The organism is Pseudomonas sp. 22515 (assembly GCF_052044625.1).
In the GTDB taxonomy this organism is placed as follows: Bacteria; Pseudomonadota; Gammaproteobacteria; order Pseudomonadales; family Pseudomonadaceae; genus Aquipseudomonas; species Aquipseudomonas alloputida.
The window spans coordinates 1-45156 of record NZ_JBQENN010000013.1 but is presented as its reverse complement, the minus strand read 5'-3'; the positions used below and the strand labels follow the sequence as shown (position 1 = coordinate 45156).

Genomic DNA, 45156 nt, shown 5'->3' with positions numbered 1-45156 from the left:
GCGGCCCCGAATGCATCAGGCGCCTTTCAGGGCCTTGATCTTGGCCTGCAACCCTTCCAGGGTCTGCTCGCCCATCAACTGCTCACGCACCTTGCCCTTGTCGTCGATGATGTAGGTCACCGGCAAGGCCTCGCTACGCGGCAGGTCATAGCGCTCGGCCGGGTCCTGGGCGAGCACGGTGAAACCGATACCCAGGGTTTCGGCAGCCTGCTTCAGGTCCTGCCCCTGCAAACCGTCGAAGTTCACCCCCACCACCTTGATGCCCTCAGCCGCCCATTGCTTGGCCGCCGCATTCAGTTCCGGGATTTCGGTACGGCACGGTCCGCACCATTCAGCCCAGTAGTTGAGCACCAGCCAGTGCCCTTCGATCTGTTCGGCCTTAACCGTATTACCGTGTTGGTCCACGCCGTAATCGGCACCGCAACCACCGAGCAACAGGCTCGCGGTGATGGCCAGTACTGCTGCCAGACGCCTTGCCATGGGTCAATCCTTCTCGAGTTTTAAAGCAAATTGGTCAGTCGCTGCGGTTAGAATAGCCGCCACACCCAGCTGGATGCGACCCGACATGACTGATCTCACGCTCTATCATAACCCGCGCTGCTCGAAATCCCGCGGCGCCCTGGAACTGCTCGAAGCCCGCGGCTTGGCCCCGACCATCGTGCGCTACCTGGAAACCCCGCCCGACGCGGTCACCCTCAAGGCCCTGCTCGGCAAGCTGGGCATCGCCCCGCGTCAATTGCTGCGCAGCGGCGAGGACGAATACAAAACGCTGAACCTGGCCGACCCGGCACTGACCGACGCGCAACTGATCGAGGCCATGGCCCAGCACCCCAAACTGATCGAGCGGCCGATCCTGGTTGCCGGTGACAAGGCCGTGGTCGGTCGCCCGCCGGAAAAGGTGCTGGAGATCCTGCCGTGAGCGCGCCCTACATCCTGGTGCTGTATTACAGCCGCCATGGCGCGACCAGCGAAATGGCCCGGCACATCGCCCGCGGTATCGAGCTGGCCGGCATGGAGGCACGCCTGCGTACGGTGCCAGCGATTTCCACCGAATGCGAAGCGGTGGCCCCGGATATTCCGGCCAGTGGCGCGCTGTACGCCACCCTTGACGACCTGCGCCACTGCGCTGGCCTGGTACTGGGCAGCCCGACCCGGTTCGGCAACATGGCAGCGCCACTCAAGTACTTCCTCGATGGCACCAGCAGCCTTTGGCTAGGCGGTGAGCTGGTCGGCAAACCGGCTGGCGTGTTCACCTCCACCGCCAGCCTGCACGGCGGTCAGGAAACCACCCTGCTGTCGATGATGCTGCCGCTGATGCACCACGGCATGCTGGTGATGGGCCTGCCCTACAGCGAGTCGGCACTGCTCGAGACCCGTGGCGGCGGCACGCCTTATGGCGCCAGCCACCACGCAGGCGCCGATGGCAAGCGCGAACTCGACCCGCACGAAATCGCCCTGTGCCGTGCCCTGGGCCAACGCCTGGCGACCACGGCCAAGGCCCTGGAGGCGGCGCGTGGCTAGAAAGCCCAAGGCATTGCCGCCGGTCCAATGGCTGGTACCCCGCCTGCGCCTGACGCGGGCATTGAGCCTGGCATGCTTCTTCGGCCTGATCGCCCTGCTGGTGGTGAACAACCTGTGGTTCGCCAACCTGCATGGGGCCCGGGTCGAGGTGATCCTGGCGATCGAACTGGTGCCGTTGCTGTTGCTGTTGCCCGGCATGCTGAAAGGCAGCGCCCGGGCGCATGCCTGGACCTGCTTCGTGGTGAATATCTATTTCATCAAGGGCGTGCTGGCAGCGTTCGACCCGTCGCGGGCGGTATTCGGCTGGCTTGAAGTGCTGGTGAGCCTGGGGCTGTTCATTGCCGGGCTACTGTACGTGCGCTGGAAGTTCCAGCATGAGCGGCGCATGGCAGGCGAAGGCAGTTAGATTTTTCGCGGGCACGCCCGCTNCGTGCCCGCGAATGGGAGCAACACAAGGCTCAATGGTTGACGGTATGCGCCAGCATCACCGACAACTGGCACAGCGGCCGCCCGCTCTCTGCATGCCACTGGTTGAACGCCTGCTGCACCAGAGCCAGGTCGCGCTGGCTGGTGGGCTGCTTGTCGATCACCTTCTGCGCAATCAACGCCGCTGCCATGTCATCGGTCGGGATGAACGTGTCCTTGCCGACCATGCGCAAGAACCGTGGCGCCGACAACCCGCCCAACTGGTTGCCGTGCTTGGCCAGGTACTTCCACAAGCCGACAATGTCGGTCACTGGCCAGTCGGCGATGAACGCACCAAAACTGCCATGCGCCTTGGCGATATCCAGCACCATTTGCGCATTGCGCGGCACGCTCTTGAGCTTGCCCAGGTGGCGGATAATGCGCTCATCCTGCATCAACCGTTCCAGGTGCTCGGCGCCCATCAGCACCACTTTCTCCGGGTCGAAGCCGAAGAATACCTGCTCGAACGCCGGCCACTTGGCATCCACCAGGCTGTGCTTGAGCCCGGCGCGAAACACCCGCAGGGCCAGTGTCGACAGGTAGCGGTCGTCACTGATGTCGCGCAGTTGCGCCGGCGTGCGCGGCTGCGGCAGGAAAGCCTCCAGCGCCTGGGCCGAGCCAAAGCGGTTCAGGCAGTACTCATGCAACCACTGGTAATCGCGCATGGGCTCAGATGTTCAGCACGTCGAGGAAACGCGGGGTAGCGTTTTCGTCGATCTTCAGGCTGGTGAAGTCAAACAGGTTCCGGTCGGCCAGCTGCGACGGTGCCACGTTCTGCAGGGCACGGAAGATGCTCTCGGTACGGCCCGGGTGCTTGCGTTCCCACTCCACCAGCATGTCCTTGACCACCTGGCGCTGCAGGTTTTCCTGCGAGCCGCACAGGTTGCACGGGATGATCGGGAATGCCTTCATGTCCGAGTAGGCCTGGATGTCCTTCTCGCTGCAGTAGGCCAGCGGGCGGATCACCACGTTGCGGCCATCGTCGGCGCGCAGCTTCGGCGGCATGCCCTTGAGCGCGCCGTTGAAGAACATGTTGAGGAAGAAGGTTTCGACGATGTCGTCGCGGTGATGCCCCAGCGCCATCTTGGTGGCGCCGATTTCGTCGGCGAAGGTGTACAGGGTACCGCGGCGCAGGCGCGAACACAGCGAGCAAGTGGTCTTGCCTTCGGGTACCAGCTCCTTTACCACCGAGTAGGTATCCTTCTCGACGATGTGGTACTCGACCCCCAGTTCCTTGAGGTAGGCCGGCAGTACGTGCTCAGGGAAGCCCGGCTGTTTCTGGTCCATGTTCACCGCAACGATCTCGAACGTGATCGGTGCCACCTTCTGCAGGTGCAACAGAACGTCGAGCATGGTGTAGCTGTCCTTGCCGCCGGACAGGCAGACCATGACCTTGTCGCCATCCTCGATCATGTTGTAGTCGGTGATGGCTTCGCCAGCGAGACGACGCAGGCGTTTTTGCAGTTTGTTCTGGTTGACCGAGAGGGTGCCCATAGCGCTTGGATCCGCGAGGTGTGACAAAAGCCGGCTATTTTACGCACAAACGCGACGCCGCTGTAGGCATTCCGATAAAGACTTCAATGTAATCAACAGCACGGCTTACAGCGCAATTTGCTCTAAAAAGCGCGGTTTATGTGGGTAACGGCTTCCTATACTGCGACATAAGGCCACATTACCGCTTGCATCGGTGTTAGGGCCTCGGGCCGCTTGCGCTCCATATTGGGGGGCGTTTGGCAACATTGAGAGGAGTGATCGGCATGATTCATCACGTTGTGGGGCTGTTTACCCATCCCGATCAGGAATGGCGGGAGATTCGTGGCGAAGAAGAAACCATCAGCCACATGTACCTGACGCACACCCTGATCCTCGCGGCGATTCCTGCCGTTTCGGCGTTTATCGGCACTACCCAGGTGGGCTGGGTGATCGGTGACCGGCCAGCAGTGATGCTGACCATGGAAAGCGCAATCTGGATGAGCATCATGTCCTACCTGGCCATGCTCGCCGGGGTGGCGGTAATGGGCGCATTCATCCACTGGATGGCCCGCACCTACGATGCCAACCCGTCCATGGCGCAATGCATCGCTTTTGCCACCTACACCGCTACCCCCTTGTTCATCGGTGGCCTGGCGGCGCTTTACCCGCACCTGTGGCTGGGCATGCTGATCGGCACTGCCGCCATCTGCTACACGGTGTACCTGCTGTATGTCGGCTTGCCGACGTTCATGAACATACCGTCGGATGAAGGCTTCCTGTTCTCCAGCTCGGTGCTGGCAGTGGGCTTGGTGGTACTGGTGGCAATCATGGCCGCTACCGTGATTATCTGGGGACTGGGCGTGGGGCCCGTCTACACCAACTAGAACAGACCTAACCAACACTGGGGCATCAACCAGGGGCCGCCGCAAGGCGGCCTCTGGCTGTGCGCTGACCGGTGACTCGGCAAGCCACCTGCGCTTGCGGCATAATGCCTGGTCAGGAGAACCGCCCCGCCATGCCCGAGCAGCTCAAACAACGCGTCGAAACCTGTTACCAGCAAGCCGAAGCCTTTTTCAAACGCCGCTTCCCGCGCCCCGAAGTCAGCTTCAAACTGCGCGGGCAAAAAGCCGGCGTCGCCCACCTGCACGAGAATCTGCTGCGCTTCAACCTGCAGCTCTACCGCGAAAACCAGGAAGACTTCCTGCGCCAGACCGTGGCCCATGAAGTGGCACACCTGGTTGCCCACCAGCTGTTTGGCGACCGCATCCAGGCCCATGGTGAAGAGTGGCAGTTGATCATGCGCGGGGTGTATGAACTGCCGCCCAATCGTTGCCATAACTATGACGTGCAACGGCGCGCAGTGACCCGCTACATCTACCGCTGCCCGTGCCCGCAAAGCGACTTCCCGTTTACCGCGCAGCGGCACAAGCTGGTGCACCAAGGGCGGCGATACCTGTGCAAGCGGTGCCGGGAAATCCTGGTGTACAGCGGCGAGACGCGGGTCGAATAGATCGGGGGTCGCTTGCACCGGCCCTTTNGGAGCGGGTTTACCCGCGAAAGGGCCGGAACAGGCCATGCACAAATCCCAGGCATGAGAAAGGCGACCCGAGAGTCGCCTTCCTGTACCCGCCTGGGCCTTACTTCTCGACGAAGGCACGCTCGATCAGGTAGTCACCCGGCTCGCGCATGCGCGGGGAGATCTTCAGGCCGAAGCTGTCCAGCACTTCGCTGGTCTCGTCGAGCATGCTCGGGCTGCCACAGATCATCGCGCGGTCGTCTTGCGGGTTGATCGGCGGCAGGCCGATGTCACTGAACAGCTTGCCGCTGCGCATCAGGTCGGTCAGACGGCCCTGGTTTTCGAACGGCTCGCGGGTCACGGTCGGGTAGTAGATCAGCTTGTCGCGAACCGACTCACCGAAGAACTCGTTCTGCGGCAGGTGCTCGGTGATGAACTCGCGGTAGGCCACTTCGTTCACGTAGCGCACGCCGTGCACCAGGATCACTTTTTCAAAGCGCTCGTAGGTTTCCGGGTCCTGGATGACGCTCATGAACGGCGCCAGGCCAGTGCCGGTGCTCAGCAGGTACAGGTGCTTGCCAGGATTCAGGTCGTCGAGCACCAGGGTGCCGGTAGGCTTCTTGCTGATGATGATCTCATCGCCTTCCTTCAGGTGCTGCAGCTGCGAGGTCAGCGGGCCATCCGGCACCTTGATGCTGAAGAATTCAAGGTGCTCTTCCCAGTTTGGCGAAGCGATGGAGTAGGCACGCATGAGCGGACGGCCGTTGTCCTGCTGCAGGCCGATCATCACGAACTGACCGTTCTCGAAGCGCAGGCCCGGGTCGCGGGTGCACTTGAAGCTGAACAGGGTGTCGTTCCAGTGGTGCACACTGAGGACACGTTCGTGGTTCATGTTGCTCATCGATGGGGCTCCTGAAGAAAAACGCGCGCGCAAAGCGCACAGTTGCGCAATAGTTTAGGGGCAGCGACAATATCTGTTAACTGGATTATCAAGATATGTGTTATCGGTTATATCGATATGCGATTCACACTCCGTCAAATGCAAGTCTTCGTCGCCGTCGCCCAGCACCAAAGCGTCTCTCGGGCCGCCAGCCTGTTGGCGCTGTCGCAGTCGGCCGCCAGTACCTCTATCACCGAACTGGAGCGGCAATCGAGCTGCCAGCTGTTCGACCGTGCCGGCAAACGCCTGGCCCTCAATGCCCTGGGCCATCAATTGCTGCCACAAGCAGTCGCCCTGCTTGACCAGGCCAAGGAAATCGAAGACCTGCTCAACGGCAAATCCGGTTTCGGCTCACTGGCGGTCGGCGCCACCCTCACCATCGGCAACTACCTGGCCACCCTGCTGATCGGCAACTACATGCAGACACACCCGGAAAGCCAGGTAAAACTGCATGTTCAAAATACTGCGCATATCGTGCAACAGGTCGCGCACTACGAAATTGATCTGGGTCTAATCGAAGGTGACTGCAATCACCCCGACCTGGAAGTTCAGCCGTGGGTCGAGGACGAACTGGTGGTGTTCTGTGCGCCACAGCACCCACTGGCGAAACTGGGCCGCGCCGATATCGAAAGCCTTTCGCAAGAGGCGTGGATCCTGCGCGAACAAGGCTCAGGCACACGCCTGACCTTCGACCAGGCCATGCGCCATCACCGCGCCAACCTTAATATTCGCCTGGAGCTGGAGCACACCGAAGCGATCAAGCGCGCGGTGGAGTCAGGCCTGGGCATCGGTTGCATTTCACGCCTGGCCCTGCGTGACGCCTTCCGCCGCGGCAGCCTGGTACCTGTGGAAACACCGGAGCTGGACCTGCTGCGCCAGTTCTACTTCATCTGGCACAAACAGAAGTACCAGACCTCGGCCATGCGTGAGTTTCTCGAGCTATGCCGCAGCTTCACTGCGGGCTTTACCCGCAGTGACGAGATCGTGCTGCCGCCGATCGCTTAAAGCAGGATCACTCCCCACACCAGCGCCACCATGGTCAGTGCCACCAACTGTGCGGCGCTGCCCATGTCCTTGGCATTTTTCGACAGCGGGTGGCGCTCCAGCGAAATGCGATCGATGGCCGCCTCCACCGCCGAGTTGAACAGCTCGACGATCAGCCCCAACAGGCAAACGGCGATCATGATGGCCCGCTCGGCGCGGCTGACCGGCAGCCAGAAGGCGATCGGGATCAGCACCACGTTGAGCAGCACCAGCTGGCGGAATGCGGCCTCGCCCTTGAAGGCGGCACGCAGGCCGTCCAGCGAGTAGCCAGCGGCGTTGAAGATGCGTTTGAGGCCGGTCTGGCCCTTGAATGGCGATGTCATGTGAGTCACTTCACAGCAGAAAGGCCAGCAGACTAGACCGGCTCGGGTCAAAAAAGCGTGAAGCCATGCACAGTCAGTTGCTGGCAACCGATTCAAGTTGTTGCAGCAGCAGTGCAGCCTGGGTCCGGGTACGCACGCCCAGCTTGCGGAAGATCGCGGTCACGTGGGCCTTGATGGTCGCTTCCGACACGCTCAGCTCATAGGCGATCTGCTTGTTCAGCAAGCCTTCGCAGACCATGGTCAGTACGCGGAACTGCTGCGGCGTGAGGCTGGCCAAGCCTTCGCTGGCGGCCTTGGCCTCGGCCGAAACATCGACCTTTTCGAACGCCTGCGGCGGCCACCAGACCTCGCCATCAAGCACCTTGCGCACCGCATCCTGGATCACTTCCAGGGTGCTGGACTTGGGAATGAAACCACTGGCGCCGAACTCGCGGGACTTGACCACCACGGCGGCCTCTTCCTGTGCCGAAACCATCACCACGGGGATCTGCGGGTACTGCCCGCGGAGCAGCACCAGACCGGAAAAACCGTAGGCACCCGGCATGTTCAAGTCCAGCAGCACCAGGTCCCAGTCGGCTTTTTCGCTCAGGCGGGTTTCCAGTTCGGCAATGCTTGCGACTTCGACCAGACGCACATCGGAGCCAAGCCCGAGGGTAACGGCCTGGCGCAGGGCGCCACGGAACAGTGGGTGGTCATCGGCAATCAGGATTTCGTATGTGGCCATCGATCTAAGGATCCTGTTCTGTGCCAGGCACTCGAGTGGAAGGGAAGCGCCCGGCGGGGAATCGGCGCCAAGGAGGCCGAGCACGGTCAAGGGAGATAAGCCAATCGCCCTGCCGTCTCGCCCACCCTGGCTGCCAGCTCCGTCATTATGAACCAAAGCAGGGGTTGTGCCCCTTGGACTATAGGAAGGTATGCAAACGCTGGTGGGTGTCGTCCTGCTCGTCAAGCGGTAGCCGCCGTTTGCCGCTCAGGTAATGCAGGCTGAACACATCAAGGTAAGCATCCAGCGCCTGCGAAGCCTGGCTATCGCCAGCAAGGTCCAGGCACATGGCCGCAACTTCTGCCGTACAGAAATGATCATCGCGCTTGGAGCGCCGCAGGCGGTAGCGCGACATCTGCTCGGCTTGCAGGCTCAACACCGGGAAGCGGTCCAGGTACGGGCTTTTGCGGAACATCTTGCGCGCTTCGGTCCAGGTGGCATCCAGCAGGATGAACAGTGGACGCTTGCCCGGCTCGCGCACCACCTCGCTGACCACCCGCTCCTGGGCAACGAATTCGCCCGGAAAAACGATATAGGGCTGCCAGCGCGGGTCATCGAGCAAAGCCAGCAGGCGCTCGTCAACCGCGGTGCGCAACCAGCCGAAGGCCCAGGTGTCTTCAATCAGGTCGGCAATCAACCAGCCGGTGTTGGTGGGTTTCAGCGGCTCGGTGTCGTGCATCAGCAGGCACACACCCGCGTCAGCCTGCACCCTAGGCTTCCAGGCACACAGGCAATGGGTGGCGATGACCCGGCAATCCGGGCAACGCTCGGCACGCGAGCCACGGGCGATGAAAGGCTTGTTGCTGCGGGCCAGGCGTTCGGCGCGCAGACGCGCTACCGCATGGCTCATGCCGGCAGGTCTCTGGACAGATTGAAAATGGGCACAAGGATGACTCGGAAAAAACAAGGCGGCCAGTCTACCAGAACAGGTGGCAATTGCTGTGCAGCCGGCAAAGCGCTCCTTATAATCGGACTTCTACCGTGCCGGTCCTCGCCACGCGCAATTTTACGGAACGCCGTTGACCCGCGCATGTCAAAGCGCCAGTCATCGAACCAGGAGAGATTCATGCTGCGCCTTATCGCCCCCGCCCTGAGCCTGCTGCTCGCCCTGCCTCTGGCAGCCCAGGCGGCATCCAAGCAGGATTACGACCTGAACACCCTGCTGCAGAAGGTCGCCAAAGAGAGCAGCGTCGGCACCCCACGCGCAATCAACGAGGACATCCTCGATCAGGGTTACACCGTTGAAGGCAAGGCGCTGGTCAACCACCTGAGCGTACGCCAGAGCCACGCAGCGCGCATGCAGGCCAACCCTGAGCAGGTGCGTAGCCAGCTCGGCGACAGCGTGTGCCGCAACAACGGCTTCCGCAACCTGATGTCCAAGGGCGCCGTCATGGTCTACCGCTTCACGGTCTACAAGACCAACCAGCCAGTCATGGACCAGGCCTTCGACAACGCCAGCTGCCTGGCCGGCAACAAGAAGAAGTAAGCACAGCGTCAACGCTACGCTTTCTCGTCCTCATGAGCGCGCCAGCGCCCTTCAACGGCATCGGCGCGCATCTCCGCCAACAGCGCCTGCAAGTATCGCGACCGACACTCCAGCCCCGACAGCCTGCGGCGGCACTCGGCTTCAAGGCTCAGGTGATGCACCTGGGCCGCGTTCTCCAGCTGCTGGTAGAGCTGCCAGTCCACTTCGATGACCAAGCGATGCATACCGCCACCTCCTGCATCGACACATTTCACTCTACCAGTTAACCAAACCCGTGCTGCCGATGGCCGCAGGCCGACAGGCGGCTGCGCCGAACACCTCGGCACGATCGGGCGCAAGGGTCTAGATTGAGGTCAGAGGTATTGGTGCAGAAGGAGACGTCGCATGCCTTACCATTCGAATGAACTGCTGTTCAGCCACTTCCGCGACAACAATATCGACCTGAGCAATATCGAAGCACAACTGCAACTGGTTGCCCCCAACAGCCCTAACCTGCCGCTTTACCGCGACATGATGCTGACCATCCTGCGCATGGCCCATGACGACAGCGACCGCTGGAGCGCCAAGATCACCCTGCAGGCCCTGCGCGAACTGGACCAGTCCTTCCGCACCCTGCAGCGCTACAAGGGCCGACGCAAAGTGACCGTGTTCGGCTCGGCACGCACCCCGCTCGAGCATCCGATGTACGCCCTGGCCCGCGAGCTAGGTGCCACTCTGGCGCGCTCCGACCTGATGGTCATCACCGGCGCCGGCGGCGGCATCATGGCGGCTGCCCACGAAGGCGCCGGCAGCGAGCACAGCCTGGGTTTCAACATCACCTTACCCTTCGAACAACATGCCAACCCGACGGTGAACGGTACCGACAAACTCCTGCCGTTCCACTTTTTCTTCATCCGCAAGCTGTTCTTCGTCAAGGAGGCCGACGGCCTGGTGCTGTGCCCTGGCGGCTTCGGCACACTGGATGAAGCCCTGGAGGTACTGACCCTGATCCAGACTGGCAAGAGCCCACTGGTACCGGTGGTGCTGCTGGACTCACCGGGCGGCAGCTTCTGGCGTGACTGCCTGGACTTCATCAGCCGCCAGTTGGAAGAAAACCGCTACATCCTGCCCAGCGACCTGAAGCTGGTGCGCCTGGTACACAGCGCTGACGAGGCGGTTGAGGAAATCAACCAGTTCTACAGCAACTACCACTCCAGCCGCTGGCTGAAGAGCCAGTTCGTGATCCGCATGCACCATGCGCTCAGCGAAGCGGCGTTGTATGACATTCAGGAAGGGTTTGCCGATTTGCGCCTGAGTGGCAAATATCACCAGCAAGCGGATAGCAGTGCCGAGCACGAAGTTGGCAATTACAGCCATCTGACCCGCCTTTCATTCGCCTTCAACGGCCGGGATCAGGGCCGCTTGCGTGAGCTGGTGGATTTCATCAACCTGCCGGAGAACTGGGCCAAACCGCAACCCATGCATACCACGCAGAGGGCCAGACAGGCGCTGAAAGTGAGTTGAGGCTTCGCTGTAACAGCTCGCGTAATACCTGCAGGGGCAACCTCAGGCTGCTCCTGCACCGGATCGGTTGTTGGACGCAGACCGTCGTAGGAGCGGGTTTACCCGCGAAAGGGCCTGACCTGCTGGCCAATCTCCCCGGTCATTCACCGCCGCAGCCGCCACCGTATTCGCGGGTGAACCCGCGCCTACAATGGAATGGAGACAGCCTGGGGCATTTGGCAAAACAGATTATCCGCGACGTGCACGTGCACTGTGGTTTCGAGCGTCAATAATCGTCGAGATCACGCCCACTGAGCAGACGGCCGATCATGTCCATGGGAAACCCACGGTAAGCCAGGAACCGGGTCTGCTGGGCGCGGCTGCGCGGATCTTGCGGGCGCTGCCCGGCAAACTTGCGCTGCCACACGTCTCGCATACGCTCGCCCCAATTCACCTCGCTTTCACGCAGGGCCTGGTCGATATCTGCACGCGCCAAACCACGCTGACACAGCTCTTCGCGAATACGCGCAGGGCCATAGCCAGAGCCGGAACGATAACGAATGAAACTCTCGAGGTAGCGGGCTTCACTAAGCAGCCCTTCTTCGGCGAGCCGATCGAGTTCAGGCTCGATCAACTCGTCCGAAGCGCCGCGCTGACGCAACTTGCGCGTCAGCTCGACTCGACCGTGCTCACGTCGTGCAAGCAGGTCCATGGCTGTCCGCCGGATGGCGACGGGGGTGTCGAGTACGGCAGACATATTCGGTTATCTACTGCGCAATCAATAACCGGCGTCAGCGTCGGCCATGTCATCGGCATCAGCTTCGGCAGCAGCAGCTTTGCCGGCTTCAGCAGCAGCACCTGCTTTCAGCAACTTCTCACGAATCTGCTTCTCGATCTCGGCACCAATAGCCGGGTTCTCAGCCAGGTACTTGGCAGCGTTGGCTTTGCCTTGACCAATCTTGTTGCCCTGGTAGGCATACCAGGCACCGGACTTCTCGACCAAGCCCTGAGATACCCCCAGATCAATGATCTCGCCGTTACGGTAGATACCTTTCCCGTAAAGAATCTGGAACTCAGCCTGACGGAACGGAGGCGAGACCTTGTTCTTGACGATCTTGACGCGGGTTTCGCTGCCGACCACCTCGTCGCCTTCCTTGACAGCGCCGGTACGGCGGATATCCAGACGGACCGACGCGTAGAACTTCAGGGCGTTACCACCGGTAGTGGTTTCCGGGCTGCCGAACATCACACCGATCTTCATACGGATCTGGTTGATGAAGATGACCAGGCAGTTCGCGTTCTTGATGTTACCGGTGATCTTACGCAGTGCCTGGGACATCAGGCGGGCCTGCAGGCCCACATGCATGTCACCCATCTCGCCTTCGATCTCGGCCTTCGGTACCAGCGCGGCAACGGAGTCGACAATGATCACGTCGACCGCGTTGGAACGCACCAACATGTCGGTGATTTCAAGCGCCTGCTCACCGGTGTCCGGCTGCGAAACCAGCAGGTCATCGACGTTGACGCCCAGCTTGCCAGCGTACTCAGGGTCAAGGGCATGTTCGGCGTCGACGAAGGCGCAGGTAGCACCGTTCTTTTGCGCTTCAGCGATGACAGACAGGGTCAGCGTGGTCTTACCCGACGATTCCGGGCCGTAGATCTCGACGATACGGCCTTTTGGCAGACCGCCGATGCCCAGGGCGATATCCAGGCCCAGCGAGCCGGTGGAGATGGCCGGAATGCCTTGACGCTCATGGTCACCCATGCGCATGACCGCGCCTTTACCGAATTGGCGTTCGATCTGACCCAGGGCCGCAGCCAAGGCGCGCTTCTTGTTGTCGTCCATTGAAATCCTCACGTGTTCGACTTGGCCCTGACGGCCGGAATACCTGTATAAGTAGCCAGTATTATTCCACAGGCAGACGCCCGCGCAAACCCCTGTCGTCGATTTACTCGGCACCAAGCTGTAACAAGCCGTCTAACGCGGCGATCACCGTCTGTCGACGCACCGCCTCGCGGTCACCGTCGAAGTGCCGACGTTCGCTGAACACCCGGTTACCGTCACCCCAGGCCAGCCACACAGTGCCCACCGGTTTGGCTGGCGAGCCGCCGTCCGGCCCGGCCACACCACTCACCGCCACAGCAAACCGTGCGCCACTGGCAGCCTGAGCCCCACGGACCATGGCTTCGACCACTTCCTGGCTGACTGCCCCCACCTGACCGAAAAACGCTTCAGGCACTCCCAACTGGCGGGTTTTCTGGGCATTGGAATAGGTGACGTAACCGGCTTCGAACCAGGCCGAGCTGCCAGGTATGCGGGTGATGGCTTCGGCAATGCCACCACCGGTGCAGGACTCGGCGGTAGTCACCTGCGCATTGAATCGGCGCAGGTGCTCACCCAGGCGGGTGGCGAGCGTGGTGATCGGGTCCATGTAGGGTGCTCCTCGAGGGCGGTTCTCTACCCTATCACCCTGCTTCGGGCTCTGGCTCAGGAAACTTTCAGGCTGGCCCGGGCGATTTCGCTGAACGCCAGTTCGTCACGCTGCCCCAGCCGCGGCAGCCCGTCAGGCCACTCCCGGCTCCAGTCGAAGCCGCCCAGCGTGCGCATGTCCTCGATTGCCGAACGCCACCAGACCACCTTGCACGCGCGCTGGTAGTCATCAGCATTCATCACACTGCCGTAGAGCAACTTGCGGCCGATGCCACGCAGCTCCCGGGGTACATGCTTGAGGCTCCATTTCACCGAGAGCCGAGCCAGCCACGAGGGCACCGGGCGATGCGCCGGCACCTTCAGGGCCAGACCTGGCATCTTCGAATGAAAATGCTCGCCATGCCGGGCAAAGAAGATTTCTAGAATGGCATGCACGTACTGCTTCATCGCAAAGTAATGGCTGATCACGCCGCGCGCCTCGTTGATCGGCGCGCCGTGCAATTCGAAGGAAAAGGCGATCTGCTCGATCGTATGCAGGTCACGGGCATACGGCGTCCAGTTGTCGATCCGGTCGATGGCGCGCTTGGCGATGCCAACGTTGTCGCGGGTAAAGCCCATGACACCGCTGTTACACAGCCGCAAGTCATCGGCTGGTGCTTCGCCCGACTCAGCAAGCCCCTCGATGAAGCTGCGGTAATAGCTGTTGCGCGAAGCCTCGGCCCAGCTCATTTCCACCTCGTCGACCAAGAATTGCCCGGCATCGACCTGGCTGAACAGCTTTTGCGGCGACTGCAGAAATACCGTATCGGTATCGATGAACACGGTCTTGTCCGCCCACTGCCCGGCCTGGGCAATGGCGCAGGCCTTGCGCCGATGGGTGTAGCCGCCGTCGCCGGCCCAATCCTGCAAGGTCTGCTCGTCCAGTGCGATCACTTCCACCGGCCAGCCGGCAAAAGCCTGTGGCTGGTCGGTAAGCACGCGGATCACCGGCAGCTCAGCCGGCTTGCAACGAGCCAGGGCGGTGAGGATGCTGAGTTTTGCCTCCAGCTGATAGATCCGGCGCTCGCCATAAAGGAGGTAGATCAGCTGTTGCGTTACATAAGGGACAGGGCTGGACACATTCATCGTGCAGGTCACGGCTAGGGGCATTCATCGAGGGGCGCGCATTCTAGAGGGTTACGCGGCGCAGCTCCACCATTGCCCGCCAGACTGCAGGCGCACGCCCCACAGCACGCGCCTGCAACGTAACGAAAAAGCCTGTACCATTACGGGTTTACCATCGCCAACCAGATCCCCCCTGTAAGGCCCTGAATGTCAGATCTTTCCGCACACACCCCGATGATGCAGCAGTACTGGAAGCTGAAAAACCAGCACCCGGACCAGCTGATGTTCTACCGCATGGGCGACTTCTACGAGATCTTCTACGAAGATGCGAAAAAGGCCGCGAAACTGCTGGATATCACCCTGACCGCCCGCGGTCAGTCGGCCGGCCAGTCCATTCCCATGTGCGGGATTCCGTTCCATTCGCTGGAAGGCTACCTGGCCAAGCTGGTCAAGCTTGGCGAGTCGGTGGTGATCTGTGAGCAGATCGGCGACCCCGCCACCAGCAAGGGCCCGGTGGAGCGCCAGGTAGTACGCATCATCACCCCCGGCACGGTCAGTGACGAGGCACTGCTCGACGAGCGCCGCGACAACCTGATCGCCGCACTGCTCGGTGACGAGCGCCTGTTCGGCCTGGCGGTACTGGACATCACCAGCGGCAATTTCAGCGTGCAGGAGATCAAGGGCTGGGAAAACCTGCTGGCCGAACTCGAGCGCCTGAACCCGGTCGAGCTGTTGATCCCCGACGACTGGCCACGGGACCTGCCTGCGGAGAAACGCCCAGGCGCCCGCCGCCGCGCACCCTGGGACTTCGACCGCGACTCGGCACGCAAGGCCCTGTGCCAGCAGTTCGCGACCAAGGACCTCAAGGGCTTCGGCTGCGACAAGCTGACCCTGGCCATCGGCGCCGCCGGCTGCCTGCTGACCTATGCCAAGGAAACCCAGCGCACCGCCCTGCCGCACCTGCGCAGCCTGCGCCACGAGCGTCTGGACGATACAGTCATCCTCGATGGGGCCAGCCGCCGCAACCTGGAGCTGGACATCAACCTGGCCGGTGGGCGCGACAACACCCTGCAATCGGTGATCGACCGCTGCCAGACCGCCATGGCCAGCCGCCTGCTGAGCCGCTGGCTGAACCGCCCGCTGCGCGACCTCAAGGTGCTGCAAGCACGCCAGGACTCGATCCGCTGCCTGCTCGACAGCTACCGCTTCGAAAAGCTGCAGCCGCAGTTGAAGGAAATTGGCGATATCGAGCGGATCCTCGCCCGTATTGGCCTGCGCAATGCCCGCCCGCGCGACCTGGCACGCCTGCGCGATGCGCTGGGCGCGCTGGCAGAACTGCAGAACGCCATGACCGAGCTCGAAGCGCCGCACCTGGCGCGTCTGGCGGCCATTACCGGTACCTATCCGGAGCTGGCCAGCCTGCTGGAGCGGGCGATCATCGATAACCCGCCGGCGGTGATCCGCGACGGCGGTGTACTGAAAGCCGGCTATGACAACGAACTGGACGAGCTGCTGGCAATCAGCGAGAACGCCGGTCAGTTCCTGATCGACCTGGAAGCCCGGGAAAAGGCCCGCACCGGCCTTGCCAACCTCAAGGTCGGCTACAACCGCGTGCACGGCTACTTCATCGAACTGCCGACCAAGCAGGCCGAGCAGGCCCCGGGCGACTACATCCGCCGCCAGACCCTCAAAGGCGCCGAGCGCTTCATCACCCCGGAGCTGAAGGCGTTCGAGGACAAGGCATTGTCGGCCAAGAGCCGCGCCCTGGCCCGCGAGAAGATGCTCTACGACGCGCTGCTGGAAACCCTGATCAGCCACCTGGCACCGCTGCAGGACAGCGCCGCCGCCCTGGCCGAACTGGATGTGCTCAGCAACTTGGCCGAGCGCGCACTGAACCTCGACCTGAGCTGCCCACGCTTTGTCGACGAGCCTTGCCTGCGCATCGAGCAGGGCCGCCACCCGGTGGTGGAACAGGTACTGACCACGCCGTTCGTGGCCAACGACCTGGGCCTGGACAACAGTACGCGCATGCTGATCATCACCGGCCCCAACATGGGCGGTAAGTCGACCTACATGCGCCAGACTGCGCTTATCGTGCTCCTGGCCCACATCGGTAGCTTCGTGCCGGCAGCCAGCTGCGAGCTGTCGCTGGTCGACCGCATCTTCACCCGCATCGGCTCCAGTGACGACCTGGCCGGCGGGCGCTCGACCTTCATGGTGGAGATGAGCGAAACCGCCAACATCCTGCACAACGCCACCGACCGCAGCCTGGTGCTGATGGACGAAGTGGGCCGCGGTACCAGCACCTTCGATGGCCTGTCGCTGGCCTGGGCTGCCGCCGAGCGCCTGGCCCAGCTGCGTGCCTACACACTGTTCGCCACCCACTACTTCGAACTGACCGTGCTGCCGGAGAGCGAGCCGCTGGTGGCCAACGTGCACCTGAACGCCACCGAGCACAATGAACGCATCGTGTTCCTGCACCACGTGCTACCCGGCCCTGCCAGCCAAAGCTACGGCCTGGCCGTTGCGCAGCTGGCCGGCGTACCGACGGCAGTGATCCAGCGTGCCCGCGAGCACCTTGGCCGGCTGGAAACCACCAGCCTGCCCCATGAGCAGCCTGCGGCCCACAAGGCCAAGGACGCGCCGCAAGTGCCGCACCAGAGCGACTTGTTTGCCAGCCTGCCTCATCCAGCCATCGAGAAGCTGGGCAAGCTGCAACTGGACGACATGACCCCGCGTCAAGCTATCGAAATGCTATATCAACTAAAGAACCTGTTATAACGGCGCCCATTACAAGCTGGTAGAATCCGCCGCGGTTTGCTGGTGCTGCAGGTTATTAGCCTGGCCTGCAGCCACATACCCGTAAACCGCGCGGCCCTGAGAGGAAGGGCCGCCGCCGTCGCCTGAGGAGAGAATTAGAAATGACCTTCGTCGTCACCGACAACTGCATCAAATGCAAATACACCGACTGCGTGGAAGTCTGTCCGGTGGACTGCTTCTACGAAGGCCCGAACTTCCTGGTCATCCACCCGGACGAGTGCATCGACTGTGCCTTGTGCGAGCCGGAGTGCCCAGCGCAAGCCATCTTCTCGGAAGACGAAGTGCCTTCGGGCATGGAAAACTTCATCGAGCTGAACGCCGAGCTGGCGGAAATCTGGCCTAATATCACCGAGCGTAAGGACGCCCTGCCGGACGCTGAAGAATGGGATGGCAAGCCTGGCAAGATTGCCGACCTGGAGCGCTGATAGCGCCCAGACGCGAAAAAGGCCCTTCGGGGCCTTTTTTGTTTTCCTACGGGCAAAAAAAAGGGGCGGTTTGACCCGCCCACATTTTTTTCCGTAGTCCCTGCTTGTCCCAAACATCATCCTGATGAAATCGCTTCTTGCGATGTCCCTGGCCTTCATCCTGAAAGCCTGTGCATGTCCCTGTGCACAGTTCGAATACTAGCGGGTTCAGCCAGGCGAGCAAGCAATGGAGCTTGCAAGGTATTTCCGCGGACACATTTACTCACCGGTGAATAAACCATGCTTTTCAATGGGTTGTAAAAATTCAGCCTTTGGAAACGACTTTGATTTACTAAAGGTTGCATGGAAAGCTTACACAACGAGTAAGTAAAGGCTTACACGCGATGTTACTGGGGTAGCGCGGTACACATTTGATAGGTGTCTTGCCAGGTGCGTCTGGGCGCCATGCCCCCCGACAATCTGAAAGGGAACCTCGCTTTTCGCCACAAACAAAAACGCCCCGAGATCATCGGGGCGTCTTTTGTTACAGCGCTAGCTACTGGAACAATGACTCGCTGGACAGACCATTCTTTTCAAGGATCTCGCGCAAGCGCTTGAGCCCTTCCACCTGGATTTGCCGCACGCGTTCACGGGTAAGGCCGATCTCCAGCCCAACATCCTCCAGGGTACTGCTTTCATGGCCGCGAAGGCCAAAGCGGCGTACAACCACTTCACGCTGCTTGTCGGTCAACTCGCCCAGCCACTGATCGATGCTCTGCGACAGGTCGTCATCCTGCAGCAGTTCGCACGGGTCCGTCGGGCGGTCGTCGGTCAGGGTATCGAGCAGCGTCTTGTCCGAATCCGGGCCAAGCGACACGTCTACCGAAGACACCCGTTCGTTCAGGCCGAGCATACGCTTGACCTCGGCGACCGGCTTTTCCAGCAAGATGGCGATTTCTTCCGGCGAGGGCTCGTGGTCGAGTTTCTGCGTCAGCTCGCGCGCGGCGCGCAGGTAGACGTTCAGTTCCTTGACCACGTGGATCGGCAGGCGAATGGTGCGAGTCTGGTTCATGATCGCCCGTTCGATGGTCTGGCGAATCCACCAGGTCGCGTAGGTCGAAAAACGGAAACCACGCTCCGGATCGAACTTTTCGACCGCACGGATCAGCCCCAGGTTGCCCTCCTCGATCAGGTCGAGCAGCGACAGGCCACGGTTCACGTAACGACGGGCAATTTTGACAACCAGGCGCAGGTTGCTTTCGATCATGCGCTTGCGGCCGGCAGGGTCACCCTTTTGCGACAAGCGCGCAAAATGCACTTCTTCTTCCGGCGAAAGCAGCGGCGAGAAACCGATCTCGTTGAGATACAGCTGGGTGGCATCGAGCGCCCTGCTGTAATCGATGTACTTGTGTTGCTTGAGCGAAGAGCCCGATTTGGCCCTCGTCCGAACCGAAGATACAGCAGGTTCGTCTGACACCACATCCGTTTCCAAAACGATACCCGTCTCCATCAGGAGGACGTCATCGTCGATGTCAAACTCCGGCACTTCTTTACTGAGAGCCATTGTTATAATCCTTTGCTGAGTTCGAACTCAGACTCGAGCGGCACCTTTCTCCCTGGCAGCGCTTGAGCCTGTCCCCTCTACATCACAGGAACAGGCTGGGTACAACGGTCAACGACGTGGCAGGAACTGGAGTGGATCGACGGGTTTGCCCTGGCGGCGAATCTCGAAATGCAGCTTCACCCGATCTGTGCCCGTAGACCCCATTTCAGCAATCGACTGCCCTGCCTTGACCTGCTGCCCCTCCCGAACCAACAGCCTGCGGTTATGACCGTAGGCACTGACGTAGGTGTCGCTGTGCTTGATGATGATCAGCTCGCCGTAGCCCCTCAAACCACTCCCGGCATAAACCACCGCACCATCAGACGCAGCAAAAACAGGCTGTCCCAAATCACCGGCGATATCAATGCCTTTATTCAAACTACCGTTTGAAGCAAATTTTCCAATCAGCACGCCATTGGCAGGCCAGGTCCAACCACCTACCGCGCGCTCTGCGGCTGGTACGGTAGCGACCACAGGGGCAGGGGTGGAAGGCGCCGACGTGGCCGGTTTGCTGGTGCTGGCAGGCGCCGTGGCAGTGCTGCCCACAGGCCGCCGCGTGACCGTGGTGCGGCTTGACGAGGACGGGCTGGACACCACCGTGGTGCGGCTGCTGGAACCGCTGCTGAAACGAATCGCTTGGCCCGGGCGGATGGTATAAGGCGCCTGAATACCGTTGCGTGCAGCCAGCTCCTTGTAGTCCCAGCCATAACGGAAGGCGATGGAGAACAGGGTGTCGCCTGGCTTGACGATGTATTGCCCAGAAGTCACCGCCGGGCGCTTGGGCACGGTGTTGTTGCGGTCGACCACCCGCGCGCTGTTGCTGCTGGTGCTTGAGCAACCCACCAGAAGCGTGCCCATGGCCAATGCAATCACCAGAAGCTTGAAACCCGACCCGTCCTTGCGCTGCCGAATGACTGTGTGACCCACCCGCGCTCCCCTCATGGTGCCGAAAATCGATATGAAGACAAGAAATGCAATATTGTTGCAATTATAACCAAGCCAGCCGGTAATGGCAGACGGGTTCAAAAGACGGGCACAAAACCCCGGTGCACGCTGTGCGTTAGCGCTTCGCACCGCCTGATAGACAGGGCGAAGCGACAAGAATTCGCCACCGGCACAAAAATACACCGCGCCTCATGCCTGCACAGCTCAGATCAACAGGCTTCAGGCCAGAGGCCCATTGAGCAGCGGCACGAAGCGCACAGCCCCCAGTACGCGACGGGAGAATCCATGCTCCTCGCGCACGATCAGCATCAGTTGCTGCGCTTCGCCGGCCGGCCCTACCGGGATGACCATGCGTCCACCGGGTGCCAGTTGGTCGAGCAGTGCCTGTGGCACTTCCGGCGCCACGGCGGTGACGATGATGCCGTTGTACGGCGCAAGCGCCGGCCACCCCTCACAACCGTCACCCCAGCGGAATACCACGTTGCGCAGGTTAAGCTCCACCAGGCGCTCTTTGGCCCGGTCCTGCAGCACCTTGATGCGCTCTACCGAAAACACCCGCTCGACCAGCTGAGCCAGGATCGCCGTCTGGTAGCCCGAACCGGTGCCAATCTCCAGCACCTTGTCCAGCGGCCCGGCCTCGAGCAACAGCTCGCTCATGTGAGCAACCATGAACGGCTGGGAGATGGTCTGGTTGTGGCCGATCGGCAGCGCGGTGTCTTCGTATGCTCGATGCGCCAGCGCCTCGTCGACGAACAGGTGGCGCGGCGTACGACGGATCACGTCGAGCACCTTGGTGTTCGAAACCCCCTCTTCGCACAAGCGCTGTATCAGCCGCTCCCGGGTACGCTGAGAGGTCATGCCGATGCCACGCCGCAGCATATCGTCCTCGCGCATCAGAGCAGGCCCTCCAGCCATCCATCGAGCTGCTCGAAGGCATCATTGAAGGTGCGGTCGAGCTGCAATGGGGTAATCGATACGTAGCCTTGCATCACCGCGTGGAAGTCGGTGCCCGGGCCGCCGTCCTCGGCATCACCGGCCACGGCAATCCAGTAGCCTTCCTTGCCACGCGGGTTGACCACCTTGGTGGGCGCCGCCGCCCGCGCGCGGTGACCGAGACGGGTGAGCTGGATGCCACGGATGTGCTCCAGTGGCAAGTTGGGAATATTGACGTTGAGTACGGTGCGTGGCGGCAACACCAGGCGCGACTGTGCCTCGACCAGACGACGGGCGATATAGGCCGCAGTCGGCAGGTTGTCCGGCTGGCGCGACAACAGCGAGAACGCCAGCGAGGTACCGCCGAGGAAGCGGCCTTCCAGCGCCGCAGCGACCGTTCCCGAATACAGCACGTCATCGCCCAGGTTGGCACCAAGGTTGATCCCCGACACGACCATGTCCGGCGTCTGTGGCAACAGCCCATTGAGCCCCAGGTGCACGCAGTCGGTCGGCGTGCCGTTGAGGCTGATGAAGCCATTGGTCAGGGTCTGCGGATGCAGTGGCCGGTCCAGCGTCAGCGAACTGCTGGCGCCGCTCTTGTCTTGATCCGGGGCGATCACCGCGCACTCGGCATAATCCACCAGCGCAGCGTGCAGCGCGGCGATGCCAGGTGCGGTAACACCGTCGTCATTCGAAATCAGAATACGCATGGGCTGTCCGTCTGCCCTGCCGACACCAGATCCACGACTTCACGCACCACCACGGTGGCGAAGCATCCGGCCGGCAGGACGAATTCCAGTTGCAGGATATCAGGCTCGGGATAATGCCACGTCAGGCCGCCAATAGGGAGCCGCAGAATTCGCCGTTCGTGATCCATGCCCGCCTGGGCCAGCCACTGGCAAAGTGCCGGCTGACGTGCGCCGATAGCGTTTTCCAGCTGGGCAGGCGCAGCGCCAGCAGGTGAAGCGCCCTCCCCCCACATCGGGCCGGTTGGATGCAAGTCGAGAATCGCCAGCCGCGGGTCGGCACATTCCGCCTCACCCGCCGGGAAGAAACTGCGGCTGTCGGTGAACGCCAGCAGGTCCCCGACCTGGGCTCTGGCCCAGCTACCGTCAGCGACACGCGCAGCCAGCAACTGATTGAACAGGTAGCTGCGCCCGGCCGAAAGCAGCCGCGAACGCACGTTGCGCTGTTCAGGCAAAGCCTTGCGCGCGGCCCAATCGAGGGCGTCGTGGACGTTGCCACCACCGTGCCCAAAGCGCTGGGTGCCGAAGTAGTTGGGCACACCTTGCTGCCTGAGCTGCTCCAGGCGCGCATCCACCGCCTGGTGATCGGCAGCCAGGGCGGTCAGGCGCAAGGTGAACCCGTTGGCCGAATGCGCGCCGCGCTGCAGTTTGCGCTGGTGACGCACCTGTTTGAGCACACGCAGGCTGGCATCCTCGGCACGCGACAGATCCGGATCGGCCTTGCCCGGCAGGTGCAGGCTGAACCACTGGCGGGTGAGCGCCTGGCGGTCCTTCAGGCCGGCATAGCTGATGCTGCGCACGGGCACGCCAGCGGCGCGGGCAAGGCGCCGGGCGGCTTCTTCAGTGTTCAGGTCACGCTTCTCGACCCACAGCCACAGGTGCTCGCCTTGGCCCGATAGCGGTATATCCAGGACTTCGTCAACCTGAAAGTCTTCGGCAACCGCTTTGAGGACGGCGGTGCCCAGGGGGTCGCCCGATGCGCGCGGGCCCAGCAATTCCAGTTCGGTCATGCTGGCAGCAGCAGGGCGACCGAATGCACGGCAATGCCCTCCTCGCGGCCGGTAAAGCCAAGCTTCTCTGTGGTGGTGGCCTTGACATTGACCTGGTCGAGCTCGACCTGCAGGTCTTCGGCGATCAGCTGGCGCATGGTTTCGATGTGCGGGGCCATTTTCGGTGCCTGGGCGACGATGGTGGCGTCAACGTTGCCGACCTTCCAGCCCTTGGCCTTGACGATGCCGACCACATGACGCAGCAGCGCGCGGCTGTCAGCACCCTTGAACTGCGGGTCAGTGTCAGGGAAGTGCTTGCCGATGTCGCCCAGCGCCGCAGCGCCAAGCAAGGCATCGCTCAGGGCGTGCAGCAGCACGTCACCGTCAGAATGGGCCAACAGGCCGTATTTGTGGGGGATACGCACCCCGCCCAGGGTAATGAAATCACCGTCGCAGAAACGGTGCACATCGTAGCCGTGGCCAATACGCATAAAAAAACGCCCTGAATGAGTCAGGGCGTGATTCTACCTGCTTTGCAGGGGATTTGTGGGATTGGGGCTGCTGTGCAGCCCTTCGCGGGCACGCCCGCTCCCACAGGAAGCGTTAAACCCGCCCCAGTGCCACCGCATGATGGCGCAGGTGCTCCTCGATGAAGCTGGCAATGAAGTAGTAGCTATGGTCATAGCCCGGCTGCATACGCAGGGTCATTGCATGGCCACCTTTGCGTGCCGCCTGTTCCAGCGCTTCAGGCTTGAGTTGCTTCTCGAGGAAGTCGTCACGGTCGCCCTGGTCCACCAGCAACGGCGGGCATTGGCCAGCAGGGGTTTCGGCCAGCAGCACACTGGCATCCCACTCACGCCAGCGTCCACGGTCTTCACCCAGGTAGCGGCTGAAGGCCTTCTCGCCCCACGGACAATCCATCGGATTGCTGATTGGCGAGAATGCCGACACCGAGCGGTAGCGCCCCGGATTGCGCAAGGCGCACACCAGCGCGCCATGCCCACCCATGGAGTGGCCGCTGATGCTGCGCTCGCCCGACGCCGGGAAGTGCGCCTCGATCAGGGCTGGCAACTCCTCCACCACGTAGTCGTGCATGCGGTAGTGCTGGGCCCAGGGTTGCTGGGTGGCGTTGAGGTAGAAGCCCGCGCCCAGGCCGAAGTCCCAGGCGCCGTCCGGATCACCCGGCACCTGCTCGCCACGCGGGCTGGTATCAGGGGCAACGATGATCAACCCCAACTCGGCGGCCAGACGCTGGGCGCCGGCCTTCTGCATGAAGTTCTCGTCGGTGCAGGTGAGGCCGCTGAGCCAGTACAGCACCGGCAGCTTTTCGCCCTGCTCGGCCTGCGGCGGCAGGTACACGGCGAACACCATATCGCAACCCAGCACCTTGGAATGATGCCGGTAACGCTTGTGCCAGCCGCCGAAGCTCTTCTGGCAGGAGATGTTATCCAGGCTCATGGCAGACCTCAGAAGTGGATCACGCTACGGATGCTCTTGCCTTCATGCATCAGGTCGAAGGCCTTGTTGATGTCTTCCAGCCCCATCGTGTGGGTGATGAAGGTGTCCAGCGGGATCTCGCCTTTCTCGGACATTTCCACGTAGCTCGGCAGTTCGCTGCGGCCACGCACCCCGCCGAACGCCGAACCACGCCAAACCCGACCAGTAACCAGCTGGAACGGACGCGTGGAAATTTCCTGGCCGGCACCGGCCACACCGATGATGACCGACTCACCCCAGCCCTTGTGGCAGCATTCCAGGGCGGCGCGCATCAGTTGAACGTTGCCGATGCACTCGAAGGAGAAGTCCACGCCACCATCGGTGAGGTCGACGATCACTTCCTGGATCGGGCGATCGTAGTCCTTCGGGTTGACGCAATCGGTGGCACCCAGCTGGCGGGCGATTTCGAACTTGGCCGGGTTGATGTCGATGGCGATGATACGCGAGGCCTTGGCCTTGACCGCACCGATCACGGCCGACAGGCCGATGCCACCGAGGCCGAAGATGGCCACGGTATCACCCGGCTTGACCTTGGCAGTGTTGAGTACCGCGCCGATACCGGTGGTGACGCCGCAGCCCAGCAGGCAGACCTTTTCCAGTGGTGCTTCTTTCTGGATCTTGGCCACGGAAATTTCCGGCAGCACGGTGTATTCGGAGAACGTCGAGGTGCCCATGTAGTGGAACAGTTGCTGGCCCTTGTACGAGAAGCGCGTGGTGCCGTCCGGCATCAGGCCCTTGCCCTGGGTGGCGCGGATGGCCTGGCACAGGTTGGTCTTTCCCGAAAGGCAGAACTTGCACTTGCCGCATTCTGGGGTGTACAGCGGGATGACGTGGTCACCCACGGCGACCGAGGTCACCCCCTCGCCCACCGCTTCGACGATGGCACCGCCTTCGTGGCCGAGGATCGATGGGAAGATCCCTTCCGGGTCAGCACCGGACAGGGTATAGGCATCGGTGTGGCAGACACCGCTGGCGACCACGCGCAGCAGCACTTCACCGGCCTTTGGCATGGCCACGTCGACTTCGACGATTTCCAGGGGTTTCTTGGCTTCGAAGGCTACGGCAGCACGGGACTTGATCATCAAAGGTCTCCAGACAGTGGATCGATTCAGTCTTGCAGTGTAATTCAGCGCCATTTGATGAATAATCAGGCCAAAGACAAAACATTATTGCCATACAGGGATAATCGATGAGCAGCCGATGGGAAGGCATCGACGAATTTGTCGCCGTGGCCGAATCGGGCCAGTTCACTGCCGCCGCCGAACGCCTGGGGGTTTCCTCATCGCACATCAGCCGGCAGATCGCCCGGCTGGAAGACCGCCTGCAAACGCGCCTGCTGTATCGCAGTACCCGCCGGGTAACCCTGAGCGAAGCCGGGCAGACCTTCCTGCAGCATTGCCAACGCTTGCAGGATGGCCGCGAGGAAGCGCTGCGCGCCATGGGCGACCTGGCCAGCGAACCCAAGGGCTTGTTGCGCATGACGTGCGCAGTGGCCTACGGCGAGCGCTTCATCGTGCCGTTGGTGACGCGATTCATGGCGCTGTACCCGCAGCTGCGCGTGGATGTGGAGCTGAGCAACCACACCCTCGACCTGCTGCATGAAGGCATGGACCTGGCCATCCGCCTGGGCCGCCTGGCCGACTCTCGCCTGGTGGCTACCCGCCTGGCGCCAAGGCGCATGTACCTGTGCGCCTCGCCGGCCTATCTTGAGCACTATGGCCGGCCACACAGCCTTTCGGAGCTGGCGCGGCACAATTGCCTGGTGGGGAGTTCGGACTTGTGGGCGCTACAGCAGGATGGCCGTGAGATCAGCCAGCGGGTACAGGGTAACTGGCGCTGCAACAGTGGCCAGGCAGTGCTGGATGCGGCGCTGCAAGGGATCGGGTTGTGCCAGTTGCCGGATTACTACGTGCTGGAACACCTGAACAGTGGTGCGCTGGTGTCGCTGCTGGAGGCGCACCAACCGCCGAATACGGCGGTGTGGGCGCTGTATCCGCAGCAGAGGCACCTGTCGCCGAAGGTACGGCGGCTGGTGGATTACCTGAAGGAGGGGTTGGCGGGGTTGCCGGAGTATCGTTTCGGCTGACGGGATGTGCTGCATGTGCTGGCCTCTTCGCGGGTGAACCCGCTCCTACGACGGCCTGTGCCCAACCACCGATGCGTATGTAGGAGCGGGTTCACCCGCGAATACGGTGGCGGCAGCAACGGTGAACGCTCAGCGTTTACCCGCCCAGCGCTGGCGCAACCATTCGAGATCTTCAGGCCGGGTTACCTTTATGTTGTCACTGCGCCCTTCCACCAGCCGCGGCGCCTGACCGGACCATTCGATGGCCGAGGCTTCATCGGTCACCACCACATCCGACACCAGGCACTCAGCCAGCGCCCGGTGCAACGCTCCAAGGCGGAACATCTGCGGTGTGTACGCCTGCCAGATCGTGCTGCGGTCCACCGTAGCACTCACCCGGCCATGGCTGTCGGCACGCTTGAGGGTATCGCGCGCCGGCACCGCCAGCAGGCCACCCACCGGGTCGTCCGCCAGCTCCGACAACAGCTTGTCCAGGTCGCTGCGTGCCAGGTTCGGCCGCGCAGCATCGTGCACCAGCACCCAGTCGCTGTCCCCCGCCCCCTGGGCATGCAGCACCAGCAAGGCGTTAAGCACCGAGTCAGCGCGTTCACGCCCGCCCGCCGCGCACTGGATGCGTGGGTCGCTGGCGTAGCGCAGGCCAGGCCAGTACGGGTCGTCTTCGGCAATGCTGACCACCACGCCCTTAAGTGCCGGGTGGCCAAGAAAACAGTCGAGGCTGTGCTCGAGAAGGGTCTGCCCAGCCAGCTCCAGGTATTGCTTGGGGCGGTCGGCAGCCATGCGGGCACCCACACCCGCCGCAGGAATCACGGCCCAGAAGGCCGGCAAGGTATCGATCATTTCTGTGGCAACTGGAAGAGGGTTTCGCCCTCTTTGACCATCCCCAATTCGTGGCGGGCCCGTTCTTCAACGGTCTCCATGCCTTTTTTCAGCTCTAGCACTTCAGCATCGAGCACACGATTACGCTCGAGCAAGCGCTCGTTTTCGGCATGCTGATCGGCAATCTGCTGCTTCAGTTCGGTCACTTGCGCCAGGCTGCCGTTACCCACCCACAGGCGGTACTGCAGGCCACCCAACAGCAAGAGCAGAACGAGGAACAACCAATAGGGACTGCGCATCACGTTATCCAGGTTAAAAAGGCTGCCGCGTTTTTACTTCGGGGCCTCGAATAGCACGAAGCCTGGCCGAGGCCAGGCTTCGTCGACAGAAACCCGTTAGTACGTAGGAAAGTTCAGTACGAACGTTCCTACAACTTCGGCTGCTGCCTTTTTACCATCTCTTGCTTAGCCGCGAAACTCGGCACGACCGCGGTAAACCGCTTTGGCGCCCAGTTGCTCTTCGATGCGCAGCAGCTGGTTGTACTTGGAAACGCGGTCGGAACGGCACAGCGAGCCGGTCTTGATCTGGCCAGCAGCAGTACCCACAGCCAGGTCGGCAATGGTCGAGTCTTCGGTTTCACCGGAACGGTGCGAGATCACTGCAGTGTAACCAGCAGCCTTGGCCATCTGGATGGCTTCCAGGGTTTCGGTCAGCGAGCCGATCTGGTTGAACTTGATCAGGATCGAGTTACCGATGCCTTTCTCGATGCCTTCCTTGAGGATCTTGGTGTTGGTCACGAACAGGTCGTCACCGACCAGCTGGACTTTTTCACCGATCTTGTCAGTGAGGATTTTCCAGCCAGCCCAGTCGGACTCGTCCAGGCCATCTTCGATCGAAATGATCGGGAAACGCTCGGTCAGGCCTTTCAGGTAGTCGGCGAAGCCTTCGGCGTCGAACGACTTGCCTTCGCCGGACAGGTTGTACTTGCCGTCTTCGTAGAATTCGGAAGCCGCGCAGTCCAGGGCCAGGGTCACGTCGGTGCCCAGCTTGTAGCCGGCTTTTTCGACAGCTTCAGCGATGGCGCCCAGGGCGTCTTCGTTGGATGCCAGGTTCGGGGCGAAACCACCTTCATCACCTACGGCGGTGTTCAGGCCACGGGCCTTCAGGACGGCCTTGAGGTGGTGGAAGATTTCGGTACCCATACGCAGGCCGTCAGAGAAGGTCTTGGCGCCAACCGGCTGAACCATGAACTCCTGGATGTCGACGTTGTTGTCGGCGTGCTCGCCACCGTTGATGATGTTCATCATCGGAACCGGCATCGAGTACTGGCCCGGGGTGCCGTTCAGGTTGGCGATGTGCGCGTACAGCGGCAGGTCCTGGTCCTGGGCAGCAGCTTTGGCGGCAGCCAGGGAAACAGCCAGGATGGCGTTGGCGCCCAGCTTGGCCTTGTTCTCGGTACCGTCCAGTTCGATCATGGCGCGGTCCAGCGCCTTCTGGTCGGAAGGATCCTTGCCCAGCAGCAGGTCACGGATCGGGCCGTTGATGTTGGCGACGGCCTTCAGCACGCCCTTGCCCAGGTAACGGCTCTTGTCGCCATCACGCAGCTCCAGCGCTTCGCGCGAGCCGGTAGAAGCACCGGACGGCGCGCAAGCGCTGCCGATGATGCCGTTGTCGAGCAGTACGTCGGCTTCCACAGTGGGGTTGCCACGCGAATCGAGAACTTCACGACCTTTGATGTCGACGATTTTTGCCATTGTTGTAAGCACTCCAGAATTTGACGAAAACAACTTAGCTTAGGAAATTCTTGCCGTTCACCAGGCGAACTTGCTTTGGGCAGGCCTGATGAAGGGAGCCCCTGACCGACTGGTCAGGGGTGGATCGGGCGGTACTTTACCCGAGAAATGAGCTTTACGCGGTTTCTACCGTCGGAAAACTTTTCACCAGGTCGTCCAATTGCTTGAGCTGGACCAGGAACGGCTCCAGTTTATCCAGGCGCAGGGCGCATGGACCATCGCACTTGGCGTTGTCCGGGTCGGGGTGGGCTTCGAGGAAAAGCCCGGCCAGGCCCTGACTCATGCCGGCCTTGGCCAGGTCAGTGACCTGGGCCCGACGGCCGCCGGCGGAATCGGCGCGGCCACCCGGCATCTGCAGGGCGTGGGTCACGTCGAAGAACACCGGGTACTCGAACTGCTTCATGATGCCGAAGCCCAGCATGTCGACCACCAGGTTGTTGTAGCCGAAGCTCGAACCACGCTCGCAGAGTATCAACTGGTCGTTACCGGCTTCTTCGCACTTGGCCAGGATGTGTTTCATTTCCTGAGGTGCGAGGAACTGAGCCTTCTTGATGTTGATCACCACGCCGGTCTTGGCCATGGCCACCACCAGGTCAGTCTGGCGCGACAGGAAAGCCGGCAGCTGGATGATGTCGCATACCTTGGCGACGGGCTCGGCCTGGTAAGGCTCGTGCACGTCGGTGATCACCGGCACGTTGAAGGTGCGCTTGATCTCTTCGAAGATCTTCAGCCCCTCTTCCATGCCAGGGCCACGGTAGGACGTTACCGACGAACGGTTGGCCTTGTCGAAACTGGCCTTGAACACGTACGGGATACCGAGCTTCTCGGTAACCCGCACGTACTCTTCGCAGACCTTCATCGCCAGGTCACGGGATTCCAGAACGTTCATGCCGCCGAACAGGACGAACGGCTTGTCGTTGGCGATCTCGATGTTACCGACGCGAATGATCTTCTGGGTCATCGATCAGGCCTTGTTCTTCTGAGCCAGGGCTGCCTTGACGAAGCCGCTGAACAGCGGGTGGCCGTCACGCGGGGTGGAGGTGAACTCCGGGTGGAACTGGCAGGCGACGAACCATGGGTGGTCCTTGGACTCGACCACTTCCACCAGCGCGCCGTCTTCGGAACGGCCGGAAACCACCAGACCAGCTTCCACCAGTTGTGGCAGCAGGTTGTTGTTCACTTCGTAGCGGTGACGGTGACGCTCGGTGATCACGTCCTTGCCGTAGCAGTCGTGCACCTTGGAACCGGCAGCCAGCTGGCAGTCCTGTGCGCCCAGGCGCATGGTGCCGCCCAGGTCGGAAGCCTCGTCGCGGGTCTCGACGGCACCGGTGGCATCGGCCCACTCGGTGATCAGGCCGACCACTGGGTGGCCGCTGTTACGGTCGAACTCGGTGGAGTTGGCGTCTTTCCAGCCCATCACGTTACGGGCGAATTCGATGACGGCCACCTGCATGCCCAGGCAGATACCCAGGTACGGCACCTTGTTCTCACGGGCGTATTGCACCGCGGTGATCTTGCCTTCCACACCGCGCAGGCCGAAACCGCCCGGTACCAGGATGGCATCGGCGCCTTCGAGCAGGCTGGTGCCCTGGTTCTCGATGTCTTCCGAATCGATGTAGCGCAGGTTGACCTTGGTCCGGTTGGTGATGCCGGCGTGGCTCATCGCTTCGATCAGCGACTTGTACGCATCCAGCAGCTCCATGTACTTGCCGACCATGGCGATGGTCACTTCGTGCTCCGGGTTGAGCTTGGCATCGACCACCTTGTCCCACTCGGACAGGTCGGCGCCATTGCACTGCAGGCCGAAGCGCTCGACGACGAAGTCGTCCAGGCCCTGAGCATGCAGTACGCCCGGGATCTTGTAGATGGTGTCGACGTCTTCCAGCGAAATCACCGCACGCTCTTCAACGTTGGTGAACAGCGCGATCTTGCGACGCGACGAAGCATCCACCGGGTGGTCGGAGCGGCAGATCAGCACGTCAGGCTGCAGGCCGATGGAGCGCAGCTCCTTGACCGAGTGCTGGGTCGGCTTGGTCTTGGTTTCGCCAGCGGTGGCGATGTACGGGACCAGGGTCAGGTGCATCAGCATGGCACGCTTGGAGCCCACTTCGACACGCAGCTGGCGAATCGCCTCGAGGAACGGCTGCGACTCGATATCACCCACGGTACCGCCGATCTCCACCAGGGCCACGTCGGCATCGCCGGCACCCTTGATGATGCGACGCTTGATTTCGTCGGTGATGTGCGGGATGACCTGGATGGTCGCGCCCAGGTAATCACCACGACGCTCTTTACGCAGCACGTGCTCGTAGATACGGCCAGTGGTGAAGTTGTTGTTCTGGGTCATGGTGGTGCGGATGAACCGCTCGTAGTGACCCAGGTCGAGGTCGGTCTCGGCGCCATCGTGGGTGACAAACACTTCACCGTGCTGGAACGGGCTCATGGTGCCCGGGTCGACGTTGATGTACGGATCCAGCTTGAGCATGGTGACCTTCAGGCCCCGCGCTTCCAGGATGGCCGCCAGGGAAGCCGAGGCAATGCCTTTCCCCAATGAAGAAACAACACCGCCCGTGACGAATATGTAGCGCGTCATGAAAAACCCTAGAAGTCTGCGTTAAGGCGGCCAGCGCCGCCGGAGAAAGCGAAGGAAGGCCGAAGCCCCCGATCACCTGCGTCAATCACAGTGCATCTCGAAAAACTGCCGCGTCTGTACAGCCAGGGTATACCCGGCATGGCGTTCGCTCGTCATTTCCAGAATCAGCTCGGCAAAAAACTGCTTGGTAATCGGCAACTCCTGTGTTTTCGCGGAACCCACAGAAGTTGTATCAAGAAGGGAGGGTAGTCTACCGGAATGTACCCTTCAGCTCAAACCTTGCGCGTTCGTCGGTAACTGCCAGTGCAGTTGGCAATCCGCCTGCACCAGCCCGGGCAGGTTGGCCACCGCCAGCAGGCATTCGCCGTGATACAGCAACGGCAGGCGCGAGCGCAGGAAATGCGGCACCTGCTGTTCGTTGAGCAGGCGCTTGAGGTCCCGCCGGCCACGGCCGGGAACCGCCAGCATTTCACCCCCCTGACGGTAGGCAATACGCAACCCGCTCGGCACGGCTGCGCCAACAAGACGCACGCAACCATTGCCCGGCAACCGCAACGGCCCATCAGGGTCGGGCCAGGCCAGCGACCCAGCCGGTTGCTGTAGCCAATCACCGCTCAACCACCAGATGCGCCCGTGGCTACGCACCAACCGTCCATCGGCAAGCCGCCAGACTGGCCGGGCATCGGCAGCGGCATCGCGCAGGTCTGCCCAGCCGGCCCAGTGCCGGGTATCGGGCAAACGGGTGCGCTGGCTCAGCCAGTACTGCAAGGCATTGCGCTGACGGGCTGGCGATAACGCCAGCAGGGCGGCCAGGTCGAGGGAATCCAGCCCCGGCCAGGCGAGAGGCGCCCCTTTGCGCGCAAGCGCCAGATCCTCCTGGGCCAGTTCGTCCAGCAAACCCAGCGCCTGGCCCAGATGCTCTGCTGCACGGGCGAAGTTCTGGCTGGCCTGTGGCCAACGTTGCTGCAACTGCGGCATCACTTCGCCGCGCAGGTAGTTGCGGGCGAATTGTGTGTCGACGTTTGACGGGTCTTCGATCCAGGTCAGCCCTTGGGCTTGGGCATAATCCTGCAAATGTTGCCGGGAACAGGCCAGTAACGGCCTGACCAGGCTGCCCTGCCCCAGCGCCCGCTGCCCCGGCATTGCCGCCAGGCCACGCAGGCCGGCGCCGCGCAACAGGCGGAACAGCAGGGTCTCGGCCTGGTCGTCGCGGTGCTGACCGGTGAACAGGATATCGCCCGGGCCGAGCACTTGCCTGAAGGCGGCATAGCGGGCCTCTCGGGCCGCCTGTTCCAGGCTGGCGCCTGGGGAGACCTGGACGTGGATGACCTGGAGTTCAACGTCGAAATTGTCGCAGATGGCTTGGCAGTGGGCGGGCCAGGCGTCGGCAGCGGCTTGCAGGCCGTGGTGGATATGGATGGCGCGCAGCGGGGGGGATGCGTGGTTGCGGGCGTACTCGGCCAGCAGGTGCAGGAGGACGGTGGAGTCGAGGCCGCCGGAGAAGGCGACGTGCCAGGTGGGGGCGTTGAGCCAAGGAGTGAGGTTGATCATCTAGCCCTCGCTCGATTCAAGAAAGCATTCGCGGGCATGCCCGCGCCCACATGTACGGCGCAAGCCTCAAGGGCAGCGCAACCTGTAGGAGCGGGTTTACCCGCGAACACCGGCGAAGCCGGTGCCATCAATCACAAGGGCCGCAAAACGGCCCCAGGGCTAATCAGAATCAGAGGCCGTAGCTCATCAGGCGCTCGTAACGACGGGCCAACAGCGCATCGTTGTCGAACTTGCCGAGCATGTCCAGCTGCTGCACCAGATCGGCACGGATGCTTTCGGACATCTGGGCCGGGTCACGGTGGGCGCCGCCCAGCGGCTCCTGGATGACCTTGTCGACAATGTTCAGGCTCTTCAGACGCTCGGCGGTGATGCCCATGGCCTCGGCCGCGTCTGCTGCTTTATCGGCCGTTTTCCACAGAATCGAAGCACAGCCTTCCGGCGAAATAACCGAGTAGGTGGAGTACTGCAGCATGTTCAGTTGGTCGCACACGCCAATGGCCAGTGCCCCACCGGAACCACCCTCACCGATCACGGTAGCGATGATCGGGGTTTTCAGGCGTGCCATGACCCGCAGGTTCCAGGCGATGGCTTCACTCTGGTTGCGCTCTTCGGCGTCGATGCCCGGGTAGGCGCCCGGCGTGTCGATGAAGGTCAGGATCGGCATCTTGAAGCGTTCGGCCATTTCCATCAGGCGACAGGCCTTGCGGTAACCTTCCGGGCGCGGCATGCCGAAGTTGCGACGCACTTTCTCGCGCACTTCACGGCCCTTCTGGTGGCCAATGACCATGACCGGCTTGCCGTCCAGACGCGCAGTACCACCCACGATGGCGGCGTCGTCAGAGAAGTGACGGTCCCCGTGCAGCTCTTCGAACTCGGTGAAGATGTGCTCCAGGTAGTCCAGGGTGTATGGACGACGCGGGTGACGGGCCAGGCGGGCGATCTGCCAGCTGGTCAGGTTGCCGAAAATGCTTTCGGTCAGGGTGTTGCTCTTGTCTTGCAGACGGGCAATTTCATCGCTGATGTTCAGCGAGTTGTCGTTGCCCACCAGGCGCAGGCCTTCGATCTTGGCTTGCAGGTCGGCAATCGGCTGTTCGAAGTCGAGGAAATTCGGGTTCATAGTCATCCGTCTTGGGTCTACGGCCAGGCGGCCGGCCGGTTGATCCGTTTGGCGCCATACCTTAAGGGATCAGGCGCATTCAGGTCGAGATTAAATTTTTGTCGGTTCAACGATATTGCAGGAAGACGTTCTCACGCCCGAACTGGTCACGCAGCGCCTGAATCAGCCCATCGGCCGGGTCGATCGCCCACTGCTCGCCAAACTGCAGCATGGCCTTGGCGTCGCTGCCGGTGTACTCCAGCGTGATCGGGCAAGCACCGCGATGGCGGGTGATCAGCTCACCCAGCCACTTCAGCCGGTCGCCCTTCAGTGCGTCGTGCGCCACCTTCAGGCGCAGGCTCTCGGCCAGCTTGGTGCGTGCGTCTTCCATGGTCATCACCTGCTTCACCCGCAGGCGCAAGCCCCCGGAGAAGTCGTCATTGCTGACCTCGCCTTCCACCACCACCATCGCATCGGTCTGCAGCAAGGACTGTGCCGCCATGAAGGCATCGGCAAACAGCGATGCCTCGATCCGCCCGGAACGGTCATCCAGGGTGACGAAGCCCATCTTGTCGCCCTTCTTGTTCTTCATCACCCGCAGCGCAATGATCATGCCCGCGATGGTCTGGGTTTCGCGCGACGGCTTGAGGTCGACGATGCGCTGGCGGGCGAAGCGACGGATCTCGGTCTCGTACTCGTCGATCGGGTGGCCGGTGAGGTACAGGCCAAGGGTGTCCTTCTCCCCCTTCAGACGCTCCTTGAGGGTGAGCTCGCGCACCTTGCGGTGGTTGGCATACACATCGACATCTGCCGCGTCGAACATGCTGCCGAACAGGTCGACATGACCACTGTCAGCGGTGTGTGCGGCCTGCTCGGCTGCCTTGATGGCCTCGCCCAGCGCCGACAGCAAGGTTGCCCGGTTGATGTCGATGTTGGCGTGGTAGGCCTTGATCTCGTCATGGAAGTGCGGACCAAGGCGGTCCAGCGCGCCACTGCGCACCAGCGCATCAAGGGTACGCTTGTTGACCCGTTTGAGGTCGATGCGTTCACAGAAATCGAACAGGTCCTTGAAGGGACCGCCTTGGGCACGGGCCTCGACAATCGCCTCCACCGGGCCTTCGCCGACACCCTTGATGGCACCAAGGCCGTAGACGATACGGCCGTCGTTGTTGACGGTGAACTTGAAGTCCGAGAAGTTCACATCCGGCGCGTCGAGGCGCAGCTTCATGCTGCGCACCTCCTCCACCAGCACCACCACCTTGTCGGTGTTGTGCATATCCGCCGACAGGACCGCGGCCATGAATGGCGCCGGGTAGTGGGTTTTCAGCCAGGCGGTCTGGTACGACACCAGGCCATAGGCGGCGGAGTGGGATTTGTTGAAGCCGTAGCCCGCGAACTTCTCTACCAGGTCGAAGATGTTACCGGCGAGGTCCGCATCGATATTGTTGGCTACGCAACCTTCGATGAAACCACCGCGCTGCTTGGCCATTTCCTCGGGCTTTTTCTTACCCATGGCCCGGCGCAGCATGTCGGCGCCACCCAAGGTATAACCTGCCATCACCTGGGCGATCTGCATCACCTGTTCCTGGTACAGGATGATGCCGTAGGTTGGCGCCAGTACCGGCTTGAGGCCTTCGTACTGGTAGTCGGAGTGCGGGTAGGCCAGCTCGGCGCGGCCGTGCTTGCGGTTGATGAAGTCGTCCACCATGCCCGATTGCAGCGGGCCCGGGCGGAACAACGCAACCAGTGCGATCAGGTCTTCCAGGCAGTCGGGCTTGAGCTTCTTGATCAGCTCCTTCATGCCGCGCGATTCAAGCTGGAACACCGCCGTGGTTTCGGCCTTCTGCAGCAGCTCGTAGGTCTTGCGGTCGTCCAGCGGAATGAAGTCGATGTTGAGGTCGGGCAGGTTCTTCTTGGCCTGCTCGCGGTTGATGATCTCCATCGCCCACTTGATGATGGTCAAGGTACGCAGGCCGAGGAAGTCGAACTTCACCAGGCCGGCGGCCTCGACGTCATCCTTGTCGAACTGGGTTACCAGGCCACCACCCTCTTCATCACAGGCGATCGGCGAAAAGTCGGTGAGCTTGGTCGGTGCGATAACCACACCACCGGCGTGCTTGCCGGTACCCCGGGTCACACCCTCCAGCTTCAGGGCCATGTCCCAGATTTCACGGGCGTCTTCGTCGCCCTTGAGGAAGTCACGCAGGATTTCTTCCTGCTCGTAGGCCTTCTCCAGGGTCATGCCCACTTCGAAGGGGATCATCTTCGACAGGCGGTCGGCCAGGCCATAGGATTTGCCTTGCACCCGCGCCACGTCACGCACCACCGCCTTGGCGGCCATGGTACCGAAGGTGATGATCTGGCTCACCGCATTACGCCCGTAGGCCTCGGCCACGTAGTCGATCACCCGGTCACGGCCGTCCATGCAGAAGTCGACGTCGAAGTCGGGCATGGAAACACGTTCAGGGTTGAGGAAGCGCTCGAACAGCAGGTCGTAGGCCAGCGGGTCGAGATCGGTGATCTTCAGGACATAGGCCACCAGCGAGCCGGCACCCGAACCACGACCCGGGCCCACCGGTACGTCGTTGTTCTTGGCCCACTTGATGAAGTCCATAACAATCAGGAAGTAACCGGGGAAGCCCATCTGGATGATGATGTCCAGTTCGAACTTCAGGCGGTCCAGGTAAACCTGACGCTTTTCTTCATAATTGGGCGTCGTCTCTTTCGGCCACAACACGGCCAGGCGCTCTTCCAGGCCTTCGTGGGACACATGCCGCAGGTAGTCATCGATGCCCATGCCATTGGGCGTGGGGAAGTCAGGCAGGAAGTACTTGCCCAGCTGTACCTGGATGTTGCAGCGCTTGGCAATTTCGACGGTGTTGGCGATGGCGTCGGGCAGGTCGCTGAAGAGCTCGGCCATTTCCTCCGCCGACTTCAGGTACTGCTGGTCGCTGTAGCAACGCGGGCGGCGCGGGTCATCGAGGGTCCAGCCCTCACCGATACAGACGCGGGTTTCGTGGGCGTCGAAATCCGCCTGTTTGATGAAACGTACGTCGTTGGTAGCCACCAGCGGGGCGCCAAGCTTGTCGGCCAATGCCACCGCCGCGTGCACGTATTCTTCGTCGCGTGCGCGATTGGTGCGCTGCACTTCAACGTAGAAGCGCTCGGGGAACATGCCCATCCAGTCCTGAAGAAGCGCTTCGGCTTCGTCTTGCCGACCCGCCAGCAGCGCCATGCCAATGTCGCCTTCCTTGCCCGCGGACAAGGCAATCAGGCCCTCGCTGGCCGGGGCGATCCATTCACGCTGGAGGATGACCAGGCCATTGCGCTGGCCATCGGTCCAGCCGCGCGAGATCAGTTCGGTGAGGTTGCGATAGCCCTTGGGGTTCATGGCCAGGAAGCATATGCGCGACAGCGGGGCTTCCGGGTCGGCACCGGCCAGCCACAGGTCGGCACCGCAGATCGGCTTGATGCCGGCGCCCATGGCCGTCTTGTAGAACTTCACCAGCGAGCACATGTTGCTCTGATCGGTGATCGCGACCGCCGGCATGTTCATCCCGGTCAGCGCCTTGGCCAGCGGCTTGATCCGCACCAGGCCGTCGACCAGCGAGAATTCGGAGTGGACGCGCAGGTGAACGAAGGGAACCGACATGGAAGATCCTGTAGCAGTGCTTAACGACAAGGGCGGGATTGTAGCCTAACTAGGGGCTTTTTTTGGGGCTGCTTTGCAGCCCTTCGCGGGNAAGGGCCGCAAAGCGGCCCCAATAGGTCAGATCAGGGAATCGGTGACGCCTTCGCGCACTTCCCAAGCCGCCCGCACCGGGGCGAAGGAACGCCGATGAATGGGCGTAGGCCCAAGGCGCGCCAAGGCCTCGAGATGCACCGGGGTCGGGTAGCCCTTGTGCCCGCCAATGCCATAACCCGGGTAGATCAGTTCGAACGCACTCATTTCCCGATCACGGGTCACCTTGGCCAGGATCGATGCCGCCGCAATGGCCGGCACCTGGCTATCCCCCTTGACCACCGGTGCTGCTGGCACCGCCAGCTTCGGGCAGCGATTGCCATCGATCAGGGCCAGCTTCGGCGTAATGTGCAAGCCCTCCACTGCCCGCTGCATGGCCAGCATGGTGGCCTGCAGGATGTTCAGGCTGTCGATTTCCTCGACTTCGGCGCGGGCGATGCAGAAGCTCAAGGCCTTTTCGCAGATCTCGTCGAACAGCGCCTCACGCCTGGCTTCGGTGAGTTTCTTCGAATCGTTCAGGCCGAGAATCGGCCGCGCGGGATCAAGAATCACGGCCGCCGTTACCACCGCGCCGCACAACGGGCCGCGGCCCACTTCGTCAACGCCGGCGACCAGGTCTTCTACCAGGTTGAAGTCCAGTCCAATTTGCATGTCAGCGGTCCTTGAGCAGGGCCAGTACCGCCTCGGCCGCCTGATTGGAGGCGTCACGGCGCAGGGTGCGGTGAATTTCGTCGAAACGTTCGGTCTGCTGGCTTCCATCGCGCACCAGCGGCGCCAGGGTGTTGGCCAGCGCTTCACTGGTAGCGTCGTCCTGCAGCAACTCGGGCACCAGCTCTCGCTGGGCCAGCAGGTTCGGCAATGACACGTAAGGGCTTTTCACCAGACGCTTGAGAATCCAGAAGGTCAAGGGCGCCAGGCGGTACGCCACCACCATCGGCCGCTTGTACAGCAGCGCCTCGAGGGTGGCGGTACCCGAGGCGATCAGCACCGCGTCACAGGCTGCCAGGGCTTGGTGCGACTGGCCATCGAGCAGGGTCAGCGGCAGTTGGCGCCCTTCAAGCATCTGTTCGATCTGGGCGCGCCGCGTGGCGTTGGCGCAGGGCAACACGAAGCGCACACCCGGCACTTGTTGGCAAAGGCGCTCGGCGGCGTCGAGGAACAACGCGCCCAGGCGCCCTACTTCGCCGCCCCGACTGCCCGGCATCAATGCCACCACCGGCCCCTCGCCCAGGCCCAGCGCGGCGCGCGCGGCCGGGCGGTCGGATTCAAGCGGGATGGTGTCCGCCAGCGGGTGGCCAACAAAACGCACTGGCACACCTTGCTCTTCGTAGAACCGCGCCTCGAACGGCAGCAGCGTCAGCATCAGGTCGCAGCCTTCGCGAATCTTCAGCACGCGCTTCTGCCGCCAGGCCCACACTGACGGGCTGACATAGTGCACGGTCTTGATCCCGGCCTGGCGCAGCTTCAGCTCGATGTTGAGGGTGAAGTCAGGGGCGTCGATGCCGATGAATACGTCGGGCTTTTCTTCGATCAGGGTCTGGATCAGCAACTTGCGGCGCTTGAGCAGCTCGCGCAGGCGACCGAGTACCTCGACCAGCCCCATGACGGCCAGGCGCTCCATGGGGAAATAGGATTGCAGGCCCTCAGCTTCCATCAAGGGGCCGCCAACCCCGATGAACCGCACGTCGGGGTGGCGTGCCTTGAGGGCACGCATCAAGCCTGAACCAAGAATATCGCCACTGGCCTCACCCGCGACCAGCGCTACGCAAAGCTGGGCCATATCAGCGCGTGATGCCGCGAGCGGAGCTCAGGATCGACTGACGGAACAGCTCGACCTCAGGGTGTTGCGTGGCCGGTTCGGCCAGCTCCTTGAGCGCGTCTTCGACGGTCAGGCCCTGACGGTAGACAATCTTGTAGCAACGACGCAGCACATGGATCACCTCGTCGCTGAAACCGCGGCGGCGCATGCCCTCGAAGTTCATGCTGCGGGCTTCGGCGGGGCTGCCGAACACGGTAACGAAGGCCGGAACGTCCTTGCCAATGGCCGTGCCCATGCCGGAAAACGCGTGGGCGCCAATATGGCAGTACTGGTGAACCAGGGTGTAACCGGACAGGATCGCCCAGTCACCCACATGTACATGACCTGCCAACGCCGTGTTGTTGACCAGGATGCAGTGGTTGCCGATGACACTGTCGTGGCCAATGTGGGCATAGGCCATAATCAGGTTATGGTCACCCACGGTGGTTTCCGCGCGGTCCTGAACAGTACCGCGGTGGATGGTCACCCCTTCGCGAATCACATTGTGATCACCGATCACCAGGCGCGTCGGCTCACCCTTGTACTTAAGGTCCGGGGTGTCTTCACCGATCGAGGAAAACTGAAAGATACGGTTGTGCTTGCCGATGCGGGTCGGGCCTTTGAGCACAACATGCGGGCCGATGACGGTGCCCTCCCCGATTTCGACATCAGGGCCAACGATCGACCAAGGGCCGACCTCGACGCCGTCGGCCAGCTTGGCCGACGGATCGATAATGGCCCGAGGATCAATCGAATTCATAGGGAGCGTTCCGCGCAGGTGATTTCTGCCGAGCAGACCGGCTTGCCATCGACAAGGGCGCGGCACTCGAACTTCCAGATCATGCTTTTACGGCTGAGGAACTTGGCCTCCAGCACAAGCTGGTCGCCCGGCAGAACCGGCTGACGGAAACGCAGTTTGTCGGAACCGACGAAGTAGTACAGGGTGCCATCGGCCGGCTTGGCATCGAGCATCTTGAAACCAAGGATGCCGGCCGCCTGGGCCATGGCTTCGATGATCAGGACACCCGGCATGATCGGGTGTGCCGGGAAGTGGCCATTGAAAAACGGCTCGTTGATGCTGACATTCTTGTAGGCACGAATGCTCTGGGCCTCGAAGTCCAGATCCGTCACACGGTCTACCAGCAGAAACGGGTAGCGGTGAGGCAGGTATTCGCGAATCTCGTTGATGTCCATCATTTCGGTGGGGAAGCCTGTAATAAGAATAGGGAGCGCAGGTGCTGACCACACGCTCCTTTTGCAATCCAAAGAGGAGCCAGCTAGCGACTGTTCACTCTTGCTCAGGGAATGGTATCAGCCTTCTGATGTCGGCAGGCCACCTGAGGTCACGGTATCGACGCGTTTTTCCAGCTGCTGGAGACGCTTGGCCATGTCGTCCAGGTGGCGGATACGCGCGGCGCTCTTGCGCCAGTCAGCCAGCGGCTGCATGGCAGTGCCGGAAGAATAGGAACCCGGTTCAGTGATCGAACGGGTAACCATGGTCATTCCGGAAACGAAAACGTTATCGCAAATATCAATATGCCCAACCAGCCCCACACCACCGGCCAGCATGCAGTGCTTGCCGATGCGCGTGCTGCCGGAGATTCCGACGCAAGCAGCCATGGCAGTGTGATCACCGATCTGCACGTTGTGAGCGATTTGGATCTGGTTATCCAGCTTCACCCCGTCGCCGATCCGGGTGTCGGAGAGCGCGCCACGGTCGATAGCAGTATTGACACCGATCTCAACGTCATCACCAATGGTGACGCCGCCGATCTGCGCAATCTTGCGCCAGATACCCTTCTCGTTGGCAAAGCCGAAGCCCTCACCGCCGATCACGGCACCCGACTGGATGACCACGCGCTTACCGATGGTCACGTCGTGATACAGCGTGACCCGCGGTGCCAGCCATCCACCTTCACCGACCACACAGCGGGCACCGATGAAGCAGTGTGCGCCGATGCTGACGTTGGCGCCGATGCGCGCACCACTTTCGATGACCGCGAACGGCCCGATGCTGGCGCTGGCGTCCACCTGGGCATCTTCCGCCACCACGGCGCTGGGATGTATTCCCGCCTCAGCCTTGGGTTTGGGATCGAACAGGTGGGAAATCCGCGCGTAAGCCAGGTACGGGTCCGCCACGACCAGGGTATTGCCGGCAAAGCTTTCGGCATCCGCAGCCTTGAGCAGCACCGCGCCGGCCTGGCTGTTGTCCAGGTACTTGCGGTACTGCGGGTTGGCGAGGAAGCTCAACTGCGTCGGGCCAGCCTCTTGCAAGGTGGCCAGCCCGGTAATCTGCAGCGCCTCGGGCCCCTTGAGGGTAGCTCCGAGTACCTCGGCCAGCTGGCCTAGCGTCATGGTCACACTCATATCAACGGGCTTGGTTCATGCGCTCGATGACTTGGCGGGTGATGTCGTACTGAGGTTTGACATCGATGACCGCACCACGCTCGAGGACCAGGTCGTAGCCGCCCTTTTTGATCACTTCCTCGACAGCACCATCAAGCTTCGGCTTCAGTTGCTTGAGCATATCGCGGTCGGCAACGGCCTTGGCTTCGTTCAGTTCCTTGGACTGGAACTGGAAATCGCGGGCCTTTTGCTTGAACTCGAGTTCCAGGCGCTCACGCTCCTGCTGCTGCATCTTGTCGCCGCCCTTGATCAGGCGGTCCTGGATGCCCTTGGCACTGCTTTCCAGGCTTTTCAGCTTGGTCAGTTGCGGACCGAATTTCTTCTCGGCATCAACCGCATACTTCTTGGCGGCATCCGACTCGAGCAGGGCCATCTGGTAGTTCAGGACGGCAACCTTCATTTCGGCGAAAGCCGGGGTGGCGACCAGCGCCGCGGCCACTACGGCCAATTGAGCCAATTTACGCACGATGCACTCCTGGATAAACCGTTGTCATTAAGCAAGGGCCGACCTTAGAAGGTCTGGCCCAGAGAGAATTGGAACACCTGGGTATCGGCATCGTCCGGCTTCTTGACCGGCATTGCCAGGCTGAAGCTCAACGGGCCCAGTGCGGTAATCCAGGTCACGCCCAGGCCGACCGAACTGGCCATGCCCGAGAACCCGACCTTCTCGCAATCAGGTTTGTTGCCGCAATTGGTGTCGAACACGTTACCCACGTCCCAGAACACGGAAGTGCGCAGTGAACGCTGGTCCTTGACGAACGGCAGCGGGAACAGCAGCTCGGCACCGCCTTGCACCAGCACGTTACCACCAAACGGCAACGGATCCTGATCCGGGTCGGCGATGGTGCCTGGCTTGCCACCTGCGGCCTCACCGATGCTCGGGGTACTGCGCGGGCCCAGGCTGCTGTCCTTGAAGCCACGGACGGAGTTGAAACCACCCGCGAAATAGTTCTCGTAGAACGGCAGGCCGGAGGTGCTGCCGTACCCATCACCATAGCCCAGCTCGGTATGCAGGCGCAGGGTGTAGTCGCTGGTGATCGGCTTGAACAGCTGGCCACGGTAGTCAAGCTTGAAGAACGACAGGTCGCTGCCCGGAACGGTGGACTCCAGGGTCAGGCTTTGCGAGTGACCACGGGTGGCCAGTACGCCTTTGTTCAGGGTCGACTCGGACCAGCCGATCGAGGCCTTGAAGTTCAGGAAGTTGTCACCTTCCTGCTCGAGGAAGTCGAAGATCTCGTCAACGGTGTACTTGCCGGTCTTGATCTTGTCCTGCTGCACGCTCAGGCCGTAGGTCAGGCGCGAGGTTTCGCTGATCGGGTAGCCCAGGCTGACGCCGGCACCGTAGCTGTCCACCGCATAGCTGGCAACGTCGACGTCGAGGTCGTCGTAATCGGTGCTGCGGTAGAAGGCGTTGTAGCCCAGGCTGACGCCATCGGCGGTGAAGTAGGGATCAACGAAGCCGAAGTTGTAACGGGTCTGGTATTCCGAACGGGTCAGGCCGATGGACACCTTGTTACCGGTACCGAGGAAGTTGCTCTGGCTGATCGACCCCCCCAGGATCAGGCCGGCGCTCTGGGCGAAACCGACGCTGGCGGTGATCGAACCCGAGGCCTGCTCTTCGACGCTGTAGTTGACGTCGACCTGGTCGTCGGTGCCAGGCACCTGCGGGGTCTCGACGTTGACTTCCTTGAAGAAGCCCAGGCGCTCCAGGCGGGTCTTGGACTGGTCGATCAGGTAGGTCGACGCCCAGCCACCTTCCATCTGGCGCATTTCGCGACGCAGCACTTCGTCTTCGGTCTTGGTGTTGCCGCGGTAGTTGATGCGGTTGACGTAGGCACGCTTGCCCGGGTCGACCACGAACATGATGTCGACGGTGTGGTCCTGGTCGTTTGGTTGCGGCACGCCGTTGACGTTGGCGAAGGTGTAGCCTTCGTTACCCAGGCGGCGGGTGATCAGCTCGGACGTGGTGGTCATCACCTTGCGCGAGAACACCTGGCCCGGCTGCACCAGCAGCAACGACTTGACCTGGTCTTCCGGCACCTTGAGGTCACCGGACAGCTTCACGTCGCGAACGGTGTATTTCTCGCCTTCGTTGATGTTGACGGTGATGTAGACGTGCTTCTTGTCCGGCGTGATGGACACCTGGGTGGAGGCGATGTCCATGTTGATGTAGCCGCGGTCCAGGTAGTAGGAACGCAGGCGCTCCAGGTCACCGGAGAGTTTTTCACGGGCGTACTTGTCGTCGTTCTTGAAGAACGACAGCCAGTTGGTGGTCTTCAGCTCGAACAGCTGCCCCAGGGTCTCATCATCGAATACGTTGTTGCCCACGATGTTGATGTGCTGGATGGCGGCGACGGTGCCTTCGTTGATCTTGATCTTCAGTGCCACTCGGTTGCGCGGCTGCGGCACCACCTCGGCGTCGACCTCGGCCGAGTAGCGCCCTTGGGCCACGTACTGGCGCTGCAGCTCATTACGCACACCTTCGAGGGTGGCACGCTGGAAGATCTCGCCTTCGGCCAGGCCCGATTGTTTCAGGCCCTTCATCAGGTCTTCGGTGCTGATCGCCTTGTTGCCTTCAATCTCGATGCTCGACACCGACGGGCGCTCGACCACGTTGATGATCAGCACATTGCCATCGCGGCTCAACTGGATGTCCTGGAAGAACCCGGTCTTGAACAAGGAACGAGTCGAGTCCACCAGGCGGCGGTCGTCGGCCTGGTCGCCAACGTTCAGCGGCAAGGCACCGAACACACTGCCAGCGGAAACCCGCTGCAGGCCGTTGACGCGAAT

At 61.8% G+C, this 45156-nt stretch carries 46 protein-coding genes; 11 read left to right on the top strand and 35 right to left on the bottom strand.

Going from position 1 to position 45156, the window contains the following annotated elements; genetic code table 11:
* Positions 1 to 15 precede the first annotated feature (15 nt).
* Complete coding sequence (locus ACTJJN_RS13930; RefSeq protein WP_003252403.1) at positions 16 to 480, bottom strand: peroxiredoxin family protein; 465 nt, start codon at positions 478 to 480, stop codon at positions 16 to 18.
* A gap of 85 nt (positions 481 to 565) precedes the next feature.
* Between ACTJJN_RS13930 and arsC the strand changes: the two genes are divergently transcribed.
* From arsC to ACTJJN_RS13915, 3 genes are read left to right on the top strand one after another with little or no spacing between them, the layout of a single operon-like run.
* The gene (gene arsC, locus ACTJJN_RS13925) at positions 566 to 919 is read left to right on the top strand and encodes an arsenate reductase (glutaredoxin) (RefSeq protein ID WP_004575340.1); all 354 of its coding nucleotides are present in this window, start codon (positions 566 to 568) and stop codon (positions 917 to 919) included.
* Complete coding sequence (wrbA, locus tag ACTJJN_RS13920; RefSeq protein ID WP_003252400.1) at positions 916 to 1521, top strand: NAD(P)H:quinone oxidoreductase; 606 nt, start codon at positions 916 to 918, stop codon at positions 1519 to 1521. Before arsC ends, wrbA begins: the two co-directional genes overlap by 4 nt.
* Positions 1514 to 1927, top strand: coding sequence for a DUF2069 domain-containing protein (locus tag ACTJJN_RS13915; protein ID WP_003252389.1), 414 nt, complete (start codon positions 1514 to 1516; stop codon positions 1925 to 1927). The genes wrbA and ACTJJN_RS13915 overlap by 8 nt, the downstream gene beginning before the upstream one ends.
* Positions 1928 to 1979: 52 nt before the next feature.
* Here the strand turns inward: ACTJJN_RS13915 and ACTJJN_RS13910 are convergent, their stop codons facing one another.
* Positions 1980 to 2651, bottom strand: a complete 672-nt coding sequence (locus ACTJJN_RS13910; protein ID WP_010952703.1) for a DNA-3-methyladenine glycosylase I — start codon at positions 2649 to 2651, stop codon at positions 1980 to 1982.
* 4 nt (positions 2652 to 2655) lie between these two features.
* The gene (ttcA, locus tag ACTJJN_RS13905; RefSeq protein WP_012053468.1) at positions 2656 to 3480 is read right to left on the bottom strand and encodes a tRNA 2-thiocytidine(32) synthetase TtcA; all 825 of its coding nucleotides are present in this window, start codon (positions 3478 to 3480) and stop codon (positions 2656 to 2658) included.
* Between the two features lie 263 nt (positions 3481 to 3743).
* Between ttcA and ACTJJN_RS13900 the strand changes: the two genes are divergently transcribed.
* Both ACTJJN_RS13900 and ACTJJN_RS13895 read left to right on the top strand, forming a co-directional pair.
* Positions 3744 to 4343: a Yip1 family protein gene (locus tag ACTJJN_RS13900; RefSeq protein WP_003252385.1), complete on the top strand. Its 600-nt coding sequence runs from the start codon at positions 3744 to 3746 to the stop codon at positions 4341 to 4343.
* A gap of 131 nt (positions 4344 to 4474) precedes the next feature.
* Positions 4475 to 4969: a SprT family zinc-dependent metalloprotease gene (locus tag ACTJJN_RS13895; RefSeq protein ID WP_003252383.1), complete on the top strand. Its 495-nt coding sequence runs from the start codon at positions 4475 to 4477 to the stop codon at positions 4967 to 4969.
* 127 nt (positions 4970 to 5096) lie between these two features.
* Here ACTJJN_RS13895 and fpr read toward each other — a convergent pair whose 3' ends face one another.
* Positions 5097 to 5876: a ferredoxin-NADP reductase gene (fpr, locus tag ACTJJN_RS13890; protein ID WP_003252381.1), complete on the bottom strand. Its 780-nt coding sequence runs from the start codon at positions 5874 to 5876 to the stop codon at positions 5097 to 5099.
* Positions 5877 to 5993: 117 nt separating this feature from the next.
* On the opposite strand from fpr, the gene finR reads away from it, so the two are divergent.
* A complete protein-coding gene (gene finR, locus ACTJJN_RS13885) occupies positions 5994 to 6920 on the top strand; it encodes a LysR family transcriptional regulator FinR (RefSeq protein ID WP_004574844.1) in 927 nt (308 codons plus the stop codon).
* Here finR and ACTJJN_RS13880 read toward each other — a convergent pair.
* The 3 genes from ACTJJN_RS13880 to ACTJJN_RS13870 form a co-directional block, all read right to left on the bottom strand.
* Complete coding sequence (locus ACTJJN_RS13880) at positions 6917 to 7282, bottom strand: diacylglycerol kinase (RefSeq protein WP_003252377.1); 366 nt, start codon at positions 7280 to 7282, stop codon at positions 6917 to 6919. The two genes, finR and ACTJJN_RS13880, sit on opposite strands and share 4 nt — an antisense overlap.
* A 73-nt stretch (positions 7283 to 7355) precedes the next feature.
* Entirely contained in the window at positions 7356 to 8006 is a 651-nt protein-coding gene (erdR, locus tag ACTJJN_RS13875) for a response regulator transcription factor ErdR (protein ID WP_010952699.1), read from the bottom strand.
* A 178-nt stretch (positions 8007 to 8184) separates the two neighbouring features.
* The gene (locus tag ACTJJN_RS13870; RefSeq protein WP_004574842.1) at positions 8185 to 8895 is read right to left on the bottom strand and encodes a tRNA-uridine aminocarboxypropyltransferase; all 711 of its coding nucleotides are present in this window, start codon (positions 8893 to 8895) and stop codon (positions 8185 to 8187) included.
* Between the two features lie 216 nt (positions 8896 to 9111).
* Here ACTJJN_RS13870 and ACTJJN_RS13865 point away from each other — a divergent pair, with 216 nt between their 5' ends.
* A complete protein-coding gene (locus ACTJJN_RS13865) occupies positions 9112 to 9531 on the top strand; it encodes a quorum-sensing-regulated virulence factor family protein (RefSeq protein WP_012053469.1) in 420 nt (139 codons plus the stop codon).
* Positions 9532 to 9545: 14 nt separating this feature from the next.
* Here the strand turns inward: ACTJJN_RS13865 and ACTJJN_RS13860 are convergent, their stop codons facing one another.
* Positions 9546 to 9755, bottom strand: a complete 210-nt coding sequence (locus ACTJJN_RS13860) for a hypothetical protein (RefSeq protein ID WP_012053470.1) — start codon at positions 9753 to 9755, stop codon at positions 9546 to 9548.
* A gap of 160 nt (positions 9756 to 9915) precedes the next feature.
* Here ACTJJN_RS13860 and ACTJJN_RS13855 point away from each other — a divergent pair, with 160 nt between their 5' ends.
* Positions 9916 to 11034: an LOG family protein gene (locus ACTJJN_RS13855; protein ID WP_003252368.1), complete on the top strand. Its 1119-nt coding sequence runs from the start codon at positions 9916 to 9918 to the stop codon at positions 11032 to 11034.
* A gap of 265 nt (positions 11035 to 11299) precedes the next feature.
* Here ACTJJN_RS13855 and recX read toward each other — a convergent pair whose 3' ends face one another.
* From recX to ACTJJN_RS13835, 4 genes are all read right to left on the bottom strand, one after another.
* On the bottom strand, positions 11300 to 11770 hold the full coding sequence (gene recX / locus ACTJJN_RS13850) for a recombination regulator RecX (RefSeq protein ID WP_003252366.1): 471 nt from the start codon (positions 11768 to 11770) through the stop codon (positions 11300 to 11302).
* Positions 11771 to 11791: 21 nt separating this feature from the next.
* The gene (gene recA / locus ACTJJN_RS13845; protein ID WP_003252365.1) at positions 11792 to 12859 is read right to left on the bottom strand and encodes a recombinase RecA; all 1068 of its coding nucleotides are present in this window, start codon (positions 12857 to 12859) and stop codon (positions 11792 to 11794) included.
* A gap of 103 nt (positions 12860 to 12962) precedes the next feature.
* Entirely contained in the window at positions 12963 to 13445 is a 483-nt protein-coding gene (locus ACTJJN_RS13840) for a CinA family protein (protein ID WP_012053471.1), read from the bottom strand.
* Between the two features lie 56 nt (positions 13446 to 13501).
* Complete coding sequence (locus ACTJJN_RS13835) at positions 13502 to 14569, bottom strand: hypothetical protein (RefSeq protein ID WP_014754267.1); 1068 nt, start codon at positions 14567 to 14569, stop codon at positions 13502 to 13504.
* A gap of 186 nt (positions 14570 to 14755) precedes the next feature.
* Between ACTJJN_RS13835 and mutS the strand changes: the two genes are divergently transcribed.
* The gene (gene mutS / locus ACTJJN_RS13830; RefSeq protein WP_440781340.1) at positions 14756 to 17329 is read left to right on the top strand and encodes a DNA mismatch repair protein MutS; all 2574 of its coding nucleotides are present in this window, start codon (positions 14756 to 14758) and stop codon (positions 17327 to 17329) included.
* A 140-nt stretch (positions 17330 to 17469) separates the two neighbouring features.
* The gene (gene fdxA, locus ACTJJN_RS13825; protein ID WP_003252355.1) at positions 17470 to 17793 is read left to right on the top strand and encodes a ferredoxin FdxA; all 324 of its coding nucleotides are present in this window, start codon (positions 17470 to 17472) and stop codon (positions 17791 to 17793) included.
* A 535-nt stretch (positions 17794 to 18328) separates the two neighbouring features.
* Here the strand turns inward: fdxA and rpoS are convergent.
* The 8 genes from rpoS to ACTJJN_RS13785 all read right to left on the bottom strand — a co-directional run bounded on the left by rpoS (position 18329) and on the right by ACTJJN_RS13785 (position 25567).
* Positions 18329 to 19336 (bottom strand): RNA polymerase sigma factor RpoS, encoded by a 1008-nt coding sequence (rpoS, locus tag ACTJJN_RS13820; protein WP_440781339.1) that lies wholly within the window; start codon positions 19334 to 19336, stop codon positions 18329 to 18331.
* Between the two features lie 108 nt (positions 19337 to 19444).
* Positions 19445 to 20302 carry a peptidoglycan DD-metalloendopeptidase family protein gene (locus ACTJJN_RS13815; RefSeq protein ID WP_004574839.1) on the bottom strand — a complete coding sequence of 286 codons (858 nt, stop codon included), beginning with the start codon at positions 20300 to 20302 and terminating at the stop codon, positions 19445 to 19447.
* A gap of 237 nt (positions 20303 to 20539) precedes the next feature.
* Positions 20540 to 21178 (bottom strand): protein-L-isoaspartate(D-aspartate) O-methyltransferase, encoded by a 639-nt coding sequence (locus ACTJJN_RS13810; RefSeq protein WP_003252348.1) that lies wholly within the window; start codon positions 21176 to 21178, stop codon positions 20540 to 20542.
* A 35-nt stretch (positions 21179 to 21213) separates the two neighbouring features.
* Positions 21214 to 21963 carry a 5'/3'-nucleotidase SurE gene (gene surE / locus ACTJJN_RS13805; protein ID WP_440781338.1) on the bottom strand — a complete coding sequence of 250 codons (750 nt, stop codon included), beginning with the start codon at positions 21961 to 21963 and terminating at the stop codon, positions 21214 to 21216.
* A complete protein-coding gene (truD, locus tag ACTJJN_RS13800; RefSeq protein ID WP_440781337.1) occupies positions 21951 to 23009 on the bottom strand; it encodes a tRNA pseudouridine(13) synthase TruD in 1059 nt (352 codons plus the stop codon). The genes surE and truD overlap by 13 nt, the downstream gene beginning before the upstream one ends.
* Complete coding sequence (gene ispF, locus ACTJJN_RS13795) at positions 23006 to 23479, bottom strand: 2-C-methyl-D-erythritol 2,4-cyclodiphosphate synthase (protein WP_003252342.1); 474 nt, start codon at positions 23477 to 23479, stop codon at positions 23006 to 23008. Before ispF ends, truD begins: the two co-directional genes overlap by 4 nt.
* A 112-nt stretch (positions 23480 to 23591) precedes the next feature.
* Positions 23592 to 24446, bottom strand: coding sequence for an S-formylglutathione hydrolase (gene fghA / locus ACTJJN_RS13790; protein ID WP_003252340.1), 855 nt, complete (start codon positions 24444 to 24446; stop codon positions 23592 to 23594).
* An 8-nt stretch (positions 24447 to 24454) separates the two neighbouring features.
* Positions 24455 to 25567, bottom strand: a complete 1113-nt coding sequence (locus ACTJJN_RS13785; RefSeq protein WP_088513567.1) for an S-(hydroxymethyl)glutathione dehydrogenase/class III alcohol dehydrogenase — start codon at positions 25565 to 25567, stop codon at positions 24455 to 24457.
* A gap of 107 nt (positions 25568 to 25674) precedes the next feature.
* Between ACTJJN_RS13785 and ACTJJN_RS13780 the strand changes: the two genes are divergently transcribed.
* Positions 25675 to 26571, top strand: a complete 897-nt coding sequence (locus ACTJJN_RS13780; protein WP_012053536.1) for a LysR substrate-binding domain-containing protein — start codon at positions 25675 to 25677, stop codon at positions 26569 to 26571.
* Between the two features lie 129 nt (positions 26572 to 26700).
* On the opposite strand, the gene ispD is transcribed toward ACTJJN_RS13780, so the two are convergent.
* The 15 genes from ispD to bamA form a co-directional block, all read right to left on the bottom strand.
* Positions 26701 to 27408 (bottom strand): 2-C-methyl-D-erythritol 4-phosphate cytidylyltransferase, encoded by a 708-nt coding sequence (gene ispD, locus ACTJJN_RS13775; protein WP_003252335.1) that lies wholly within the window; start codon positions 27406 to 27408, stop codon positions 26701 to 26703.
* Positions 27405 to 27686 carry a cell division protein FtsB gene (gene ftsB, locus ACTJJN_RS13770; protein ID WP_004576849.1) on the bottom strand — a complete coding sequence of 94 codons (282 nt, stop codon included), beginning with the start codon at positions 27684 to 27686 and terminating at the stop codon, positions 27405 to 27407. The genes ispD and ftsB overlap by 4 nt, the downstream gene beginning before the upstream one ends.
* Before the next feature lie 165 nt (positions 27687 to 27851).
* Positions 27852 to 29141: a phosphopyruvate hydratase gene (eno, locus tag ACTJJN_RS13765; protein WP_003252333.1), complete on the bottom strand. Its 1290-nt coding sequence runs from the start codon at positions 29139 to 29141 to the stop codon at positions 27852 to 27854.
* 154 nt (positions 29142 to 29295) lie between these two features.
* Positions 29296 to 30141, bottom strand: a complete 846-nt coding sequence (gene kdsA / locus ACTJJN_RS13760; protein WP_010952685.1) for a 3-deoxy-8-phosphooctulonate synthase — start codon at positions 30139 to 30141, stop codon at positions 29296 to 29298.
* Positions 30142 to 30144: 3 nt separating this feature from the next.
* The gene (locus tag ACTJJN_RS13755) at positions 30145 to 31773 is read right to left on the bottom strand and encodes a CTP synthase (RefSeq protein ID WP_003252329.1); all 1629 of its coding nucleotides are present in this window, start codon (positions 31771 to 31773) and stop codon (positions 30145 to 30147) included.
* 267 nt (positions 31774 to 32040) lie between these two features.
* Positions 32041 to 33324 carry a tRNA lysidine(34) synthetase TilS gene (tilS, locus tag ACTJJN_RS13750; RefSeq protein WP_440781336.1) on the bottom strand — a complete coding sequence of 428 codons (1284 nt, stop codon included), beginning with the start codon at positions 33322 to 33324 and terminating at the stop codon, positions 32041 to 32043.
* A 169-nt stretch (positions 33325 to 33493) separates the two neighbouring features.
* Positions 33494 to 34441, bottom strand: a complete 948-nt coding sequence (locus ACTJJN_RS13745) for an acetyl-CoA carboxylase carboxyltransferase subunit alpha (RefSeq protein WP_014754274.1) — start codon at positions 34439 to 34441, stop codon at positions 33494 to 33496.
* A gap of 106 nt (positions 34442 to 34547) precedes the next feature.
* Positions 34548 to 38072: a DNA polymerase III subunit alpha gene (gene dnaE, locus ACTJJN_RS13740; RefSeq protein ID WP_012053539.1), complete on the bottom strand. Its 3525-nt coding sequence runs from the start codon at positions 38070 to 38072 to the stop codon at positions 34548 to 34550.
* Between the two features lie 117 nt (positions 38073 to 38189).
* Positions 38190 to 38813 carry a ribonuclease HII gene (rnhB, locus tag ACTJJN_RS13735; RefSeq protein ID WP_012053540.1) on the bottom strand — a complete coding sequence of 208 codons (624 nt, stop codon included), beginning with the start codon at positions 38811 to 38813 and terminating at the stop codon, positions 38190 to 38192.
* Between the two features lies 1 nt (position 38814).
* Positions 38815 to 39942 (bottom strand): lipid-A-disaccharide synthase, encoded by a 1128-nt coding sequence (gene lpxB, locus ACTJJN_RS13730; protein ID WP_088513564.1) that lies wholly within the window; start codon positions 39940 to 39942, stop codon positions 38815 to 38817.
* Position 39943: 1 nt separating this feature from the next.
* Positions 39944 to 40720 (bottom strand): acyl-ACP--UDP-N-acetylglucosamine O-acyltransferase, encoded by a 777-nt coding sequence (lpxA, locus tag ACTJJN_RS13725; RefSeq protein ID WP_010952681.1) that lies wholly within the window; start codon positions 40718 to 40720, stop codon positions 39944 to 39946.
* On the bottom strand, positions 40717 to 41157 hold the full coding sequence (gene fabZ, locus ACTJJN_RS13720) for a 3-hydroxyacyl-ACP dehydratase FabZ (protein ID WP_003252314.1): 441 nt from the start codon (positions 41155 to 41157) through the stop codon (positions 40717 to 40719). The genes lpxA and fabZ overlap by 4 nt, the downstream gene beginning before the upstream one ends.
* Before the next feature lie 114 nt (positions 41158 to 41271).
* On the bottom strand, positions 41272 to 42327 hold the full coding sequence (lpxD, locus tag ACTJJN_RS13715) for a UDP-3-O-(3-hydroxymyristoyl)glucosamine N-acyltransferase (RefSeq protein ID WP_440781335.1): 1056 nt from the start codon (positions 42325 to 42327) through the stop codon (positions 41272 to 41274).
* 1 nt (position 42328) lies between these two features.
* Positions 42329 to 42832, bottom strand: coding sequence for an OmpH family outer membrane protein (locus ACTJJN_RS13710; RefSeq protein ID WP_003252311.1), 504 nt, complete (start codon positions 42830 to 42832; stop codon positions 42329 to 42331).
* A 44-nt stretch (positions 42833 to 42876) separates the two neighbouring features.
* A partial coding sequence (bamA, locus tag ACTJJN_RS13705; protein ID WP_440781334.1) for an outer membrane protein assembly factor BamA occupies positions 42877 to 45156 on the bottom strand: 2280 nt, incomplete at its 5' end.

Coding starts and splice junctions, on each gene's coding strand:
- surE (WP_440781338.1), bottom strand. CDS start 21,963: ATGCGTATTCTGATTTCGAATGACGACGGTGTTACCGCACCTGGCATC.
- ACTJJN_RS13880 (WP_003252377.1), bottom strand. CDS start 7,282: ATGACATCGCCATTCAAGGGCCAGACCGGCCTCAAACGCATCTTCAAC.
- ttcA (WP_012053468.1), bottom strand. CDS start 3,480: ATGGGCACCCTCTCGGTCAACCAGAACAAACTGCAAAAACGCCTGCGT.
- dnaE (WP_012053539.1), bottom strand. CDS start 38,072: ATGTCGGTTCCCTTCGTTCACCTGCGCGTCCACTCCGAATTCTCGCTG.
- ACTJJN_RS13755 (WP_003252329.1), bottom strand. CDS start 31,773: ATGACGCGCTACATATTCGTCACGGGCGGTGTTGTTTCTTCATTGGGG.
- ispF (WP_003252342.1), bottom strand. CDS start 23,479: ATGCGTATTGGCCACGGCTACGATGTGCACCGTTTCTGCGACGGTGAT.
- finR (WP_004574844.1), top strand. CDS start 5,994: ATGCGATTCACACTCCGTCAAATGCAAGTCTTCGTCGCCGTCGCCCAG.
- ACTJJN_RS13900 (WP_003252385.1), top strand. CDS start 3,744: ATGATTCATCACGTTGTGGGGCTGTTTACCCATCCCGATCAGGAATGG.
- ACTJJN_RS13785 (WP_088513567.1), bottom strand. CDS start 25,567: ATGATCAAGTCCCGTGCTGCCGTAGCCTTCGAAGCCAAGAAACCCCTG.
- ACTJJN_RS13930 (WP_003252403.1), bottom strand. CDS start 480: ATGGCAAGGCGTCTGGCAGCAGTACTGGCCATCACCGCGAGCCTGTTG.
- ACTJJN_RS13840 (WP_012053471.1), bottom strand. CDS start 13,445: ATGGACCCGATCACCACGCTCGCCACCCGCCTGGGTGAGCACCTGCGC.
- ACTJJN_RS13745 (WP_014754274.1), bottom strand. CDS start 34,441: ATGAACCCGAATTTCCTCGACTTCGAACAGCCGATTGCCGACCTGCAA.
- mutS (WP_440781340.1), top strand. CDS start 14,756: ATGTCAGATCTTTCCGCACACACCCCGATGATGCAGCAGTACTGGAAG.
- rpoS (WP_440781339.1), bottom strand. CDS start 19,336: ATGGCTCTCAGTAAAGAAGTGCCGGAGTTTGACATCGACGATGACGTC.
- ACTJJN_RS13780 (WP_012053536.1), top strand. CDS start 25,675: ATGAGCAGCCGATGGGAAGGCATCGACGAATTTGTCGCCGTGGCCGAA.
- ACTJJN_RS13855 (WP_003252368.1), top strand. CDS start 9,916: ATGCCTTACCATTCGAATGAACTGCTGTTCAGCCACTTCCGCGACAAC.
- ftsB (WP_004576849.1), bottom strand. CDS start 27,686: ATGCGCAGTCCCTATTGGTTGTTCCTCGTTCTGCTCTTGCTGTTGGGT.
- ispD (WP_003252335.1), bottom strand. CDS start 27,408: ATGATCGATACCTTGCCGGCCTTCTGGGCCGTGATTCCTGCGGCGGGT.
- kdsA (WP_010952685.1), bottom strand. CDS start 30,141: ATGACCCAGAAGATCATTCGCGTCGGTAACATCGAGATCGCCAACGAC.
- truD (WP_440781337.1), bottom strand. CDS start 23,009: ATGACCGAACTGGAATTGCTGGGCCCGCGCGCATCGGGCGACCCCCTG.
- rnhB (WP_012053540.1), bottom strand. CDS start 38,813: ATGCAAATTGGACTGGACTTCAACCTGGTAGAAGACCTGGTCGCCGGC.
- lpxB (WP_088513564.1), bottom strand. CDS start 39,942: ATGGCCCAGCTTTGCGTAGCGCTGGTCGCGGGTGAGGCCAGTGGCGAT.
- fdxA (WP_003252355.1), top strand. CDS start 17,470: ATGACCTTCGTCGTCACCGACAACTGCATCAAATGCAAATACACCGAC.
- ACTJJN_RS13895 (WP_003252383.1), top strand. CDS start 4,475: ATGCCCGAGCAGCTCAAACAACGCGTCGAAACCTGTTACCAGCAAGCC.
- ACTJJN_RS13835 (WP_014754267.1), bottom strand. CDS start 14,569: ATGAATGTGTCCAGCCCTGTCCCTTATGTAACGCAACAGCTGATCTAC.
- arsC (WP_004575340.1), top strand. CDS start 566: ATGACTGATCTCACGCTCTATCATAACCCGCGCTGCTCGAAATCCCGC.
- tilS (WP_440781336.1), bottom strand. CDS start 33,324: ATGATCAACCTCACTCCTTGGCTCAACGCCCCCACCTGGCACGTCGCC.
- ACTJJN_RS13865 (WP_012053469.1), top strand. CDS start 9,112: ATGCTGCGCCTTATCGCCCCCGCCCTGAGCCTGCTGCTCGCCCTGCCT.
- fpr (WP_003252381.1), bottom strand. CDS start 5,876: ATGAGCAACATGAACCACGAACGTGTCCTCAGTGTGCACCACTGGAAC.
- eno (WP_003252333.1), bottom strand. CDS start 29,141: ATGGCAAAAATCGTCGACATCAAAGGTCGTGAAGTTCTCGATTCGCGT.
- recA (WP_003252365.1), bottom strand. CDS start 12,859: ATGGACGACAACAAGAAGCGCGCCTTGGCTGCGGCCCTGGGTCAGATC.
- erdR (WP_010952699.1), bottom strand. CDS start 8,006: ATGGCCACATACGAAATCCTGATTGCCGATGACCACCCACTGTTCCGT.
- lpxD (WP_440781335.1), bottom strand. CDS start 42,327: ATGAGTGTGACCATGACGCTAGGCCAGCTGGCCGAGGTACTCGGAGCT.
- recX (WP_003252366.1), bottom strand. CDS start 11,770: ATGTCTGCCGTACTCGACACCCCCGTCGCCATCCGGCGGACAGCCATG.
- lpxA (WP_010952681.1), bottom strand. CDS start 40,720: ATGAATTCGATTGATCCTCGGGCCATTATCGATCCGTCGGCCAAGCTG.
- ACTJJN_RS13860 (WP_012053470.1), bottom strand. CDS start 9,755: ATGCATCGCTTGGTCATCGAAGTGGACTGGCAGCTCTACCAGCAGCTG.
- fghA (WP_003252340.1), bottom strand. CDS start 24,446: ATGAGCCTGGATAACATCTCCTGCCAGAAGAGCTTCGGCGGCTGGCAC.
- ACTJJN_RS13810 (WP_003252348.1), bottom strand. CDS start 21,178: ATGACCTCTCAGCGTACCCGGGAGCGGCTGATACAGCGCTTGTGCGAA.
- fabZ (WP_003252314.1), bottom strand. CDS start 41,157: ATGATGGACATCAACGAGATTCGCGAATACCTGCCTCACCGCTACCCG.
- ACTJJN_RS13870 (WP_004574842.1), bottom strand. CDS start 8,895: ATGAGCCATGCGGTAGCGCGTCTGCGCGCCGAACGCCTGGCCCGCAGC.
- ACTJJN_RS13910 (WP_010952703.1), bottom strand. CDS start 2,651: ATGCGCGATTACCAGTGGTTGCATGAGTACTGCCTGAACCGCTTTGGC.